The organism is Salmonella sp. NW645 (genome assembly GCF_051703725.1).
Classification (GTDB): Bacteria; Pseudomonadota; Gammaproteobacteria; order Enterobacterales; family Enterobacteriaceae; genus Salmonella; species Salmonella enterica.
Window position 1 is genome coordinate 57672 of sequence record NZ_JAMMKR010000005.1, and the last position, 43182, is coordinate 100853.

The window sequence follows — 43182 nt, forward strand, 5'->3', positions numbered from 1 at the left end:
TGCCCCCCCTAAATCTGCGTCGCTTAGGTCTGCGCCACATAAATTTTCTGCCGTCAGATTTGCTCCGGTAAGGACAGCGCCTTTAAGATTCATGCCTCCCTGGGCAGTTAATATTACAGAATCCTGAGGGAGAGAAAATTCGCATCTGAATAGTAAAGCTCGACATATTTTTTCAAAAGAGGCAAGCGGAATTTCTCTCATCTCAGAATGGTCGCCTTTACTGACCCGTACAATAACTTGTCCAGCTTCGTTATTCTCACCAGGAAGATTAAATTCGACACGACACCCATCCATATCCTCCAGTACGATGTTTTCTGGCAACGGAGCACCTCTGTCAGGCATTGAACTTTTCAATGTATCAGCCATAGTGTCTATCAATTCCTGATATTGTGCTTCATTTTTCCGACGCACCCCACCACAGGTAAAAAAGTTAATGATATATTCCAGAATGGTTTTGGGAGAGGTGGCTTGCCGCATAGCAGCAGAAGTCCCCGCGCCAAAAGCAGATGTAGCCATACCAGCCAGACTATCGAGTGAACGCTCCATAATATTTTCTCCCAGAGAGCAACATAGTACATGATAAAATTTATCATATAGATTTGCATTTAGAGATAAGGTGAATACCCCCTTTGCGTCTGGTTACATAATCACGTATCACGGTGCTTTGCTGTCTGACTTACACAATACCAGCCAAATAAATATATTGGCTTATACTCGTCATACTTCAAGTTGCATGTGCTGCGGCTGCGTTCCCTCACCCCAGTCACTTACTTTAGTAAGCTCCTGGGGATTCGCTCGCTTGCCGCCATCCTGCAACTCGAATTATTTAGAGTATAAACATTATTTAAAATAATAAACGCGGCATTCGTTTTAATACTACGTTCAGGACTCATCCCACTCATTAGCAGAAAACCTATTAAAAAGCGTGTTCAGGCGTTTTATTGCTGCCATTGATAAACTGTTTAACAACATCGTCTGTACAGGCCTTCTTCGTTGCCTTTACGTTTAACTCAATCAGGCTACCGTCTCGGTTATAAGTCTATCGAGTAGTAGGGACGTAGTATGACGATGCAGCAAAGTGATATGGAAAGATATAATCCATTATTAATGTTAAAAGAAGTCATGGCGCAGACGCCTTATCGCCATAAACGCTGGGGAGAGCGTAAGTTTCGCTATAAATTTGTATTACGTTGCCTTATTAACCCCGTAACGACAATTAAATACTTCAATGAATTATGCCATCTGTCTCAGCCCAGAACGCTGATCATTCATCGTCCCCTATTGCCGGCAAAAATCCAGCGGCCCTATTTGTATACCGGGCTTAGCATACGTTGCCGGGCAAGAGCTATTCTGGAACACTACCAGTTCGTTCAGTCCTTTCCGGAAAGTAAAATTAAAAAGATCCTTCTGTCCGAGGAACAAATCTTACTCGCTCACCTGGAAGGAAAAAACGGTGCTCTGGTAGATATCTACTGCGGTCCCTGTGGCTATGACAGAGAAGGTGAGCTGACATTAACGCTGTGCTTCAATGATACGCCGTTGGCACGTTTATCATTTTCCTTTATCCGCCATGAAGGGAAGCAAATAGCGCTGGTTGCCGGGTTACAAGGGCCCAGTAAACATATCGGCCCACAAGTCATACGTAACGCCACCAAAGATTGTTACGGTCTCTTTCCTAAACGGATGCTGTATGAAGCATTTGCGACATTGATGCAGGCCTGTAATGTCGACGAGATTTATGCGGTAAGTGAAAACAACCATGTTTATCGTCAACTCAGGTACTTATTCCAGAAGAAAAAAACTTTTGTGGCCAGCTATAGTGAATTCTGGGAGTCGCTAAACGGCGTTAAGAAAGGTGCCTTATATCATCTGCCATCACAGGTGATGCGTAAAGCGCCTGAAAGTATCCCCAGCAAAAAACGCGCAGAGTATCGGAAACGCTATCATATTCTGGATACAATAATACAAGAGGTTAACAGCCTCTCCCGGTAGAACTATTTCATACACGGATGTGCAGATCCTGCTACCGTTCAGCGGATCTCTTTGAAATCTGTATCGCTACTGAATGATTAAATACAGAATGGCTTGCGAGTGAATAGCGCGGCATTAAACCGTCGCTTTCACTCATGCTATGATCAACATCTTAATCTTATTCCCTTCACCATAACGTCATCGATTAGCATGTTAACCATTAAATACAAGCTAAACATTTGTCACATTTTTATTTGGTTAAGCAAAAAAATAATACAAAATAGAATTTTCAGTAAGCCAAGTCAGGAGTTTTGGTGAAAATACAAGAAGTTAAGCGTATATTAACCCGCTGGCAGCCGTCTTCCTTTACCCTATACCGGGAGGTGTTTGCGCAATACGGCGGTAGTATCAATATGCACCCAGATATTGTTGATTATTTTATGAAGCGCCATAACTGGCATTTTAAATTCTTCCACTATGAAGAAGATGATAAGATTAAAGGCGCCTACTTTATTTGTAATGATCAGAATATTGGCATCCTGACGCGCAGAACCTTCCCGCTATCGTCAGACGAGATACTTATTCCGATGGCACCAGATTTACGCTGCTTCTTACCCGATCGTACTAACCGACTTTCGGCGTTACATCAGCCACAAATACGCAATGCCATATGGAAACTCACCAGAAAAAAACAAAATTGTCTGGTCAAAGAAGCGTTCTCTTCTAAGTTTGAAAAAACACGCCGTAATGAATATCAGCGATTTCTTAAAAAAGGCGGAAGTGTAAAAAGCGTTGCTGATTGTTCTTCTGATGAACTGACTCATATTTTTATCGAGTTATTTCGGTCTCGTTTCGGCAATACTTCATCCTGCTATCCCGCTGATAACCTTGCCAACTTTTTTAGTCAACTGCATCACCTTCTGTTTGGGCATATTCTTTATATTGAAGGGATACCCTGTGCATTTGATATCGTACTGAAATCTGAAAGCCAGATGAACGTCTACTTTGACGTATCTAATGGTGCAATTAAAAATGAGTGCAGGCCACTCAGTCCCGGCAGCATACTAATGTGGCTAAATATTAGCCGCGCCAGAAATTACTGCCAGGAAAGACAAAAAAAATTACTTTTTTCCATCGGCATACTAAAGCCTGAATGGGAATATAAGCGCATGTGGTCGACCCCCTATTTTACCGGGAAATCGATTTGCTAAAAAGAAAGCCTGGACGTAAATATGTTTTTTACGTCCAGATTTTTCATAAATCCTGATGAACTGATAAAAAACTAAAATTTAATCAGAATTTAAAAAATAAGTTAACCACCATATAATCATAATGACAATTACTCGAAATTCACTTACACTATACTCGGTTTTATGGAATTGATTAACACGGTATGTTACAGATAACGTGCTAAAAAGCGTGCAGCGGTTATACATTTTCATATGTGTGTGTCATTAACCTGGCGTCAGGAACAGATGATGATGACAACCACCATTTTATCTCTTCTGGCCTGGCATACCGTCAGTAGATTAAAGGTGTAGCCTTGCTTTATGGCATTACAAAAATGCGGGTGGGGTCTATGCTCAATGCATACGTTATTTGTAACAACGCTCTTGTGCATAAACAATACGTTATTGTCAACAGCACTGAACGGGTACAGTGGTTCTTGCTGACAACAGGCTTAAAGATCGCCTTAACACGGGATACCTGATAACTGGATTATATTATGACACATGCAGACTGGCTGATTCTTGGGTATACAACTGTTATTATTATTTTTGGTATTGTATGTTATATCGGATTGCTTAAATTGATAACGAAAGGCAAGCATGAAAAATAACGCACTTACCGGGAAGAATATACTCTCAGGAGATAAAATGCTTCGGCAATGATATGACACCACTGCCGAAATGTTATTTTTACAGAAATCAATCAGGTATTGAGGGTGATTTTATCATAGCCGCGCCAGCGATAATTCAACAACGAGAGCAGCCAGAATAGCACAAAAGCGCCCACTACCCAGAAGCCCACATTCCCCATATGATCGTTAAGCGTGCTTACGGTCTGCCAAAATGTTCCGCTTAACTGTAACGTATCATCAATCAACCCCAGCGCCTCAAGCCCGCCAATCGCCAGCGCGACAATGACGGATGCGGCGGTAATGGTCATATTATAATAAAGCTTACGTAATGGATGCGAGAAAGCCCAACCGTAAGCGCCGACCATGACAAAGTTATCCAGGGAATCCACCAGCGCCATCCCGGCGGTAAACAGCACAGGAAAAATCATCATCGACCAGAGAGATAGCCCCTGGTTGGCTGCTGAAGCGGAAATGCCCAGCAACCCAACCTCGGTTGCGGTATCAAATCCCAGACCAAACAGAAAACCGACAAAATACATATGCCAACTGGAAGTGACTAAACGAAACGTACGCTGAAATATACGCGTCATCAGCCCGCCAGGTATCGCCTCGTCATGCGCCCTCACTGACTCGCCGCGGGTAACCGAGCGAAATTGCCGCCAGACGTTGAACAAAATAAACAGGTTAAGCAGGGCCATCGCCAGCAGAAAAAAAGCGGAAACAGCCGTACCAATCAACGAACCATATTGATGCAAAACATCAATACGATCGCGAAATGCCATCGACGTCACAACAATCGCCAGACATGCCAGAACGACAATGGTCGAATGACCCAATGAAAAAAACGCCCCCACGCCTAAAGGCGTTTTACCCTGCTGCATCAGTTTACGGGTGACGGTATCGATGGCTGCGATATGATCGGCATCAACCGCATGACGCAGCCCAAAGCTATACGCCAGTATGGCTGCGCTTAGCATGACGGCATGGTGATGAAAAACACAGAACGCCCAAATCCATGCCAGGATGTTAACCCCAACAAGAAAGACGGTTAATGCTATTCCCCGTCGTTTAGTATGATTATTCATGCCCCTGCACCCACTATATTTTTAATTAACGCTACGGTTTGTAGGGGGAATGTATGATCATTTGATTAAAACGTCACACCTCAAGATGCGACTTTTTGTAAACGTGCTTTACCGCTGACACATTTGTGCGCATTACTGCGGAACAAGGCTTAAAAAGCGTATCCGAACGTATAACCCTCCCAACGCTTCGCTACGGGAAAAATGGGGATGAGTACGGTGCAGGCGTGCGATATCATTGACCAAAGCCAGACCAATGCCCGCCCCGGCCACATTTCCTACGTTATCGAGCCGGTGGAACGGCTGTAGCGCCAGATGGATGTGTTCATCATCAATACCGGGGCCGCTATCTTCGACAACCAGCGTCACGGCATCACTATCCCGTTCAAGCCGCGCGGTGACGATGCCTTGCTCAGGCGTGTATTTCAGCGCATTATCCAGCAAGTTTCCGCACAGCTCGCTAAGCAGTACCTCATCCCCCTCGATCCACATCGCTTCCTGTTCGCCTTCGTAGCCCAGGTCGATATGTTTACTCCGCGCCTGCGCCAGGCGGGTAAAACAGCCGCTCTGTACGATATCGTACAGATTCACCGGGGAAAAACGCCGCTCGCCCTGCTCTTTATGCTTTACCGCAGAAAGTTGCAACAATCTTTCCGTGAGCTGAATGGTGCTATCCAGCGTTACGCTCATCGCCTGCAGACTTTCGTACCAGTGATGAGGGTGCTGGCTGGCTAACGCCACCGCCGCCTGCGTTTTTAACACCGCCAGCGGCGTTTTTAACTGGTGAGAAGCATCGGCGCTAAAGCGTTCCTGCCGGGAGAGGATGCCGCGGAGCCTGTCAATGTAGCGATTAAACGCCACGATTAACAAGCGTGTTTCCGACCACGGCAGCAGTTCCGGCAGCGGCGTTAACAGACCCGGTTCGCGACGTACCATTAATGACGAAAGTTGACGCATAGGGCGCAGGATCCGGCGTAATAACCAGCCAACCAGCACCAGGGTCAGCAACACCAGCAGCCCCTGTGAGATCCAGGAAGAGAACAGCAGTTGGCCCGCCAGATAACGACGGGACTGCAGCGTCTCTGCGACATAAATCTCCGCCATGCCGATAATGCCGCCTTCGTTGACCGGCTGTAGCAAACGCGCCACGCGGATCGCCTCGCCGCGATACTCGGTATGATAGAACCACGCCAGCGCCGGATAAAGCCGGGTACGAGGCGTAGCAGGCGGCATGGCGGGCAGATCGTCATAACCGGAAATGACCTTTCCGGAAGGGTCGACGACTTTGTAATAGAGTCGATCATTCATATTAAGCTCGAAGCTATCCAGCACCACCCAGGGCACGTTAACTTCCAGATGGTTATTGCGCACCACCAGCCGTTCCGATACCGTTCGCGCCGAGGAGAGCAACGTACGATCATAAGCCTGAGTGGCGGCCTGTAGTGCATTGACATAGCTGTTAAACGCCGACAGCCCCCATAGCAGAATCAGCGGCAACCCCAGGAACAGCAAGAGTTGCAGGTACAACGATTGCGGCTTAACCCACTTCATCGCCGCGCTCCAGCACATAACCCAGGCCGCGCAGCGTCGTAATTCGTACATCGCTTCCCTGGAGTTTTTTACGCAGTCGATGAATATAAAGTTCAATGCTTTCAGGGCTTACCTCATCGTTCAGGCTGAACACCTGTTCAAAAAGCTGCTGACGCGAAACCGGCCGCGTTCGTCGGTACATCAATACGGTTAAGAGCGCCTGCTCACGCGGCGTCAGCGCTAACGGCTGTCCCTGTAACAGAAAATACCCTTCATCATGAAAGATCAATTCCCCCAGTTGCTGAACTTCATGAACCTGCCCAGCGCTGCGTCGGAGCAAGGCCCGTAAACGGGCATCCAGCTCTTCCAGTTCAAAGGGTTTCGGCAGATAGTCATCGGCGCCGACGTTGAGACCTTTTACGCGATCCGCCACCGCGCTTCGCGCCGTGAGCAGCAAAACGGGCAAGGTCTGACCGCGTTTACGCAGCCGTTGCACCACCTCCAGTCCATCCATTCCCGGCATATTGATATCCAGCACCGCCAGCGCGTACATTTCACTGTGCAGAAGATGGTCAGCCGCCAGGCCGTCAAATACGCAGTCCACGGCAAAGCCGTTTTGCACCAGCGCTTTCTCCAGCCAGTGAGCCAGCTCACGGTTATCTTCCGCCAATAAGAGACGCATATCACATCCTGTAAAGTTTCTGCCGCATTGAAAGGGAATTGAAAGGTTATTGTTTTAACAATCACGCAACCGAACTGCTACATGTCGGCTCACATAATCACAAAAATCTTCTTCCGAACCTGAAAAATCCGGACGTCCGGCGTGAGGATAAAAAATGAAAAAACAATTACTTCGTACCCTTACTGCAAGCATTTTATTAATGAGTACCTCTGTTCTGGCGCAGGAGGCGCCGTCGCGAACAGAATGTATCGCGCCAGCCAAACCTGGCGGCGGTTTCGACCTTACCTGTAAGCTGATTCAGGTGAGTTTGCTGGAGACTGGCGCAATCGAGAAACCCATGCGGGTAACGTATATGCCCGGCGGCGTCGGCGCTGTGGCCTATAACGCGATAGTCGCCCAACGCCCTGGCGAACCCGGGACTGTGGTCGCCTTTTCCGGCGGTTCGCTGCTCAACCTGTCGCAGGGGAAATTTGGTCGCTACGGCGTGGATGATGTGCGCTGGCTGGCAAGCGTGGGCACTGATTACGGCATGATCGCCGTGCGTGCGGATTCCCCGTGGAAAACGCTGAAAGATCTGATGACGGCGATGGAAAAAGATCCCAACAGCGTGGTCATTGGCGCTGGCGCCTCTATTGGCAGCCAGGACTGGATGAAGTCGGCGTTGCTGGCGCAAAAGGCGAACGTCGACCCGCACAAGATGCGCTACGTTGCCTTTGAGGGCGGCGGCGAGCCGGTGACAGCATTAATGGGCAACCATGTTCAGGTTGTCTCCGGCGATCTCAGTGAAATGGTGCCTTATCTGGGCGGCGACAAAATCCGCGTGCTTGCCGTCTTTTCAGAAAATCGTCTGCCGGGCCAGCTTGCCAATATCCCTACCGCTAAAGAACAGGGCTACGACCTGGTGTGGCCGATTATTCGCGGCTTCTACGTCGGGCCAAAAGTCAGCGATGCCGATTACCAGTGGTGGGTGGATACCTTCAAGAAGCTCCAGCAAACCGACGAGTTTAAAAAGCAGCGCGATCTGCGCGGCCTGTTTGAGTTCGACATGACCGGCCAGCAGCTCGATGACTACGTGAAAAAACAGGTTACTGATTACCGTGAACAGGCGAAAGCCTTCGGACTCGCGAAATAATCGCGGAGGCAATGATGAGCGATCGTATCTTTGCGGGTATCTGGCTGTTGCTCTGTATCGCCGGGCTATTCATCGCCTGGCAGATCCAAAGCGAATACAGCTATGAACCCGTCGGCCCCCGCCCTTTTCCGCTGGGGATTATCGGCCTGATGGCGCTCTGCGCGCTGGCGCTGTTATTGCGCCATCCCGACACGGTGAGCTGGCCGCGCCGCCATGTTCTGCAAAAGCTAATTACCATGATCATCATCCTGTTGATGTATGCCTGGGGATTCGAATGGCTGGGTTTTCCCATCGCCACCGCGCTTCTCACCATGGTTATCGGGATGCTGTTCGGCGCCACGATCCCGGCGGCGGGTATCTCCGGCGCGGTATTGGGCATTCTGCTGTGGTATGCCTTTGACCGGCTGCTTGATGTCACCTTACCTCTCGGCGCCTGGCTGAGTTAACGGAGCAACGATGGATACCTGGATATATCTTTCTCAGGGCTTTGCGGTGGCGATGACGCCGGAAAACCTGGTTATCGCGTTGATTGGCTGCTTCGTGGGCACGATCGTCGGTCTGCTGCCGGGCCTGGGACCGATCAACGGCGTGGCAATCTTACTGCCGCTGGCCTTTGCGTTGCATCTGCCTGCGGAGTCGGCGCTAATTCTGCTGGCGACGGTGTACATTGGCTGTGAGTATGGCGGCAGGATCTCCTCCATATTGCTCAACGTCCCCGGCGATGCGGCGGCGATCATGACGGCGCTGGACGGTTACCCGATGGCGCAGCAAGGGAAAGGCGGCGTAGCGCTGTCGATTTCCGCAGTCAGCTCATTTTTCGGTTCATTAATCGCTATCGGCGGCATCATTCTGTTCGCCCCTTTACTGGCGCAATGGTCGCTGGCCTTTGGTCCGGCGGAATATTTCGCCTTAATGGTTTTTGCCATCGCCTGTCTTGGCAGCATGATGGCGCAAAACCCGCTTAAATCATTTCTGGCAGCGCTGATCGGTCTTGGCCTTGCGACCGTCGGCGTGGACGCCAACACCGGGGTTTATCGCTTTACCTTTGACAGCGTTCATCTTTCCGACGGCGTACAGTTTATCGTCGTGGTGATCGGCCTGTTCTCGGTATCAGAAATACTTTTAATGCTGGAACATACCAGCAGCGGGCAAACAATGGTCCGCAAAACGGGTCGAATGTTGTTCAACCTGAAAGAAGGCGCGCAGTGTATCGGCACCACCCTGCGTTCTTCGGTAATCGGCTTTTTTGTCGGCGTATTGCCCGGCGCCGGGGCGACCATCGCCAGCGCCATTACCTATATGACCGAGAAAAAACTCAGCGGCAACAGCGATAGCTTCGGCAAAGGGGATATTCGCGGCGTCGCGGCGCCGGAGGCGGCAAACAACGCCTCTGCCTGCGGCTCCTTCATCCCGATGCTGACGCTGGGCGTTCCCGGTTCCGGCACTACGGCAGTGATGATGGGGGCGCTGACGCTGTACAACATCACGCCAGGCCCGGCAATGTTCACCGAACAGCCGGATATCGTCTGGGGACTCATCGCTGCGCTGCTGATTGCGAACGTGATGCTGCTGATCATGAATATCCCGTTGATCGGTCTGTTCACCCGTATGCTCACCATTCCGCTGTGGTTCCTGGTACCCGCCATCGCTGCCGTATCGGCGGTAGGGGTGTATGCGGTACACAGCACCACCTTCGATCTGGTGCTGATGGTCGCGCTCGGCGTGTTAGGGTACATTTTACGTAAAATGCACTTCCCCATGTCGCCGCTGATCCTGGGATTCGTACTGGGGGAAATGCTGGAGCAGAACCTGCGCCGCGCACTCTCTATCAGTAACGGCAATATGGCGATTTTGTGGCAAAGCGGCGTTGCCAAAGCCCTGCTGATCATGGCGATCATGGTCATTGTCGTACCGCCAGTGTTACGTCTGATCCGTAAACACAGCCGTAAACCGCAGGTTGACGCCGGTTAATTGACTGCTGAAATACGTTGTACTTGTCCGGCCTACGCGCTCATGTGCCAGGCCGGGCAACCCCGCCAGCATCACTCTCCCCATAACTCGCTCATTTTACACCCCTTCTTGCCGTTGTCAGGCTCGTGGCGCCGTTAACCTCACCTTTCGCATTGTTAAATATTTGTTGTTTTTGATCACAATAATTAAACAAAAGCGGTTATTTCATACGCGTTCCTGAAAAATGTCGATATTTTTAATTTATGGCTACGAAATGAGCATCGCCATGTCTCCCTGACCATCTACCGAGAGGAATGATTCTGATGAATGCACTGACTGCCGTAAAAGCGAACACAGATGATTTAGCCCAACGCCATACTGGTTTCACCCTTGCCCCTTCGGCGCAGTCGCCGCGCCTGCTGGCGTTAACGTTTACGGCGGATACCACAAGACAATTTCTCCATCAGGTTGCGCAGTGGCCGGTGCAGGCGCTGGAATACAAATCTTTCTTACGTTTCAAAATCGGCAAGATCCTCGACGATCTGTGCGGCAATCAGCTACAACCTCTGTTGATCAAAACGCTCCTCAACCGTGCACAAGGCGCGCTGTTGATCAGCGCCGAAGGGATCGATGATGTCGCACAGGCAGAAGAGATGGTCAAACTGGCGACGGCGGTGGCGCATCTTATTGGTCGCTCCAACTACGATGCGATGAGCGGCCAGTATTACGCGCGTTTCGTGGTCAAAAACGTCGACAACTCAGACAGTTATCTGCGCCAGCCCCACCGCGTAATGGAACTGCACAATGACGGCACCTATGTTGAGGAGGTGACCGACTACGTGCTGATGATGAAAATCGACGAACAAAATATGGAAGGCGGTAATTCGCTGCTGCTGCACCTTGATGACTGGGAACATCTGGAGTCGTTTTTTACCCATCCGCTGGCGCGTCGCGTCATGCGCTGGGCGGCGCCGCCAAGCAAGAATGTTAGCCATGACGTCTGGCACCCGGTGTTTGATGTCGACCAACAAGGCCGCCCGGTCATGCGTTATATCGACCAGTTCGTCCAGCCAAAAGACTTTGAAGAAGGCGTCTGGCTCAGCGAGCTTTCAGACGCGCTGGAAACCAGTCAAAACATCCTCTCCGTACCGGTACCGGTCGGCAAATTCCTGCTGATTAACAATCTGTTCTGGCTACATGGACGCGATCGTTTTACGCCGCATCCTGACTTGCGTCGCGAACTGATGCGCCAGCGCGGTTACTTCGCCTACGCCGCCAGCCATTATCAAACTCACCAATAAGCGCCACGGCGAAGGAATTACGCGGATGTATGATTTTGTGATTATCGGCGGCGGCATTATCGGCATGTCGACCGCCATGCAACTTATTGATGTTTACCCGGATGCGCGCATCGCGTTGCTGGAAAAAGAGTCCGCGCCAGCCTGCCACCAGACCGGGCATAACAGCGGCGTAATCCATGCCGGGGTGTACTACACGCCCGGCAGCCTCAAAGCGCAGTTTTGTCTGGCAGGCAATCAGGCGACCAAAACCTTTTGCGATCAAAACAACATCCGCTACGACACCTGCGGCAAAATGTTGGTCGCCACCTCGGAGCTGGAAATGGCGCGGATGCGCGCGCTATGGGAGCGGACGGCGGCCAACGGCTTAGAGCGCGAGTGGTTAAGCGCGGCGGAACTGCGTGAACGCGAACCCAATATCATTGGCCTGGGCGGGATTTTTGTCCCTTCCAGCGGGATTGTCAGCTATCGCGATGTCGCGACGGCCATGGCGAACCGCTTTCAGGCCAAAGGCGGCGAGATCATCTACCATGCCGAGGTCAGCGCGCTAACAGAACATGCCGCTGGCGTTGTCATTCGCACCTCGCAAGGTCGGGAAATCGAAACCGCTACGCTTATCGGCTGTGCAGGGCTAATGGCGGATCGGCTGGTCAAAATGCTGGGCGTGGAGCCCGGTTTTATTATCTGCCCTTTCCGCGGCGAGTACTTTCGTCTGGCCCCGCGACACAACCGGATCGTTAACCATTTGATCTACCCGATCCCCGATCCGGCAATGCCGTTTCTCGGCGTCCATCTTACCCGCATGATCGACGGCAGCGTCACGGTCGGGCCGAATGCGGTGCTGGCGCTTAAACGCGAAGGCTACCGTAAGCGCGACGTTTCCTTCACCGACACCCTGGAGATTTTCCGCTCCGCCGGCATTCGCCGCGTACTGCAAAACCATCTGCTTTCCGGACTGGGCGAGATGAAAAACTCGCTGTGCAAAAGCGGCTATTTGCGGCGAGTACAAAAGTATTGCCCCAGCCTGACCGTCAACGATCTCCAGCCCTGGCCGGCAGGCGTGCGGGCGCAGGCGGTTTCGCCGGACGGCAAACTGATTGATGATTTTCTGTTTGTCACGACGCCGCGTTCCATTCACACCTGTAACGCCCCCTCCCCGGCGGCGACATCCGCGATACCTATCGGCGCGCATATCGTCAGCAAAGTTCAGGCGCTACGCGCAAGCCAGAGCAACCCCGGACGTACGCTGCGTGCGGCACGCAGCGTGGACGCATTACACGCCGCATTTACCCGTTAACCCTTCAGACAGGAAGCAATTATGCAACTTAACGACTCTACCCTGTTCCGCCAGCAGGCCTTTATCGATGGCGACTGGCGCGACGCGCGCGGCGGCGATGTCATCCCCGTGAGCAACCCCGCCAACGGGAAACCGCTCGGCAATGTGCCCAAAATGGGGGCGGAAGAGACGCGCGACGCCATCAACGCCGCCAATCGCGCCCTGCCCGCCTGGCGCGCGCTCACCGCCAAAGAGCGAGCCAATATCCTGCGTCGCTGGTTCAATCTGATGATGGAACATCAGGACGATTTGGCGCGTCTGATGACGCTGGAACAGGGCAAACCGCTGGCGGAAGCGAAAGGCGAAATTAGCTACGCCGCCTCGTTTATTGAATGGTTCGCCGAAGAGGGGAAACGTATCTATGGCGACACGATTCCAGGTCATCAGGCCGATAAACGGCTGCTGGTGATTAAGCAGCCCATCGGCGTCACCGCCGCGATTACCCCGTGGAACTTTCCCTCGGCAATGATCACCCGTAAAGCCGGCCCCGCGCTGGCCGCAGGCTGCACAATGGTACTCAAACCCGCCAGCCAGACGCCGTTTTCCGCGCTGGCGCTGGCGGAACTGGCCCAGCGCGCCGGAATTCCCGCAGGCGTATTTAACGTCGTTACCGGTTCGGCAGGCGATATCGGCGGCGAGCTGACCAGCAACCCGCTGGTACGCAAACTGTCGTTTACCGGCTCGACGGAGATTGGCCGCCAGCTAATGGAACAATGCGCCAAAGACATTAAAAAAGTGTCGCTGGAGTTGGGCGGCAATGCGCCGTTTATCGTCTTTGACGATGCCGATCTGGATAAAGCCGTCGAAGGCGCGCTGGCTTCGAAGTTTCGCAACGCCGGGCAGACCTGTGTCTGCGCCAATAGATTGTATGTTCAGGACGGCGTTTACGATCGTTTTGCGGAAAAACTCAACCAGGCGGTAAATAAGCTCGCGGTCGGCGACGGCCTGCAAGCCGACGTCGCTATCGGGCCGCTGATTGATGAAAAAGCCGTGGCGAAAGTCCAGGAGCATATCGCCGACGCGCTGGAAAAAGGCGCCCGCGTCATTACGGGCGGTGAAGCGCACAAATTGGGCGGCAACTTCTTTCAACCGACCATTCTGGCGGATGTCCCTGATAACGCGAAAGTCGCCAAAGAAGAGACATTCGGGCCACTCGCGCCTCTGTTCCGCTTCAGCGACGAGGCGGATGTCATCAGGCAGGCTAACGATACCGAGTTCGGCCTGGCAGCCTATTTTTATGCACGCGATTTAAGCCGCGTTTTCCGCGTCGGCGAAGCGCTGGAATACGGCATCGTCGGTATTAATACCGGCATTATCTCCAACGAAGTCGCGCCTTTCGGCGGTATTAAGGCCTCCGGATTAGGCCGTGAAGGTTCCAAATACGGCATCGAAGATTATTTAGAAATCAAATATATGTGCATCGGCCTTTAACAGGAGAGTCGCTAATGAATACCAATAACGCTTTAATGCAGCGCCGTCATAACGCCGTTCCTCGCGGCGTGGGCCAGATTCACCCGATTTTCGCCGAGCGGGCGGAAAATTGTCGGGTCTGGGATGTCGAAGGCCGTGAGTATCTCGATTTCGCGGGCGGCATTGCCGTCCTGAACACCGGTCATTTACATCCGGGCATTGTTTCAGCGGTGGAAGCGCAGTTGAAGAAATTGTCGCATACCTGTTTTCAGGTGCTGGCCTATGAACCGTATCTGGCGTTGTGCGAACGCATGAACCAGAAGGTACCGGGCGATTTCGCCAAAAAAACGTTGCTGGTCACGACCGGTTCAGAAGCGGTTGAAAACGCCGTGAAAATCGCCCGCGCGGCGACAAAACGCAGCGGCGCTATCGCGTTTAGCGGCGCTTACCACGGTCGTACCCACTACACGCTCTCTCTGACCGGGAAAGTACACCCGTACTCTGCTGGTATGGGATTGATGCCAGGCCACGTCTACCGCGCGCTTTATCCTTGCCCGCTTCACAACATCAGCGATGACGACGCGATCGCCAGCATTGAACGCATCTTTAAAAATGATGCCGCGCCGGAAGATATCGCCGCCATTATTATTGAGCCGGTACAGGGCGAAGGCGGATTTTACGCCGCCTCTCCCGCGTTTATGCAGCGACTGCGCGCGCTATGCGACCAACACGGCATTATGTTGATTGCCGACGAAGTGCAAAGCGGCGCGGGCCGGACCGGTACGCTGTTCGCCATGGAACAGATGGGCGTTGCGGCAGATATTACCACGTTTGCGAAATCGATTGCCGGCGGCTTTCCGCTGGCAGGCGTTACCGGCCGGGCAGACGTGATGGACGCTATCGCGCCGGGCGGTCTGGGCGGCACTTATGCCGGAAACCCGATTGCCTGCGCCGCCGCGCTGGCGGTACTGGACATTTTCGAGCAGGAAAATCTACTGCAAAAGGCAAATACGCTTGGCAAAACGCTGCGCGATGGCCTGATGGAGATAGCGGAAACGCACCGTGAGATTGGCGACGTGCGCGGACTGGGCGCCATGATCGCCATTGAGTTGTTCGAAAATGGCGACCCCGGCAAACCGAACGCGGCTCTGACCGCCGACATTGTGGCCCGCGCCCGCGAGAAAGGGTTAATTCTGCTCTCCTGCGGTCCTTACTACAACATCTTGCGCATCCTCGTTCCACTCACTATTGAGGCCTCGCAGATTCGGCAAGGCCTGGAGATTATCGCCCAGTGCTTTGATGAGGCGAAACAAGCGTAATGTCCAATAAGCAGCGTCGGATGGCGACATAACTGTCTTATTCGGCCTACAAAAACCGTTTCGATTGTAGGCCGAATAATTAAGCCAGGCGCCATCCGGTAAACGAGCGCAATAACAATAAAGAGGTTTTAGGATGGGGCAATTGTCAGAATCACATGCATTAGGGGGCGGGCTGAAATCACGCCACGTCACCATGTTATCGATCGCCGGCGTCATCGGCGCCAGCCTGTTTGTCGGTTCCAGCGTGGCGATTGCGGAGGCCGGCCCTGCGGTACTGCTGGCCTATCTGTTCGCAGGACTTTTAGTCGTCATGATTATGCGAATGCTGGCTGAAATGGCCGTCGCCACGCCGGATACCGGTTCTTTTTCCACCTATGCGGATAAAGCGATCGGCCCCTGGGCCGGGTATACCATCGGCTGGTTATACTGGTGGTTTTGGGTGCTGGTTATTCCGCTGGAGGCCAATATTGCCGCCATTATTCTGAATTCATGGATACCGGGTATTCCGGTGTGGCTATTTTCATTAGTGATTACGCTTGCCTTAACCGGAAGCAATTTATTGAGCGTCAAAAATTACGGCGAATTCGAATTCTGGCTGGCGCTATGTAAAGTGATTGCTATCCTGGCGTTTATCGCGCTGGGCGCGACGGCGATTAGCGGTTTTTATCCATATGCCGAGGTAAGCGGTATCTCCCGGCTATGGGATCACGGCGGTTTTATGCCTAACGGCTTCGGCGCGGTGTTAAGCGCCATGTTGATCACCATGTTCTCTTTTATGGGCGCGGAAATCGTCACTATTGCTGCCGCGGAATCCGATACGCCGGATAAACATATCGTACGCGCCACCAATTCTGTTATCTGGCGAATTTCCATCTTTTACCTGTGTTCCATTTTTGTGGTGGTGGCGCTGATCCCGTGGAATATGCCGGGTCTGAAAAGTGTAGGTTCGTACCGTTCGGTACTGGAGCTGCTTCATATTCCGCACGCAAAATTCATTATGGACTGCGTGATTTTGTTGTCGGTGACCAGTTGTCTGAACTCCGCATTATATACCGCCTCCCGGATGCTCTATTCCCTTAGTCGCCGCGGCGATGCGCCTACGATAATGGGAAAAACTAACCGTAGCAAAACGCCCTGGGTGGCGGTTCTCCTCTCTACCGGCGCGGCCTTTTTAACCGTTGTCGTCAATTATTACGCCCCGGCAAAAGTGTTTAAATTTCTTATCGACAGTTCTGGCGCCATCGCGCTGCTGGTCTATCTGGTGATTGCGATTTCGCAATTGCGGATGCGTAAAATTCTGCTGGCGCAGGGCGGAGAAATTAAGTTGAAAATGTGGCTTTATCCGTGGCTCACCTGGCTGGTTATCGGCTTTATCTGCTTTGTTCTGGTGGTGATGCTATTTCGACCGGCACAGCAATTAGAAGTCATTTCGACGGGGCTGTTAGGGCTGGGCATAATAGGTACTGTCCCCATTATGTCTCGCTGGAAAAAACTGATAAGGTGGCAAAAAGCCCCCCTGCAAAACCTACGTTAGTTATTCCCGGCGTCAGCCGGGAAGCTTCTCAGGAGTAAAAGATGACCGCCCTTTCCCAACCGACGGCCATAGATGGCTATCGCTGGCTTAAAAATGACATTATTCGCGGCACTTATCAGCCGGATGAGAAACTGCGGATGAGTTTATTAACCGCCCGCTATGCGCTCGGCGTAGGGCCGCTGCGCGAGGCGCTGTCACAACTGGTGGCGGAACGGCTGGTCACCGTGGTGAATCAAAAAGGCTATCGCGTGGCATCCATGTCAGAGGCGGAACTCCTCGATATTTTTGACGCGCGCGCCAATATGGAAGCAATGCTGGTACGCCTGGCGATTGAACGCGGCGATGATGCGTGGGAGGCGGAGATCCTGGCGCGAGCGCATATGCTCAGTAAACTGGAAGCCAGCGATGCCAGTGAACATATGCTCGATGAATGGGACCAGCGCCACCAGGCGTTCCATTCCGCCATTGTCGCCGGGTGCGGCTCCCACTATCTGCTACAGATGCGTGAACGCTTATTTGACCTGGCGGCCCGCTACCGCTTTATTTGGTTACGTGAAACCGTTCTGTCCGTCGAGATGCTGGAAGATAAACATATTCAGCATCACACGCTAACCGAAGCGATACTGGCGCGCGAGGCGGCACGCGCCAGCGAATTAATGCGTCAGCATTTGCTGACGCCGATTCCCATTATTCGCCAGGCGATGGCAGGAAAAATGTAGCCTGGCGCGGCCTGATAGCCATTATTCTTCAGGAATACGCAACACTTGTCCCGGATATATTTTTTCCGGGCTTTTCAGCATCGGTTTATTTGCCTCGAAGATTTTATTATACAGATTGGCGTTACCATACACTTGCTTTGAAATAGCGCTCAGGGTGTCGCCTGATTTTACGGTATAAAACTGACTTTCAGCCGCCGGCGTCGTGGTTTTAACCTGATCGTCAACGCTGCTAATCCCGGCGATATTCCCCACGGCAACCAGAATTTTTTCTTTTGCCTCCTGACTCAGCCCATCACCCGTCACTGTCGCTTTGCCATCAGCAATTTGCACATTCACTTTGTCAGCGTCGGGTATTCCCGTTTTATTTAAATGTTCCTGGACTTTTTTCGCCTGATCGTCCTTATCATGATTAGCGGTTACCGCGTCCCAGAGTTTTTCACCTGCATCTTTTACAAAATTGAAAAGTCCCATATTCACCTCGCTTGTCAAAAATACACACAAAGAAAAGTGTAGCAGAGGGAATGAGGTTATCCTGATAAGCGGCGCTTATGCGCCGCCGGTGGCCGGTAATTAATGACGCATCTGAACCCAAAATGCGTGGATAAGCCCCGGAATATATCCGAGTAATGTCAGCAGGATATTAAGGATAAATGCCCAACCGAACCCTTTTCCTAAAAGTACGCCGAGCGGAGGCAAAATAATCGTAAATACAATTCTCCAGAAACCCATATACACTCCATACAAGCAAAATTAGTCATTGTTTAAAAAGAGATTTTATCTCTAAGCATAGTCAGTTTACCTGAGCCTGCCAGTCGCGCGCCGCGCTTTTACCCTCCTTTACGCTCTTTACGCTGGCATTAGGTTGATGTTTATTTTAGAATTAACTAAATTTAGAAAATACTTAAATAACTATGACAGAGCTTGAACAACTTCAGGCCAGCGCAGAACAGGCGGCGGCCCTGCTCAAAGCGATGAGCCACCCAAAAAGATTACTGATTTTATGTATGCTTTGCGGTTCGCCAAAAACCAGCGCAGGCGAACTGGCGCGCATTACCGGGCTAAGCCCCTCCGCGACGTCGCAACATCTGGCGCGGATGCGGGAAGAAGGACTGATTGATAGTCAACGCGATGCCCAGCGCATTCACTATTTCATTAAAAATAAGGCGGTTAATACGATTATCGCCACGTTAAAGAATCTCTATTGTCCATAAGGAGGCACGATGTCCATTGGGATAGTTTCCCCCCGTGAGGCGCAAGCGCTGATAGCGCAAGGCGCGAAACTGATTGATGTGCGCGACGCTGATGAATATCTGCGCGAGCATATTCCACATGCGCAACTGGCGCCGCTTTCCCGGCTTGAACAGGGCGATTTGCCCGCCAACCTGCGAGCGGAACAGATTATTTTTCACTGTCAGTCCGGTAAACGAACCAGCAGCAATGCAGCAAAACTACAGGCCATTGCCGCCCCTGCTCAGGTCAGTCTACTGGAAGGCGGTATCGACGGATGGAAAGCGGCAGGATTGCCCGTCACAGAAGACAAATCGCAACCGTTGCCACTGATGCGTCAGGTGCAAATCGCCGCCGGCGGGTTGACGTTGCTTGGGGTGATTCTGGGCTATACGGTCCACGGCGGCTTTTTCCTCATTAGCGGTTTTGTCGGGGCCGGGTTAATGCTGGCAGGCATGACCGGCTTCTGCGGAATGGCGCGACTACTGGAAAAAATGCCCTGGAATACCCGTACTCATTAAGCGGTACCTTCACCACGCGTCGGTAAGTGTGTAGTAGACTGAAGGCGGGTTTATAGCATTGTTCAACAGGAGGACGTGATGTTCACACCAGGCGATTTTGTACAGCCCCGAATGGGGGGGCCGAAACTGAAAGTGATTGAAGTCAACGAGGATCATATTGTCGCGGTACAGGCCAGCAATGAGCAGGGCGAAAAATTGATCCTCAAAGCGGAAGATGTCACCCCCTATTGCGAAGAGGGCGATTTTGGCGTGTGCTGATTTATCAGAATGAGCATGGCGCAACGTTCCCTGAGTCCCGGTTAATAGAGACAGGAAACGAAGCGCCATCCGTTAAAGGTTATCCGTGATTAGATTAAGAAATCATCCAGAGATTTCCCCGCCGCCAGCGCCTGGGCAATCGGTTTAGGCGTACGACCTTGTCCGGTCCAGGTTTTTTCTTCGCCATTGAAATCAGTAAAACGATATTTTGCCGGACGCGGCTGGCGCTTTTTAGCAGAACGCGGCATTGCTGAATCCATGGCAAATAACTCTTCCGGGTTAATACCGTCTGCTTTCATCAGCTCCAGAAAGGCATTAATTTTCTCCTGCTTCTCGGCAAGCTGGCGTTGCTGCAATTCTTCTTCTTCGCGTCTTTCTTTAGTGACAACCCTGAATTTTTCGAGCATTTCTTCAAGAACGTCAATGGAGAATTCGCGAGCCATAGCGCGCAGCGTGCGGATATTATTTAAGTTCTGTAACATCAAATTCATATCAATAAAAACCTTTTAACGCAGAAAACAAAAAACTATTACAGGCGGTATTGTATGCGATTATTGATTATATTTCCAGATCCTAAAGTTCATACAGATATACTCAGTATAACTCCATTAATTATATTAATCTGTTAACCAGAAGGTTATATTCATTACCCCCTGTGTATTTCAGGTTATTCTGCCTACGGTATATCTGTAGGTTTCCCGTTCAGCTGTTTATACCCTTCATACTTCAAGTTGCTTATGTGTTGGCTACGGATTACCCGGCCCATCCATGGGCCTCGCCCTGACGGGCCGTCGCACGCGACGTTCAAATCTGCTCCCGGCAGATTTGCCGCTCACCCCAGTCACATCGTTATCTATGCTCCTGGTGACTCACTCTCTTGCCGCCTTTAAGCAATTCGAAATCCATAGAATATATAGCGTATTGCGTATCTCAGTAGCCACGGTGACCCTCACGGTGGCTGACCTTATACAGAAGTGAATATTTCATCATAATAAGAGATTAACCATTCAAAAATTATCATCAGAGCTTTATGCTAAAAATCACCCTGCAATAGCTATGATTATGCTGAGAAAAGTAGAACGCGTGCCGTTAGCCGAGAATAGATCGCATCTGACAACATTTGGAATGTGGCTGAAAATCGCCAGAAAAACAATGCATTATAATACATTGATTTAAAAGTAATTAATGACTAACAACAACGAAAATCTCGCCGCGAGCAAAAAACACACAATCGTAGAGTATTTTATCGACAAAAAGCCTATAAATAAAAATATTACACTAGTTGATAGTTATTATATAGGGATATACTCTATGCAAAGACAAAAGTGCTTTATGATTTCACTACCAACCATCACTTCATTCTGATCGATACGCTACAAGGAGCATTAACATGTTCTCTCCACAGTCACGCTTGCGTCATGCCGTAGCAGACACGTTTGCGATGGTTGTTTACTGTTCTGTTGTGAACATGTTGATCGAGATATTCCTCTCCGGAATGAGCTTTGAGCAGTCGCTTTCTTCCAGGCTGGTGGCGATACCTGTCAACATTTTGATTGCATGGCCATACGGCGTTTACCGCGATCTGATTATGCGCGTCGCGCGTAAGGCAAGCCCGGCGGGATGGGCCAAAAACCTGGCGGATGTATTGGCTTATGTCACCTTTCAGTCACCCGTTTATATTATCATCTTGCTGACCGTCGGCGCCGGCTGGCATCAGATAGTGGCCGCCGTGAGTTCAAACATTGTTGTTTCAATGTTAATGGGCGCGGTTTATGGCTACTTCCTGGATTATTGTCGTCGCCTGTTTAAAGTGAGCAGCTATCATCAGGCTAAGGCATAAGTTAACGTCGCGACTGGCATTGCCAGTCGCGCTTTTAGTCGCTTTTTTCGTCGCCAAAAAGCCCGTTCAGATAACGTTCTAACGCTATTCGGGAGCTAAAGCCGTGGGGAATACCGTAATGTTCGTGGGTCTCGCCGCCTAAATAGAGCGGAAAATTTTGGTAGTGATCGCAGGTTTTAATATCCGAAGCCGGGTCAGCCAGTGATGAGCTACGGTCTTTTAATCTGGGGTGAATGATCAGCGCGGTACGCCCCATACGCGCCTCGCGGTTAACATAAACATAATTCTCGCCGCGTCGATAACCATACGTCTTATTCGTCACCACATCGACGGTAAACCCTGCCTTTTCCAGTACCCGCGCCACCTCGTCAGGTCGTAAATACATATTTTATCCTCATTCTCTTTTACTGCGGGCTTACCTTACCCGATAGCGCGTTATCAACGCTTTCAGAAAAGTCCAGAAACGCATGATATCGCCGTAACAAGCCTCAGCAGGTAAAAATATGAACTACACTGAAAGCTACATCGAAATCAATGGAGGATCATATGCTTAAAAAACCGAACCGAAACGACGTCGATGATGGTGTTCAGGATATTCAGAATGATGTCAATCGATTAGCCGACAGTCTGGAAGATGTCCTTAAATCCTGGGGAAGCGATGCGAAAGACGAAGCCGAGGCTGCGCGACGTAAAGCACAGGCGTTGCTGAAAGAGACCCGGGCGCGGATGCAGGGTCGTACTCGCGTAAAACAAGCCGCCTGTGATGCGATGGGGTGCGCGGATACGTTTGTGCGTGAAAAACCCTGGTGTAGCGTAGGAACCGCCGCAGCGGTAGGGATTTTTATCGGGGCGCTGCTCAGCCTGCGTCGCTAACGACGTGCGCTGCCGGATGGCGACATACTTTATTGGGCCTGCATCATTGCCGCAGGCCCAGGTCGCGCCATTCGGCGAAACGGTTACTGTATCGCCTGTCGAAGCTGCCATGCGACCTGTTTCGCCATGCCAGCGGAAGTAATATTGGTAAACGACAGTAAAATGCCCCCCTTTCCTGACGAAACCACTCGCCAACGGCTTAGCGCCTGTACCGCCAGTCCGGCCTGATTCGCTTTCGCTACCTGCGCTTTATCATCGCCTTCAACCTCAATAACCAATTGAATACCGCCTTTCTGTAATGTCACGACAAATCCCTGTTCTGCCAGCGCCTCTTCAATCCATAACCGTCGCTGAGCATAATGTTGACGCATCTTTTTCAGATGCCGCCAGAAATGGCCATCACGGATAAAATCAGCCAGCGTGTGCTGCCATAACAACGGTACGCTACAGGGCATCAGCGACGCCTGCTGGCGGAAATGCTCAATCTGCTTTATCGGCACCACCAGCCAGGCGGTACGTAATGCCGGAAAGAGCGACTTACTGAACGTTCCGGCGTAAATCACTCGCTGCGGGGCATCCAGACTCTTGAGCGGCGGAAGTGGTTTACCGTGATAACGAAATTCGCTGTCGTAATCATCTTCAATAATCCAGGCCTGCACATTCGCCGCCCATGCCAGAAGTTGCCGTCGGCGAGTTAACGACAGCGCTACCCCCAAAGGACTTTGATGGGCGGGCGTCACCAATGCAAAGCGCCCCTGCGGGCAATCCCGCATCCCCGCCGCGACACTCAGCCCATCGGCATCGACCGGAATCGGCGCCAGCGTAATCCCCTCCTGCGTTATCACCGGGCGAATTAACGGAAAACCGGGATCTTCCACCCACATGCTGTCTCCCGGCACAGACAATGTACGCAGGATTAGCCGCATAGAATCCGCATATCCGGAGGTAATAAATACCTGTTCCGGCAGACATTCAATGCTACGTGAAACCCGCAGGTAATCGACTATCGCCTGGCGCAAAATCGCCTCGCCGCAGACGTCGCCTAATGCCAGATCGAAGCGCGTCTGCGTGCGCAACCGACGCCCCATCACTCGCGCCCACTTCTCGCGTGGAAAGAGATCCAGCGCCGGTAACCCCATCTGAAAGGGTTTCGGTTCCGGACTTTCTCCGGCAAAAACAGCGGGTATCGGCGGCGCCGTCTCAAACCGTAGAGCGTTGCTCACAAACGTGCCTGCCTGGCCACGTCGCTCCAGCCAGCCCTGCGCCACCAGCTCGCCATAGGCATTTTCCACCGTGGCGCGAGAAACGCCCAGTTCCTGCGCCCACGTCCGACTGGACGGCAAACGCGTTCCGGGCGCGAGTTCTCCTTGCTCAATGGCCGTTTTTAACTGACGAGCGATGTGCTGATAGCGCGGCATATGGTCTGCTTTTTCTGTAAAAATATGGCTCTCTTTTACAGACCATTATAGTGCTACAGTGCTCGTCATCAACACGAGGAGAAACATGATGACGACGTTACGCCAACCCTATTATGAACTGAGCCCGGAGGTTTACAGCGCTCTGGTGCAGGCGAAAAACGCGCTGGAAAAGAGCACGCTTGACCTCACTCTGATGGAGCTGATTTACCTGCGTGTTTCGCAAATAAATGGTTGTGCATTTTGCCTGGAGATGCACAGTAAAGCGCTGCGTAAGGCTGGCGTAAATCAAGCTAAATTAGATGCGCTGGCAGGATGGCGGGTAAGCCACCATTTCAGCGAGCAAGAGTGCGCGGCGTTAGCCTGGGCGGAATCGGTGACGCACATTGCTGAAACCCACGCCGAAGATAATGTTTACCTGCCGCTGCTCGATCATTTCAGCGCGCGTCAAATCAGCGATCTGACCTTCGCCATCGGTTTAATGAACTGCTTTAACCGTCTGGCGATCGGTATGCGAATGTGACGCATTGTTGCCGGATGGCGCTGATGTCAGCCAACTCTGTTATGCGTGAACCTGCAGGCCGGATCTGGCATTCACGCCGCCATCCGGCAAAAATTAGCCATGCCGCCCCTACCCCACTGCGTTCATCAGCGGCGTTAAAACCAATCGAAAATTCCCATATCTTGTATGGTTGAATCTTAATTCAACTACATCTAGTATTTCCTGTATCAACACCCGACAATCCGACGCGTTTCATCGCGCCGTTTTCTCATTTTAAATGGAAATACGAATCATGAGCATTACTATTTACACTCGCAATAACTGTGTTCAGTGCCACGCCACAAAGCGGGCGATGGAAAGCCATGGATTTGAATTTGAGATGGTGAACGTCGATCTGGTGCCGGATGCAGCGGATACGCTCCGGGCGCAAGGATTTCGTCAATTACCGGTGGTGATGGCGGGCGATTTGAGCTGGTCTGGCTTCCGCCCGGACATGATTAACCGTCTGCACCCGACACCCCACGCGGCAAACGCATGAGCGCGCTCGTCTACTTCTCCAGCAGCTCTGAAAATACGCACCGTTTTATGCAGCGTCTGGGGCTGCCTGCCACGCGTATTCCGCTCAATGAACGGGAGCGAATTCAGGTAGACGAACCGTACATTCTGGTTGTGCCGTCATACGGCGGCGGCGGGATGGCCGGTGCGGTGCCGCGACAGGTGATCCGCTTTTTAAATGATGAACACAACCGGGCGCGCATTCGCGGCGTTATCGCCTCCGGTAATCGCAATTTCGGCGATGCCTGGGGATGCGCTGGCGATGTGATAGCACAAAAATGCGGCGTTCCCTGGCTGTACCGCTTTGAGCTCATGGGCACACAACGCGACATCGATAACGTCCGAAAAGGAGTAAATGAATTTTGGCAACAACTATCCCGGAGCGCGTAATGCAGGAAACCATGGATTACCACGCCCTGAACGCGATGCTGAATCTTTATGATAAAGCAGGCCATATTCAGTTCGACAAGGACCAGCAGGCGATCGACGCCTTCTTTGCCGCCCACGTCCGCCCGCATTCCGTGACGTTTGCCAGCCAGCATGAACGTCTGGAGACGCTGGTTCGGGAAGGGTATTACGATGACGCTGTCCTCGCGCGTTACGACCGCGCCTTCGTCCTCCGCCTGTTCGAGCACGCCCACGCCAGCGGCTTTCGCTTCCAGACGTTTCTTGGCGCCTGGAAGTTCTATACCAGTTACACGCTGAAAACCTTCGACGGCAAACGTTATCTGGAACACTTTGAAGATCGGGTGACTATGGTGGCGTTGACGCTGGCGCAGGGTGACGAAACGCTGGCCACCCAACTGACCGATGAAATGCTTTCTGGTCGCTTTCAGCCCGCTACCCCGACTTTTTTAAATTGCGGTAAACAGCAGCGTGGGGAACTGGTCTCCTGCTTCCTGCTCCGTATCGAAGACAATATGGAGTCGATCGGGCGAGCGGTGAATTCGGCGCTGCAACTCTCCAAACGCGGCGGCGGCGTCGCGTTTTTACTCTCCAATCTGCGCGAGGCGGGCGCGCCGATCAAACGCATTGAGAATCAGTCTTCCGGCGTGATCCCGGTGATGAAAATGCTGGAAGACGCGTTTTCGTATGCCAACCAGCTTGGCGCGCGCCAGGGGGCCGGCGCGGTTTATCTCCATGCGCACCACCCGGATATTCTGCGTTTTCTGGATACCAAACGGGAAAATGCTGACGAAAAAATCCGGATCAAAACGCTCTCTCTCGGCGTGGTGATCCCGGATATCACCTTCCGGCTGGCGAAAGAAAACGCGCAAATGGCGCTCTTTTCGCCCTATGACGTACAACGACGCTACGGCAAACCGTTTGGCGATATCGCCATTAGCGAACGGTACGATGAATTAATTGCCGATCCACACGTGCGTAAAACCTATATTAACGCCCGTGACTTTTTTCAAACACTGGCGGAGATTCAGTTCGAATCCGGGTATCCCTACATCATGTTTGAAGATACGGTAAACCGCGCGAATCCCATTGCTGGTCGCATTAATATGAGCAATCTGTGCTCGGAAATTTTACAGGTCAATAGCGCCTCCCGTTACGACGATAACCTTGACTATACCCACATCGGGCATGACATCTCCTGCAATCTCGGCTCGCTGAATATCGCTCACGTCATGGATTCACCGGACATTGGTCGTACCGTAGAAACCGCTATTCGCGGCCTGACGGCGGTGTCGGACATGAGCCATATACGCAGCGTGCCCTCAATAGCCGCCGGTAATGCCGCCTCTCATGCCATCGGTCTGGGCCAGATGAATCTGCATGGCTATCTGGCAAGAGAAGGCATTGCCTACGGTTCGCCGGAGGCGTTGGATTTCACCAATTTCTATTTTTACACCATTACCTGGCATGCCGTGCATACTTCAATGCGGCTGGCCCGCGAACGCGGCAAAACCTTCGCCGGATTTGCGCAGTCGCGCTATGCCAGCGGCGACTATTTTACGCAGTATTTACAGGACGACTGGCAACCGAAAACGGCGAAAGTCAGGGCGCTATTTGCCCGCAGCGGCATTACGCTGCCCACACGAGAAATGTGGCTAAAGCTGCGCGACGATGTGATGCGCTATGGCATCTATAACCAAAATTTGCAGGCGGTGCCGCCGACCGGTTCGATTTCTTACATTAATCATGCGACTTCCAGCATTCATCCGATTGTGGCCAAAATTGAGATTCGCAAAGAGGGCAAAACCGGGCGTGTGTATTACCCCGCGCCGTTTATGACCAATGAAAATCTGGACATGTATCAGGATGCTTACGATATCGGTCCGGAAAAAATTATTGATACCTATGCCGAGGCCACGCGCCACGTCGATCAAGGGCTGTCGCTCACCCTGTTTTTCCCCGATACCGCCACGACCCGCGATATCAACAAAGCGCAGATCTATGCCTGGCGAAAAGGTATTAAGTCACTGTATTACATCCGGCTTCGCCAGTTGGCGCTGGAAGGTACTGAAATTGAAGGCTGCGTATCCTGCGCGCTATAAGGAAAGCCATATGAAATTATCTCGTATTAGCGCCATCAACTGGAACAAGATCCAGGACAACAAAGATCTGGAGGTGTGGAACCGGCTGACCAGTAACTTCTGGCTGCCGGAAAAAGTGCCGTTATCGAATGATATTCCGGCCTGGCAGACGCTAAGCGCCGCCGAACAGCAGCTCACCATTCGCGTGTTTACGGGTCTTACGCTGCTCGACACTATCCAGAACATCGCAGGCGCGCCGTCGTTAATGGCAGATGCCATCACGCCGCATGAAGAGGCAGTACTGTCGAACATCAGCTTTATGGAAGCGGTACACGCCCGCTCTTACAGTTCTATTTTTTCCACGCTGTGCCAGACGAAAGAGGTTGATGCCGCCTACGCCTGGAGCGAAGAAAACCCGCCGCTTCAGCGTAAGGCGCAGATTATTTTGGCTCATTACGTCAGCGATGAACCGCTAAAGAAAAAGATTGCCAGCGTCTTTTTAGAGTCTTTTCTGTTCTATTCCGGCTTCTGGCTGCCGATGTATTTCTCCAGCCGCGGTAAGCTCACGAACACTGCCGACCTGATTCGTTTAATCATTCGCGATGAAGCGGTTCACGGTTATTATATTGGCTATAAGTATCAGATAGCGCTACAAAAACTATCGGCAATCGAGCGTGAAGAGTTAAAGCTTTTCGCGCTGGATTTGTTGATGGAACTGTACGACAACGAAATCCGCTACACAGAAGCGTTATATGCGGAAACCGGCTGGGTTAACGACGTCAAAGCCTTCTTGTGCTACAACGCCAATAAAGCCTTAATGAACCTGGGTTATGAGGCGTTATTTCCGCCGGAGATGGCAGACGTGAATCCCGCAATCCTTGCCGCGCTCTCGCCGAATGCCGACGAAAACCATGATTTCTTTTCCGGCTCAGGTTCATCTTATGTGATGGGGAAAACAGTCGAAACCGAAGACGAAGACTGGAATTTTTAACCTTACGGGCATGGGAAATAACGTTACATTTCCCATGCCTTTATTTCAGGCAATACCGGGTTAAATCGCGCAAATATTACAACATGTCCTACACTCAATACGAGTGACATTATTCACCTGGATTCCTCCAATTCAGGTGGATTTTTGCTGGTTGTCTCAAAAAATATCTCTCCCTCCCCATTCGCGTTCAGCCCTTATATCATGGGAAATCACAGCCGATAGCACCTCGCAATATTCATGCCAGAAGCAAATTCAGGGTTGTCTCAGATTCTGAGTATGTTAGGGTAGAAAAAGGTAACTATTTCTATCAGGTAACATATCGACATAAGTAAATAACAGGAATCATTCTATTGCATGGCAATTAAATTAGAAGTGAAGAATCTGTATAAAATATTTGGAGAGCATCCGCAGCGTGCCTTCAAATATATTGAAAAGGGACTATCGAAAGAGCAAATACTGGAAAAAACGGGGCTATCGCTTGGCGTTAAAGACGCCAGTCTGGCCATTGAAGAAGGCGAGATATTTGTCATCATGGGATTATCCGGCTCGGGTAAATCCACAATGGTACGCCTTCTCAATCGCCTGATTGAACCCACCCGCGGACAGGTACTGATTGACGGCGTTGATATTGCCAAAATATCAGACGCTGAGCTTCGCGAGGTGCGCAGGAAAAAGATTGCGATGGTCTTCCAGTCATTTGCGCTCATGCCGCATATGACCGTGCTGGATAATACGGCATTCGGTATGGAATTAGCGGGCATCGCGGCGCAAGAGCGTCGCGAAAAAGCGCTGGACGCCTTGCGTCAGGTAGGGCTTGAGAATTACGCTCACGCCTATCCGGATGAACTTTCCGGTGGGATGCGTCAGCGTGTTGGGCTTGCCCGCGCGCTGGCAATCAACCCTGATATCTTATTAATGGATGAAGCATTTTCCGCCCTCGATCCATTAATTCGTACCGAAATGCAGGATGAGCTGGTGAAATTACAGGCGAAACATCAGCGCACCATTGTCTTTATTTCCCACGATCTTGATGAGGCTATGCGTATTGGCGACAGGATTGCCATTATGCAAAATGGCGAGGTCGTACAGGTTGGTACGCCGGATGAGATCCTGAATAATCCGGCAAATGATTATGTCCGCACGTTCTTCCGTGGCGTGGATATTAGTCAGGTCTTTAGCGCCAAAGATATTGCCCGTCGCAGTCCGGTCGGCTTAATTCGTAAAACGCCAGGTTTCGGTCCCCGTTCGGCACTGAAATTATTACAGGATGAAGACCGTGAATATGGTTACGTCATTGAGCGTGGCAATAAATTCGTGGGCGTCGTGTCCATCGACTCATTAAAAGCGGCATTAAGCCAGGCGCAAGGGATTGAAGCGGCGCTTATCGACGACCCTTTAGTCGTTGATGCGCAAACCCCACTCAGCGAGTTGCTCTCTCACGTCGGCCAGGCACCCTGCGCAGTGCCGGTTGTCGATGAAGAACACCAGTATGTTGGCATTATTTCAAAACGTATGTTGCTACAGGCTTTAGATCGCGAGGGGGGTAACAATGGCTGATCAAACGAATCCGTGGGATACCGCACAGGTGGCCGATACTACGACGCAAACGGCTGATGCCTGGGGAACACCGGCAGGCGTAGCCACGGACGGCGGCAGTACCGACTGGTTGAACAGCGCGCCCGCGCCAGCCCCTGAACACTTTTCTCTTCTGGACCCATTCCATAAGACGCTGATCCCGCTGGATAGCTGGGTCACAGAGGGAATCGACTGGGTCGTCACCCATTTCCGTCCCCTTTTTCAGGGGATTCGTGTGCCGGTGGATTACATCCTTAACGGCTTTCAGCAACTGCTGCTGGGAATGCCCGCCCCTGTGGCGATTATTCTCTTTGCGCTGATTGCCTGGCAGGTTTCCGGCGTGGGCATGGGGATCGCGGCGCTGATATCGCTGATCGCCATCGGCGCGATCGGTGCCTGGTCGCAGGCGATGATTACCCTGGCGCTGGTGCTGACCGCCCTGTTGTTCTGCGTCGTGATCGGATTACCGATGGGAATCTGGCTGGCGCGCAGCCCGCGCGCAGCCAAAATAGTTCGTCCGCTGCTGGATGCGATGCAGACCACGCCCGCGTTTGTCTATCTGGTGCCGATTGTCATGTTATTCGGCATCGGTAACGTGCCGGGCGTGGTGGTGACGATTATTTTTGCTCAACCGCCGATTATACGCCTGACGATCCTGGGCATTAACCAGGTGCCTGCCGACTTAATTGAAGCGTCGCGCTCGTTCGGCGCCAGCCCGCGCCAAATGTTGTTCAAAGTGCAACTACCGCTGGCGATGCCCACCATTATGGCAGGCGTTAATCAGACGCTGATGCTGGCTCTCTCAATGGTCGTCATCGCCTCGATGATTGCGGTCGGCGGGCTTGGCCAGATGGTATTACGCGGCATTGGTCGTCTTGATATGGGGCTGGCAACCGTGGGCGGCGTCGGCATTGTGATTCTCGCCATCATTCTGGACCGTCTGACGCAGGCCGTCGGGCGCGACTCGCGTAGCCGCGGTAACCGTCGCTGGTATACCACCGGTCCTGTTGGGCTAATCACCCGCCCTTTCGTTAAGTAACTCTCCTGACGCCCGGTGACATTGCGCTTACCGGGCTTACAACTCCCTACCATAATTAAAGGAACAACGATGCGACATACTGTGATATTTGCCTCAGCGTTTGCCACCCTTGTCACCGCCAGCGCTTTCGCTGCCGACCTGCCTGGCAAAGGCATTACCGTCCAACCAATCCAAAGCACGATTTCTGAAGAGTCCTTCCAGACGTTACTGGTCAGCCGGGCGCTGGAAAAGTTGGGTTATACCGTAAATAAGCCGAGTGAAGTCGATTACAACGTAGGCTATACCTCCATCGCCTCTGGCGATGCGACGTTTACCGCCGTGAACTGGCAGCCGCTGCATGATGATATGTATGCCGCAGCAGGCGGAGACAAAAAGTTTTACCGCGAGGGCGTCTTTGTCTCCGGCGCTGCGCAGGGCTATCTGATCGATAAAAAAACCGCCGAGCAGTACAACATCACCAATATCGCTCAGCTAAAAGATCCGAAAATCGCCAAAATCTTCGACACCAATGGCGACGGAAAAGCGGACATGATGGGCTGCTCGCCGGGCTGGGGCTGCGAAGCCGTGATCAATCACCAGAATAAAGCGTTTGATCTGCAAAAAACCGTTGAGGTCAGCCACGGTAACTATGCGGCGATGATGGCTGATACCATTACCCGTTTTAAAGAAGGCAAGCCGGTGCTGTATTACACCTGGACCCCGTACTGGGTGAGCGACGTAATGAAGCCGGGTAAAGATGTCGTCTGGCTACAGGTGCCGTTCTCCTCCCTGCCGGGCGAACAGAAAAATATTGATACTAAACTGCCGAACGGCGCGAACTATGGGTTCCCGGTTAATACCATGCATATTGTCGCCAATAAGGCATGGGCGGAGAAAAACCCGGCGGCGGCGAAACTGTTCGCCATCATGAAGCTGCCGCTGGCGGATATCAACGCGCAGAACGCCATGATGCATGCCGGTAAATCGTCTGAAGCCGATGTTCAGGGCCATGTGGACGGCTGGATCAACGCCCACCAGCAGCAGTTTGACGGCTGGGTGAAAGAAGCGCTGGCCGCGCAGAAATAAGATCGTTTTTTATGCCGGATAAGGCGCAGTTCATGCGCTGCTATCCGGCCAACGCAATCTCTCCTCAAAGCGCACGATTCATCACGTCACCGTTCCCCTTTATTCATCAACATCCGCTATGATTGTTTTCCCAGGAAATAATTATCTGAATCACGATTACCATCATGACGAAACCCACTCATGGGCTTAGCCCGGCGCTGATCGTTTTAATGTCTGTGGCCACGGGTCTGGCGGTCGCCAGCAACTACTACGCCCAGCCGCTGCTTGATACCATCGCGCATCACTTTTCGCTTTCCGCCAGCTCCGCAGGGTTTATCGTTACCGCCGCGCAGTTGGGCTATGCCGCTGGCCTGTTGTTTCTGGTGCCGCTTGGCGACATGTTTGAACGCCGAACGCTGATTGTCTCCATGACGTTGCTGGCGGCTGGCGGAATGCTAATCACCGCCAGCAGTCAGTCGCTTAGCATGATGATACTCGGAACGGCCTTAACCGGACTGTTCTCCGTGGTGGCGCAGATTCTGGTTCCGCTGGCCGCCACGCTTGCGACGCCCGCCACCCGCGGTAAAGTGGTCGGCACCATTATGAGCGGCCTGTTGCTGGGGATCCTGCTGGCGCGAACGGTCGCCGGACTGCTGGCAAACCTCGGCGGTTGGCGCACCGTATTTTGGGTAGCGTCGGCGCTGATGGCGCTGATGGCCGTCGCGTTATGGCGCGGACTGCCAAAGCTCAAATCCGACACCCATCTTAACTACCCGCAACTGTTGGGTTCTGTATTCAGCCTGTTTATTCACGATAAGCTGCTGCGTACCCGCGCAATGCTGGGCTGCCTGACCTTTGCTAATTTCAGCATCCTCTGGACGTCAATGGCCTTTTTGCTCGCCGCGCCGCCGTTTAGCTATTCCGAGGGGATGATTGGCCTGTTTGGCCTGGCGGGGGCCGCCGGCGCTTTAGGCGCGCGTCCGGCTGGCGGATTTGCCGATAAAGGTAAATCTCACCTCACCACCACGTTCGGCTTACTGCTGCTGTTACTCTCCTGGCTGGCTATCTGGCTTGGGCACACCTCGGTACTGGCGCTGATTATTGGCATTCTGGTACTGGACCTCACCGTTCAGGGGGTACATATCACCAATCAGACGGTCATCTATCGTTTGCATCCGGATGCGCGTAACCGGCTCACCGCCGGCTATATGACCAGCTACTTTATCGGTGGCGCTGCAGGGTCGCTGATTTCCGCCTCCGCCTGGCAACATGCCGGCTGGGCCGGCGTTTGTCTGGCGGGTGTCACGGTAGCCTTACTTAATTTACTGGTCTGGTGGCGAGGTTTTCACCGACAGGAAGCCGTAAATTAAGCGGATAGTGAGCGTTTACCTTTGTTTAAGCTCCTTAGGGTGTTAAGGAGCTCCCCAGTCTGTTAAGGTTATGCTATTCATTTATCATGGTTATTTTTATACCGGTGAAGAATAATATAATTCTATGGAAAGCCCTGCATCCCCATCTGCTCCCAGGCCAATAGCGCCCGTTCAAGGATTCGAAGGTCGTTCACCGATAGCTATCCGTGATATTCCGGTGGCTTTTGCATCGGGTTGTAAGGCCGTTTACCCGGCTTTCGCCCCTCCCGCTTATCGTTCTCTCCTGATTTTTTCATGCAGGCACTCACGCTTTTCTCGTCATTCCTGGATTTGCCGCAGGCGGCGCTTTACCGGGCCCAATGTTCCCGCTGGCGTCTCAGTCTGCGTATCATTGGTTGCTTTATAGCCTGAAAGAATGATTTTGTATTAATAATACATTTACTTTATTTGTCACTGTCGTTACTATATCGGCTGAAATTAATGAGGTCATGCCCAAATGGATAGTTCGTTTACGCCCATTGAACAAATGCTAAAATTTCGCGCCAGCCGTCACGAAGACTTTCCTTACCAGGAAATTCTTTTGACTCGTCTTTGTATGCACATGCAAGGCAAGCTCCTGGAAAACCGCAATAAAATGCTGAAGGCTCAAGGGATTAACGAGACGTTGTTTATGGCGTTGATTACGCTGGAGTCTCAGGAAAACCACAGTATTCAGCCGTCTGAATTAAGCTGCGCGCTGGGTTCATCTCGCACCAATGCGACACGCATTGCAGATGAGCTGGAAAAACGCGGCTGGATTGAGCGTCGTGAGAGCGATAACGACCGCCGTTGCCTGCATCTGCAATTAACGGAGAAAGGCCAGGCATTTTTGCAAGAAGTGCTTCCACCTCAGCATCATTGTCTGCATCAACTCTGGTCATCACTTAGCACTGCCGAAAAAGATCAACTTGAGCACATCACTCGTAAACTCCTGACGCGTCTTGATCAAATGGAGCAGGAAGGCACTGTTCTTGAGGCGCTGCGCTAAAGCGCCGACCCGCTCAAAAATCCAGATTAATAACAGGAAAGCGGACAGGCCGGCACGCGTTACTGCTGGCCTTTCTGACAACAGGTCGGCTCAGCCGATGTGAATAATAAGATCGTGGAGAACAACATGAGCGCAAATGCGGAGATCCAAACCCCGCAGCAACCGGCTAAGAAGAAAGGCAAACGCAAAACAGCGCTGCTACTTCTTACCTTGCTCTTTGTTATTATTGCCGTGGCATATGGAATTTATTGGTTTTTAGTATTGCGTCATATTGAAGAGACAGATGATGCTTACGTGGCAGGGAACCAGGTTCAAATCATGGCGCAGGTGTCAGGCAGCGTGACGAAAGTCTGGGCTGATAACACCGACTTTGTAAAAGAGGGCGATGTTCTGGTCACGCTCGATCAGACTGACGCCAAACAAGCGTTTGAAAAAGCCAAAACGGCGCTGGCCTCCAGCGTGCGCCAGACGCACCAGTTGATGATTAACAGCAAGCAGTTGCAGGCGAATATCGACGTGCAAAAAACCGCCCTGGCGCAAGCGCAAAGCGACCTTAACCGTCGTGTGCCGCTGGGTAATGCCAATCTTATTGGCCGTGAAGAACTGCAACACGCCCGCGATGCCGTCGCCAGCGCGCAGGCACAGCTGGATGTCGCCATTCAACAGTACAATGCCAACCAGGCAATGATACTCAACAGTAATCTGGAAGATCAGCCTGCGGTTCAACAAGCGGCGACCGAAGTGCGTAACGCCTGGCTGGCGCTGGAGCGTACTCGCATCGTCAGTCCAATGACCGGTTATGTTTCCCGCCGCGCCGTCCAGCCTGGCGCGCAGATCAGCCCCACCACGCCGCTGATGGCCGTCGTGCCTGCAACCGATCTGTGGGTGGACGCTAACTTTAAAGAGACCCAATTAGCGAATATGCGCATTGGGCAGCCAGTGACGGTGATTACTGATATTTATGGCGACGACGTAAAATACACCGGTAAAGTCGTCGGTCTGGATATGGGAACAGGCAGCGCCTTCTCCCTGCTGCCCGCGCAAAATGCGACGGGTAACTGGATTAAAGTGGTTCAACGTCTGCCGGTACGCGTCGAACTGGACGCCCGCCAGTTAGAACAACATCCGCTGCGTATTGGTTTATCGACGCTGGTCACCGTGGATACCGCTAATCGCGACGGTCAGGTACTGGCCAGCCAGGTACGAACGACGCCGGTTGCCGAAAGTAACGCACGCGAAATTAATCTCGCGCCGGTCAATAAACTGATCGACGACATCGTACAGGCTAACGCGGGTTAATCCTGAGGTGCGTGTGATGCAACAGCAAAAACCGCTGGAGGGCGCGCAGCTCGTCATCATGACGATCGCGCTGTCGCTGGCGACATTCATGCAGGTGCTGGACTCCACCATTGCCAACGTGGCGATTCCGACCATCGCCGGGAACCTGGGTTCTTCCCTAAGCCAGGGGACATGGGTTATCACCTCTTTCGGGGTGGCGAACGCTATCTCGATTCCCTTAACCGGCTGGCTGGCGAAACGTTTTGGCGAAGTCAAACTGTTCATGTGGTCGACGGTCGCCTTTGCCGCGGCCTCCTGGGCCTGTGGCGTATCCAGCAGCCTGAATATGCTGATCTTCTTCCGCGTGGTGCAGGGCGTGGTCGCCGGGCCGCTGATTCCGCTCTCGCAAAGCCTGTTGCTGAATAACTATCCGCCTGCAAAGCGCTCCATTGCGCTGGCGCTCTGGTCAATGACCGTCATTGTCGCGCCGATTTGCGGCCCGATTCTGGGGGGCTACATCAGTGATAATTACCACTGGGGATGGATTTTCTTCATCAACGTTCCGATTGGCATCGCCGTCGTCCTGATGACGTTACACACGCTGCGCGGACGTGAAACGCATACCGAACGGCGACGTATTGACGCCGTCGGGCTGGCGTTACTGGTGATTGGCATCGGCAGCCTGCAAATTATGCTCGATCGCGGTAAAGAGCTGGACTGGTTCTCCTCGCAGGAAATTATCATCCTGACCGTGGTCGCCGTCATCGCCATCAGTTTCCTGATCGTCTGGGAACTGACCGACGATCACCCTATCGTCGATCTTTCTCTTTTTAAATCGCGTAACTTCACTATTGGCTGCTTGTGCATCAGCCTTGCCTATATGCTCTATTTCGGCGCCATTGTTCTACTGCCGCAGCTTTTGCAAGAGGTGTACGGCTATACCGCAACGTGGGCAGGTCTGGCGTCTGCGCCAGTCGGCATTATTCCGGTAATTTTATCGCCGATTATCGGACGCTTCGCGCATAAACTGGATATGCGCAGGCTGGTCACATTCAGCTTCATTATGTACGCCGTCTGTTTTTACTGGCGCGCCTGGACGTTCGAACCGGGTATGGATTTCGGCGCTTCCGCATGGCCGCAGTTTATTCAGGGATTTGCCGTCGCCTGCTTCTTTATGCCGCTGACCACCATTACGCTCTCCGGGTTACCCCCAGAACGGCTGGCGGCGGCATCAAGCCTGTCGAACTTCACGCGAACGCTGGCGGGCTCCATTGGCACCTCGATTACCACCACTATGTGGACCGATCGTGAGTCGCTACACCATGCTCAGCTCACGGAGTCGGTTACAGCGTATAATCCAAACGCTCAGGCTATGTACGATAAACTGGAAGGCTTAGGGATGACGCACCAACAGGCGTCAGGCTGGATAGCCCAGCAAATCACGAATCAGGGGCTGATTATTTCCGCCAACGAAATCTTCTGGATGTCGGCGGGGATCTTCCTGGTGCTGCTCGGCCTGGTGTGGTTCGCCAAACCGCCCTTCGGTGCGGGCGGCGGCGGTGGCGGCGCGCACTAACTATCTGATAAAAGGGATCTGCGGATCCCTTTTTTAGTAGACCAACAATCAGAAGAAATATTTGAATCTCAGACGCCCGCCGTAACGCGCATCTTCACTGTTATCGCCATTATTCGGATTGGCCTCTACCCATGAAGCATAGGCACCGAGGTAGATGTTAAAGTTTTTCATATCCATCACGTTGGGGAATAAATATGAGGCATGAATAGTGTGAATGTCATAATTGCCGGGATCGGTGATCCAGCAATCGTCCTCACAAACGGCATCGATATTAGTAGCATTGAAGGCTTCGATTTTGTTATGCGCATAGATATAACCCAGTTCAAATCGATGCCACAGCGCATTCACCCCAGCGGTAAAATCTGTCTCATCGGTCGCATCCATATAGGCGGTATTCAGGTTAATCACTGCGCCATCTTCCGGGTCAGTTTTTTGACCATTCCAGGTCATGGTAAAACCATAGCCCGTACGATCTGACTGATCGATCCACTTCCCATTCTCATAATAGCCATAGGCGTTGTTAACGACGTTACTTTCCATCGCTATCGCCGTTGAAAAACGCCCGTTTTGCCAGGCGATAACCGGACGGACGTAAGCCACATTTTTATCGTTGCTTAAATCCATTCCGTGGTACTGCTTCTCGGTATATAACGTACTGCCATTTTCCAGCAATGTGTTAACTTCGAAATACCAGTTGTCGATGGTTTTACTCAGCAGGAAGTTACCCCCACTGTCACTACGTCCCCGCCCTTCTTTCATCATATAGATATAGCCGTAACCGTCACTGTAAAGATCGTTCGCTGTATTCCCCGAATATTCAATAAACGTATCCTGATTCAGCGGGAACATATCGTAGGCTTCAAAACGACCAACCTTAATTTTCCAGTCATTCTCACGACCAAAGAAGAAAACGGCATCATCAAGGTTCATTTTTCCGGTCAGGTCCGCCAGAGGCTGTACAGAGAATCCGGCAAAATTACCGTTGTCCAGCCGCTGGTAGCCATCAAAGCCCAGCAACAGGCGTCCGTTAATATCCCAGCGTTCATTGGTTCCTGATGCCCAATCTTTATTCGCTGACGTTCTCATCGAGGTCAGGCTACCGGAACGGCTTGCCGCATCCATATTAAATTCGACATCGCCATAGAACTTAATATCGCTGAATCCGGATAAGGTCAGCTTCGGCGGCGTTTTATCTGCTGCAATGGGCTCGGCGGACTGGACATTCACCGTCGGCGTAGCGGCGACCTGCTGCTGTTTCAGCGAGCGAATTTGCGCCTCGGCATCGGATGCCCGTTTTTCAGCATTAACAACACGTTGCTCCAGTTCAGCCAGACGCTGCTCAATAGTGATATTATTCGCTGCCCAAAGGTTATGAGAAAAGCAAGCACCGATCATCAGCGCCAAATATTTAGCCTTCATTTTTTATCCCTTAAGTTTGATGTATACCAGATAAGATTTGCTAAAAACCCCATCGACCGGCTATTAGTAGAGTCTTGTTATTACCTGGATATCTGGCGCATTCCATTATGTTTTTCTATTAATTATTTATGATTTTTAGTTTATGTGATCAATACACTCTGGCATCGTGAGTTATCCGCCTTTTCTGTTTACCAGATCACATTTTATTATTTAACAGGCCAGGCATTACTTAATTTAAAATGTATTCTCGCCGCAAATATAATAAACGTAAATTATATTAAGCAATAAAAAACCCCGGCCATAAACCGGGGTTAATTTAAATACTGGAACCGCTTACCAATAAGACTAAATATGCAGTTCCTGCAGCTTTTCTTTCGGCAGCGCCAGCTCTTTATTGCTGTTCACGCGCACATCACGCTCCAGAATATGACGGGCAATGTCCTGCGCTTCACTGAGCGAGTGCATCTGATACGTACCGCACTGGTAAACGTTCAGCTCCGGGATCTGGTTTTGATCCTGCACTTTCAGCACATCCGCCATCGCCGCTTTCCACGCGTCGGCAACACGCTGCTCGTCCGGCGTGCCAATCAGGCTCATGTAGAAACCGGTACGGCAGCCCATCGGCGAGATATCGATAATCTCAACGCCGTTACCGTTGAGGTGGTCGCGCATAAAGCCAGCAAACAGATGCTCAAGCGTATGAATCCCTTTTTCCGGCATCACTTCTTTGTTCGGAATGCAAAAACGCAGATCAAACACGGTGATTGCGTCGCCATGCGGGGTGTTCATCGTTTTTGCAACCCGGACCGCCGGCGCTTGCATCCGGGTATGATCGACTGCGAAGCTATCTAATAATGGCATTTAGTCACCTCCGATAATTTTTTAAAAATAAACTGAACTCTTTGTTCCGGGGCGAGTCTGAGTATATGAAAGACGCGCATTTGTTATCATCATCCCTGTTTTCAGCGATGAAATTTTGGCCACTCCGTGAGTGGCCTTTTTCTTTTGGGTCAGGCGTGTTTTGCAAGCCACGCGGCAAACGGCTCGGTATCCGCCGCCTCAATCTCCTGCTGACGACGTACTGAAGCGTCACGTTCAGCAATAAACTCTTCTTCCTGTAAAATCTCCAGCGGCTCTTCGCGTAACAGATTACGGTAAGCCTCACCGAACGCTTTCCCGGTGCCGCCAATGCCTTCATCAATCATAGACCGTAAGATCCGGGCGGAGAATGTCAGTTCAGGATTATCAAAGCAGGCGACCAACTCATCACACACCTTTTGATACTCCTCTCCCCCATGGATACTGTCCAGCGTTTGCGCCACGCGTTTCAGATCGCGGAAGAGATCTTTCCCTACTTTGGGCAGCGGGAACTGCGCAGTTTCACAGCCAATGCCTAACGTCAGGCCCGGCTTACGCCCTTCCAGAATAACGCGATTCCAGTTTGTACGCGTACATAACAGCTCATCGCTACTCATTTCCGGCGCATCGGCCAATACGCACCAGACCATAAACAGATCGAGGAAGCGCACCTGTTGCTCGTCTACGCCGATCGGTGAGAACGGGTTAATATCGAGAGAACGAACTTCAATATACTCAATACCACCACGCAGAAGCGCGTCAGAAGGCGATTCGCCGCTGCGCGTCACGCGCTTGGGACGAATGGGCGCGTACAGCTCATTTTCAATTTGCAGAACATTGCTGTTAATCTGTAGCCGCTTACCGTCTTTTTCCACACCAATCCGCGCGTACTCCTCGGAAGGGGTTTTAATCGCCCGCTTCAGACCTGCCACATACTCATGCAAATCGTTAAACGTAATTCCGAGATTGCTTTGCGACTTATTGGTATAGCCCAAATCGCTCAGACGTAGCGACGTCGCATACGGCAGGTAGTACATGCCGCAGTCCGTTTTTTCAAACGGTAATGTGGTTGGCTTTCCTTGCAGGAAAGAGGAACAAATGGCCGGAGACGCGCCAAACAGATAGGGGATGACCCAGCCAAAACGGTAATAGTTGCGAATCAGACGAAAATAGCCGGCAGAAATTTTTTCTTTTGCCGCTTCGCCTTCCGTAACGCCGCATTTCGCCTGCCAGAACGCCATCGGTAATGAAAAATTGTAATGTACGCCGGAGATGGTTTGCATCAAAGCGCCATAACGATTTTTCAGCCCTTCGCGATAGAGCGTCTTAAAGCGCCCGGTATTTGATGTGCCGTACTGCGCCAGCTCTATGTCCTGCCCTTCCGCAATATAGCAGGGCATACTTAATGGCCACATCCGCTCATCGCCCAGTTTCCTGGCCGTATACCGATGGAGATCGCGCATAAAAGTGAGCATATGCTGGATATCGCCATCGACTGGCGTAATAAACTCCAGTAGGGCTTCCGCAAAATCCGTGGTAATCCATTTATGGGTCAGCGCTGAACCTAACGCTTCAGGATGACCTGTTGTCGCCAGCGTGCCATCAGCATTGACACGCAGCGTTTCGCGCTCTAACCCGCGCTGTATCCCCTTTAACGCCTGAGGATGTTTTTCCAGCCAGGCCAGAGCCTGTGATACGTCCGGGATCAAATTGACCTCCCGCCTGTCCAAATCGTTTTAATAAGCATAACTGTAATGGCGGCCATACATGCCAAACCTACAATTATTACCACCACATCATGCCCTGAACCGTCGCCGCTGCGAGCGCAACATAGCGCAGCGCCTTACCAAGACACAAAAAAAAGATCGTCCACCCCCACGGGATGCGCATCCATCCCGCTAACAGGCACAACAAATCACCGATGACCGGCATCCAGCTTAATAATAGTGTGGCTGCGCCATAACGCTTTAGCCAGCCAGTCGCTTTTTCCTGCCAGCGCGACGTTTTGCGCAGCGGAAAGAAACGCCCAAGAATAACGTTAGTTACCCCTCCAAGGCTATTACCCATTGTTGCTGTTAAGACTAAGACCCAGGGATGGCTGACGCCGGAGACCAGCATAGCAACCAAAACCACCTCAGAATTACCGGGTAACAGCGTCGCGCTGAGAAAACTACTGGCAAACAGAGACAGGAGCGACAGTCCGTCACTCACAATAGTCGAACATCCACGGCATCCATTCCCGCCGCCCGCGCCGCCTGTAAACCAAAATCGGCATCTTCAAATACCACGCACTGCGTCGGCATGACGCCCATCCGCTGGGCGCACAATAGGAAGGTGTCAGGCGCAGGTTTGTGATGCTGTACGTGATCTGCCGCCACAACCGCATCAAAATAACGACGCAGCCCCAGATGCGCTAACAAGGCTTCCGCGATAGCGCTTTCGCTACCGGTACCGACCGACATGGGACGCCGCCCATGCCACGCTTTGACCACCTCAACCAGCGGCAGCGGTTCTACGCAGTCCAGCAGGATGCTTTTTACCGCGTCGGTTTTCTCACGCGCCAGTGACAGGGGATCAAGATCGGCATGGTTAAGCTCAATGATTGACTGGGCGATAAGCCAGGTTGGCGAACCGTTAAGCGCGACCATTGCCTGTTCATCAAAACGAAGACCATAGCGCCCCAAAACCTCACGCCACGCTTTGCGATGCGTGGGTTCGGTATCCAGGAGAGTACCGTCCATATCAAAAATCAAACCAGCATAACGTGCGTACATCGTGTTCTCGCAAACCGAATAACCAGACAGTACTTTATCGCAATTGGTTGATTTTGTCGCTAATAGAGATGAAGAGGTATATTCAGGATAAGGGGAAAAGCGATTGCAGGGCAGTGACGTATCCGGGAGGATTATTCGCCTTATGGGCCGTTGCTGACGCAACGTTATCCTTCTGATGCCAGCGGTGATTACCGCTATCTTATCTGCATCTTCATCGCTGAAAGTATGGAGAATAAAGTATGGAGAATATGGTGCATCCGGGAGGATTACTCGCCTTACGGCTCGCCCTTCGGGCCGTTGCTGACGCAACGTTATCCTTCCTGGTGCCAGCGGTGATTACCGCTATCTTATCTGCATCTTCATCGCTGAAAGTATGAAGAATATGGTGCATCCGGGAGGATTCGAACCTCCGACCGCTCGGTTCGTAGCCGAGTACTCTATCCAGCTGAGCTACGGATGCATTGGAAATGATGTTTACTACAAGATTTGATGTCGCATTTACTGCCACACTAAATAAGATGGTGCATCCGGGAGGATTACTCGCCTTACGGCTCGCCCTTCGGCGCCGTTGCTGATGCAACGTTATCCTTCCTGGTGCCAGCGGTGATTACCGCTATCTTATCCGTATCTTCATCACTGAAAGTACGGAGAATATGGTGCATCCGGGAGGATTCGAACCTCCGACCGCTCGGTTCGTAGCCGAGTACTCTATCCAGCTGAGCTACGGATG

The 43182-nt window shown here is 51.9% G+C and carries 42 protein-coding genes, 1 tRNA gene and 1 pseudogene (1 of these 44 cut by a window edge); 29 read left to right on the plus strand and 15 right to left on the minus strand.

From position 1 onward, the window contains the following. Positions 1-546, minus strand: a pseudogene (pipB2, locus tag NA389_RS12060) (type III secretion system effector PipB2); it reaches 511 nt to the left of the window's first position. A gap of 516 nt (positions 547-1062) precedes the next feature. Between pipB2 and NA389_RS12065 the strand changes: the two are divergent. After that, positions 1063-1992, plus strand: a complete 930-nt coding sequence (locus NA389_RS12065; protein WP_000178742.1) for a VirK family antimicrobial peptide resistance protein — start codon at positions 1063-1065, stop codon at positions 1990-1992. Between the two features lie 293 nt (positions 1993-2285). Then, a complete protein-coding gene (locus NA389_RS12070; RefSeq protein ID WP_000701508.1) occupies positions 2286-3182 on the plus strand; it encodes an antimicrobial resistance protein Mig-14 in 897 nt (298 codons plus the stop codon). A 721-nt stretch (positions 3183-3903) separates the two neighbouring features. Here NA389_RS12070 and NA389_RS12075 read toward each other — a convergent pair. The 3 genes from NA389_RS12075 to tctD all read right to left on the minus strand — a co-directional run bounded on the left by NA389_RS12075 (position 3904) and on the right by tctD (position 7126). Continuing rightward, positions 3904-4917, minus strand: coding sequence for a HoxN/HupN/NixA family nickel/cobalt transporter (locus NA389_RS12075; protein ID WP_001059353.1), 1014 nt, complete (start codon positions 4915-4917; stop codon positions 3904-3906). A 132-nt stretch (positions 4918-5049) separates the two neighbouring features. Beyond that, the gene (locus NA389_RS12080) at positions 5050-6465 is read right to left on the minus strand and encodes a sensor histidine kinase (RefSeq protein WP_000872340.1); all 1416 of its coding nucleotides are present in this window, start codon (positions 6463-6465) and stop codon (positions 5050-5052) included. Beyond that, positions 6452-7126 carry a transcriptional regulator TctD gene (gene tctD / locus NA389_RS12085; protein ID WP_001237934.1) on the minus strand — a complete coding sequence of 225 codons (675 nt, stop codon included), beginning with the start codon at positions 7124-7126 and terminating at the stop codon, positions 6452-6454. The genes NA389_RS12080 and tctD overlap by 14 nt, the downstream gene beginning before the upstream one ends. A gap of 154 nt (positions 7127-7280) precedes the next feature. Here tctD and NA389_RS12090 point away from each other — a divergent pair, with 154 nt between their 5' ends. From NA389_RS12090 to csiR, 9 genes are all read left to right on the plus strand, one after another. After that, entirely contained in the window at positions 7281-8258 is a 978-nt protein-coding gene (locus NA389_RS12090; RefSeq protein WP_000744413.1) for a Bug family tripartite tricarboxylate transporter substrate binding protein, read from the plus strand. Positions 8259-8269: 11 nt separating this feature from the next. After that, on the plus strand, positions 8270-8704 hold the full coding sequence (locus tag NA389_RS12095) for a tripartite tricarboxylate transporter TctB family protein (protein ID WP_001574835.1): 435 nt from the start codon (positions 8270-8272) through the stop codon (positions 8702-8704). Positions 8705-8714: 10 nt separating this feature from the next. Continuing rightward, complete coding sequence (locus NA389_RS12100) at positions 8715-10229, plus strand: tripartite tricarboxylate transporter permease (RefSeq protein ID WP_000382034.1); 1515 nt, start codon at positions 8715-8717, stop codon at positions 10227-10229. A gap of 302 nt (positions 10230-10531) precedes the next feature. Further along, complete coding sequence (glaH, locus tag NA389_RS12105; protein WP_000993100.1) at positions 10532-11509, plus strand: glutarate dioxygenase GlaH; 978 nt, start codon at positions 10532-10534, stop codon at positions 11507-11509. A 25-nt stretch (positions 11510-11534) separates the two neighbouring features. After that, entirely contained in the window at positions 11535-12803 is a 1269-nt protein-coding gene (gene lhgO, locus NA389_RS12110; protein WP_000271907.1) for an L-2-hydroxyglutarate oxidase, read from the plus strand. Positions 12804-12824: 21 nt separating this feature from the next. Beyond that, on the plus strand, positions 12825-14273 hold the full coding sequence (gene gabD / locus NA389_RS12115) for an NADP-dependent succinate-semialdehyde dehydrogenase (protein WP_001176529.1): 1449 nt from the start codon (positions 12825-12827) through the stop codon (positions 14271-14273). Between the two features lie 14 nt (positions 14274-14287). Beyond that, positions 14288-15571, plus strand: coding sequence for a 4-aminobutyrate--2-oxoglutarate transaminase (gabT, locus tag NA389_RS12120; RefSeq protein ID WP_001095554.1), 1284 nt, complete (start codon positions 14288-14290; stop codon positions 15569-15571). 133 nt (positions 15572-15704) lie between these two features. Further along, the gene (gabP, locus tag NA389_RS12125) at positions 15705-17105 is read left to right on the plus strand and encodes a GABA permease (protein WP_000531289.1); all 1401 of its coding nucleotides are present in this window, start codon (positions 15705-15707) and stop codon (positions 17103-17105) included. 41 nt (positions 17106-17146) lie between these two features. Then, positions 17147-17824 carry a DNA-binding transcriptional regulator CsiR gene (gene csiR, locus NA389_RS12130; protein ID WP_000126152.1) on the plus strand — a complete coding sequence of 226 codons (678 nt, stop codon included), beginning with the start codon at positions 17147-17149 and terminating at the stop codon, positions 17822-17824. Positions 17825-17845: 21 nt separating this feature from the next. Here csiR and lysM read toward each other — a convergent pair whose 3' ends face one another. Both lysM and NA389_RS12140 read right to left on the minus strand, forming a co-directional pair. Beyond that, entirely contained in the window at positions 17846-18295 is a 450-nt protein-coding gene (gene lysM, locus NA389_RS12135) for a peptidoglycan-binding protein LysM (protein ID WP_000522406.1), read from the minus strand. A gap of 99 nt (positions 18296-18394) precedes the next feature. Beyond that, positions 18395-18553 (minus strand): YqaE/Pmp3 family membrane protein, encoded by a 159-nt coding sequence (locus NA389_RS12140; RefSeq protein WP_000508175.1) that lies wholly within the window; start codon positions 18551-18553, stop codon positions 18395-18397. A gap of 182 nt (positions 18554-18735) precedes the next feature. Here NA389_RS12140 and NA389_RS12145 point away from each other — a divergent pair, with 182 nt between their 5' ends. The 3 genes from NA389_RS12145 (at position 18736) to NA389_RS12155 (ending at position 19830) form a co-directional block, all read left to right on the plus strand. Next, positions 18736-19035 (plus strand): ArsR/SmtB family transcription factor, encoded by a 300-nt coding sequence (locus NA389_RS12145; protein ID WP_000137434.1) that lies wholly within the window; start codon positions 18736-18738, stop codon positions 19033-19035. Positions 19036-19044: 9 nt separating this feature from the next. Continuing rightward, positions 19045-19572 carry a rhodanese family protein gene (locus NA389_RS12150; RefSeq protein WP_000022011.1) on the plus strand — a complete coding sequence of 176 codons (528 nt, stop codon included), beginning with the start codon at positions 19045-19047 and terminating at the stop codon, positions 19570-19572. Between the two features lie 78 nt (positions 19573-19650). Continuing rightward, on the plus strand, positions 19651-19830 hold the full coding sequence (locus NA389_RS12155) for a hypothetical protein (RefSeq protein ID WP_000494935.1): 180 nt from the start codon (positions 19651-19653) through the stop codon (positions 19828-19830). Between the two features lie 89 nt (positions 19831-19919). Here NA389_RS12155 and stpA read toward each other — a convergent pair whose 3' ends face one another. Next, on the minus strand, positions 19920-20321 hold the full coding sequence (stpA, locus tag NA389_RS12160) for a DNA-binding protein StpA (protein WP_001051100.1): 402 nt from the start codon (positions 20319-20321) through the stop codon (positions 19920-19922). Between the two features lie 899 nt (positions 20322-21220). Between stpA and alaE the strand changes: the two genes are divergently transcribed. Next, positions 21221-21670, plus strand: a complete 450-nt coding sequence (gene alaE, locus NA389_RS12165; RefSeq protein ID WP_000492669.1) for an L-alanine exporter AlaE — start codon at positions 21221-21223, stop codon at positions 21668-21670. 34 nt (positions 21671-21704) lie between these two features. On the opposite strand, the gene NA389_RS12170 is transcribed toward alaE, so the two are convergent. Continuing rightward, positions 21705-22055 (minus strand): DUF2002 family protein, encoded by a 351-nt coding sequence (locus NA389_RS12170; protein ID WP_000281304.1) that lies wholly within the window; start codon positions 22053-22055, stop codon positions 21705-21707. A 161-nt stretch (positions 22056-22216) separates the two neighbouring features. On the opposite strand from NA389_RS12170, the gene NA389_RS12175 reads away from it, so the two are divergent. Beyond that, on the plus strand, positions 22217-22543 hold the full coding sequence (locus NA389_RS12175) for a DUF883 domain-containing protein (RefSeq protein WP_001549924.1): 327 nt from the start codon (positions 22217-22219) through the stop codon (positions 22541-22543). Between the two features lie 83 nt (positions 22544-22626). Here the strand turns inward: NA389_RS12175 and NA389_RS12180 are convergent, their stop codons facing one another. After that, the gene (locus tag NA389_RS12180) at positions 22627-23961 is read right to left on the minus strand and encodes a PLP-dependent aminotransferase family protein (RefSeq protein WP_001138473.1); all 1335 of its coding nucleotides are present in this window, start codon (positions 23959-23961) and stop codon (positions 22627-22629) included. 88 nt (positions 23962-24049) lie between these two features. Between NA389_RS12180 and NA389_RS12185 the strand changes: the two genes are divergently transcribed. The 12 genes from NA389_RS12185 to emrB all read left to right on the plus strand — a co-directional run bounded on the left by NA389_RS12185 (position 24050) and on the right by emrB (position 37401). Beyond that, positions 24050-24481: a carboxymuconolactone decarboxylase family protein gene (locus NA389_RS12185; protein WP_000209808.1), complete on the plus strand. Its 432-nt coding sequence runs from the start codon at positions 24050-24052 to the stop codon at positions 24479-24481. Positions 24482-24752: 271 nt separating this feature from the next. Further along, the gene (gene nrdH, locus NA389_RS12190; RefSeq protein WP_000028865.1) at positions 24753-24998 is read left to right on the plus strand and encodes a glutaredoxin-like protein NrdH; all 246 of its coding nucleotides are present in this window, start codon (positions 24753-24755) and stop codon (positions 24996-24998) included. Continuing rightward, positions 24995-25405, plus strand: coding sequence for a class Ib ribonucleoside-diphosphate reductase assembly flavoprotein NrdI (gene nrdI / locus NA389_RS12195; RefSeq protein ID WP_001275402.1), 411 nt, complete (start codon positions 24995-24997; stop codon positions 25403-25405). The genes nrdH and nrdI overlap by 4 nt, the downstream gene beginning before the upstream one ends. Beyond that, positions 25405-27522, plus strand: coding sequence for a class 1b ribonucleoside-diphosphate reductase subunit alpha (gene nrdE / locus NA389_RS12200; RefSeq protein ID WP_001543279.1), 2118 nt, complete (start codon positions 25405-25407; stop codon positions 27520-27522). Before nrdI ends, nrdE begins: the two co-directional genes overlap by 1 nt. 10 nt (positions 27523-27532) lie before the next feature. After that, positions 27533-28492, plus strand: a complete 960-nt coding sequence (nrdF, locus tag NA389_RS12205) for a class 1b ribonucleoside-diphosphate reductase subunit beta (RefSeq protein ID WP_000777911.1) — start codon at positions 27533-27535, stop codon at positions 28490-28492. Between the two features lie 354 nt (positions 28493-28846). Continuing rightward, entirely contained in the window at positions 28847-30049 is a 1203-nt protein-coding gene (proV, locus tag NA389_RS12210; protein ID WP_000985529.1) for a glycine betaine/L-proline ABC transporter ATP-binding protein ProV, read from the plus strand. Next, positions 30042-31106, plus strand: a complete 1065-nt coding sequence (gene proW, locus NA389_RS12215) for a glycine betaine/L-proline ABC transporter permease ProW (RefSeq protein ID WP_000775016.1) — start codon at positions 30042-30044, stop codon at positions 31104-31106. Before proV ends, proW begins: the two co-directional genes overlap by 8 nt. A gap of 69 nt (positions 31107-31175) precedes the next feature. Further along, positions 31176-32171, plus strand: a complete 996-nt coding sequence (gene proX, locus NA389_RS12220) for a glycine betaine/L-proline ABC transporter substrate-binding protein ProX (RefSeq protein WP_001216613.1) — start codon at positions 31176-31178, stop codon at positions 32169-32171. A 164-nt stretch (positions 32172-32335) separates the two neighbouring features. Then, complete coding sequence (locus NA389_RS12225; protein ID WP_000165772.1) at positions 32336-33520, plus strand: MFS transporter; 1185 nt, start codon at positions 32336-32338, stop codon at positions 33518-33520. A gap of 496 nt (positions 33521-34016) precedes the next feature. After that, positions 34017-34547 carry a transcriptional repressor MprA gene (gene mprA, locus NA389_RS12230; protein ID WP_000378431.1) on the plus strand — a complete coding sequence of 177 codons (531 nt, stop codon included), beginning with the start codon at positions 34017-34019 and terminating at the stop codon, positions 34545-34547. A 126-nt stretch (positions 34548-34673) separates the two neighbouring features. Beyond that, a complete protein-coding gene (gene emrA, locus NA389_RS12235; RefSeq protein WP_001275603.1) occupies positions 34674-35846 on the plus strand; it encodes a multidrug efflux MFS transporter periplasmic adaptor subunit EmrA in 1173 nt (390 codons plus the stop codon). 16 nt (positions 35847-35862) lie between these two features. Continuing rightward, positions 35863-37401 (plus strand): multidrug efflux MFS transporter permease subunit EmrB, encoded by a 1539-nt coding sequence (gene emrB, locus NA389_RS12240; protein ID WP_001187298.1) that lies wholly within the window; start codon positions 35863-35865, stop codon positions 37399-37401. 48 nt (positions 37402-37449) lie between these two features. Here the strand turns inward: emrB and NA389_RS12245 are convergent, their stop codons facing one another. The 5 genes from NA389_RS12245 to yqaB form a co-directional block, all read right to left on the minus strand. Next, positions 37450-38820 (minus strand): carbohydrate porin, encoded by a 1371-nt coding sequence (locus NA389_RS12245; RefSeq protein WP_000645133.1) that lies wholly within the window; start codon positions 38818-38820, stop codon positions 37450-37452. A 345-nt stretch (positions 38821-39165) separates the two neighbouring features. Beyond that, positions 39166-39681 carry an S-ribosylhomocysteine lyase gene (luxS, locus tag NA389_RS12250; protein ID WP_001130194.1) on the minus strand — a complete coding sequence of 172 codons (516 nt, stop codon included), beginning with the start codon at positions 39679-39681 and terminating at the stop codon, positions 39166-39168. Between the two features lie 149 nt (positions 39682-39830). Next, positions 39831-41387 carry a glutamate--cysteine ligase gene (gshA, locus tag NA389_RS12255; protein ID WP_000611821.1) on the minus strand — a complete coding sequence of 519 codons (1557 nt, stop codon included), beginning with the start codon at positions 41385-41387 and terminating at the stop codon, positions 39831-39833. A gap of 76 nt (positions 41388-41463) precedes the next feature. Beyond that, on the minus strand, positions 41464-41889 hold the full coding sequence (locus NA389_RS12260) for a YqaA family protein (protein ID WP_001279500.1): 426 nt from the start codon (positions 41887-41889) through the stop codon (positions 41464-41466). Next, positions 41886-42452 (minus strand): fructose-1-phosphate/6-phosphogluconate phosphatase, encoded by a 567-nt coding sequence (gene yqaB, locus NA389_RS12265; protein ID WP_000271296.1) that lies wholly within the window; start codon positions 42450-42452, stop codon positions 41886-41888. Before yqaB ends, NA389_RS12260 begins: the two co-directional genes overlap by 4 nt. A 239-nt stretch (positions 42453-42691) precedes the next feature. On the opposite strand from yqaB, the gene NA389_RS12270 reads away from it, so the two are divergent. Next, positions 42692-42829, plus strand: a complete 138-nt coding sequence (locus tag NA389_RS12270; RefSeq protein WP_153260283.1) for a hypothetical protein — start codon at positions 42692-42694, stop codon at positions 42827-42829. A gap of 6 nt (positions 42830-42835) precedes the next feature. On the opposite strand, the gene NA389_RS12275 is transcribed toward NA389_RS12270, so the two are convergent. After that, positions 42836-42912 (minus strand) — tRNA-Arg (locus NA389_RS12275). Positions 42913-43182 lie beyond the last annotated feature (270 nt).

What these genes read in the sequence shown, in the direction of transcription:
- NA389_RS12065 (WP_000178742.1), top strand. Translation starts at nt 1,063, where the DNA reads ATGACGATGCAGCAAAGTGATATGGAAAGATATAATCCATTATTAATG.
- NA389_RS12075 (WP_001059353.1), bottom strand. Translation starts at nt 4,917, where the DNA reads ATGAATAATCATACTAAACGACGGGGAATAGCATTAACCGTCTTTCTT.
- NA389_RS12080 (WP_000872340.1), bottom strand. Translation starts at nt 6,465, where the DNA reads ATGAAGTGGGTTAAGCCGCAATCGTTGTACCTGCAACTCTTGCTGTTC.
- tctD (WP_001237934.1), bottom strand. Translation starts at nt 7,126, where the DNA reads ATGCGTCTCTTATTGGCGGAAGATAACCGTGAGCTGGCTCACTGGCTG.
- NA389_RS12090 (WP_000744413.1), top strand. Translation starts at nt 7,281, where the DNA reads ATGAAAAAACAATTACTTCGTACCCTTACTGCAAGCATTTTATTAATG.
- NA389_RS12095 (WP_001574835.1), top strand. Translation starts at nt 8,270, where the DNA reads ATGATGAGCGATCGTATCTTTGCGGGTATCTGGCTGTTGCTCTGTATC.
- NA389_RS12100 (WP_000382034.1), top strand. Translation starts at nt 8,715, where the DNA reads ATGGATACCTGGATATATCTTTCTCAGGGCTTTGCGGTGGCGATGACG.
- glaH (WP_000993100.1), top strand. Translation starts at nt 10,532, where the DNA reads ATGAATGCACTGACTGCCGTAAAAGCGAACACAGATGATTTAGCCCAA.
- lhgO (WP_000271907.1), top strand. Translation starts at nt 11,535, where the DNA reads ATGTATGATTTTGTGATTATCGGCGGCGGCATTATCGGCATGTCGACC.
- gabD (WP_001176529.1), top strand. Translation starts at nt 12,825, where the DNA reads ATGCAACTTAACGACTCTACCCTGTTCCGCCAGCAGGCCTTTATCGAT.
- gabT (WP_001095554.1), top strand. Translation starts at nt 14,288, where the DNA reads ATGAATACCAATAACGCTTTAATGCAGCGCCGTCATAACGCCGTTCCT.
- gabP (WP_000531289.1), top strand. Translation starts at nt 15,705, where the DNA reads ATGGGGCAATTGTCAGAATCACATGCATTAGGGGGCGGGCTGAAATCA.
- csiR (WP_000126152.1), top strand. Translation starts at nt 17,147, where the DNA reads ATGACCGCCCTTTCCCAACCGACGGCCATAGATGGCTATCGCTGGCTT.
- lysM (WP_000522406.1), bottom strand. Translation starts at nt 18,295, where the DNA reads ATGGGACTTTTCAATTTTGTAAAAGATGCAGGTGAAAAACTCTGGGAC.
- NA389_RS12140 (WP_000508175.1), bottom strand. Translation starts at nt 18,553, where the DNA reads ATGGGTTTCTGGAGAATTGTATTTACGATTATTTTGCCTCCGCTCGGC.
- NA389_RS12145 (WP_000137434.1), top strand. Translation starts at nt 18,736, where the DNA reads ATGACAGAGCTTGAACAACTTCAGGCCAGCGCAGAACAGGCGGCGGCC.
- NA389_RS12150 (WP_000022011.1), top strand. Translation starts at nt 19,045, where the DNA reads ATGTCCATTGGGATAGTTTCCCCCCGTGAGGCGCAAGCGCTGATAGCG.
- NA389_RS12155 (WP_000494935.1), top strand. Translation starts at nt 19,651, where the DNA reads ATGTTCACACCAGGCGATTTTGTACAGCCCCGAATGGGGGGGCCGAAA.
- stpA (WP_001051100.1), bottom strand. Translation starts at nt 20,321, where the DNA reads ATGAATTTGATGTTACAGAACTTAAATAATATCCGCACGCTGCGCGCT.
- alaE (WP_000492669.1), top strand. Translation starts at nt 21,221, where the DNA reads ATGTTCTCTCCACAGTCACGCTTGCGTCATGCCGTAGCAGACACGTTT.
- NA389_RS12170 (WP_000281304.1), bottom strand. Translation starts at nt 22,055, where the DNA reads ATGTATTTACGACCTGACGAGGTGGCGCGGGTACTGGAAAAGGCAGGG.
- NA389_RS12175 (WP_001549924.1), top strand. Translation starts at nt 22,217, where the DNA reads ATGCTTAAAAAACCGAACCGAAACGACGTCGATGATGGTGTTCAGGAT.
- NA389_RS12180 (WP_001138473.1), bottom strand. Translation starts at nt 23,961, where the DNA reads ATGCCGCGCTATCAGCACATCGCTCGTCAGTTAAAAACGGCCATTGAG.
- NA389_RS12185 (WP_000209808.1), top strand. Translation starts at nt 24,050, where the DNA reads ATGACGACGTTACGCCAACCCTATTATGAACTGAGCCCGGAGGTTTAC.
- nrdH (WP_000028865.1), top strand. Translation starts at nt 24,753, where the DNA reads ATGAGCATTACTATTTACACTCGCAATAACTGTGTTCAGTGCCACGCC.
- nrdI (WP_001275402.1), top strand. Translation starts at nt 24,995, where the DNA reads ATGAGCGCGCTCGTCTACTTCTCCAGCAGCTCTGAAAATACGCACCGT.
- nrdE (WP_001543279.1), top strand. Translation starts at nt 25,405, where the DNA reads ATGCAGGAAACCATGGATTACCACGCCCTGAACGCGATGCTGAATCTT.
- nrdF (WP_000777911.1), top strand. Translation starts at nt 27,533, where the DNA reads ATGAAATTATCTCGTATTAGCGCCATCAACTGGAACAAGATCCAGGAC.
- proV (WP_000985529.1), top strand. Translation starts at nt 28,847, where the DNA reads ATGGCAATTAAATTAGAAGTGAAGAATCTGTATAAAATATTTGGAGAG.
- proW (WP_000775016.1), top strand. Translation starts at nt 30,042, where the DNA reads ATGGCTGATCAAACGAATCCGTGGGATACCGCACAGGTGGCCGATACT.
- proX (WP_001216613.1), top strand. Translation starts at nt 31,176, where the DNA reads ATGCGACATACTGTGATATTTGCCTCAGCGTTTGCCACCCTTGTCACC.
- NA389_RS12225 (WP_000165772.1), top strand. Translation starts at nt 32,336, where the DNA reads ATGACGAAACCCACTCATGGGCTTAGCCCGGCGCTGATCGTTTTAATG.
- mprA (WP_000378431.1), top strand. Translation starts at nt 34,017, where the DNA reads ATGGATAGTTCGTTTACGCCCATTGAACAAATGCTAAAATTTCGCGCC.
- emrA (WP_001275603.1), top strand. Translation starts at nt 34,674, where the DNA reads ATGAGCGCAAATGCGGAGATCCAAACCCCGCAGCAACCGGCTAAGAAG.
- emrB (WP_001187298.1), top strand. Translation starts at nt 35,863, where the DNA reads ATGCAACAGCAAAAACCGCTGGAGGGCGCGCAGCTCGTCATCATGACG.
- NA389_RS12245 (WP_000645133.1), bottom strand. Translation starts at nt 38,820, where the DNA reads ATGAAGGCTAAATATTTGGCGCTGATGATCGGTGCTTGCTTTTCTCAT.
- luxS (WP_001130194.1), bottom strand. Translation starts at nt 39,681, where the DNA reads ATGCCATTATTAGATAGCTTCGCAGTCGATCATACCCGGATGCAAGCG.
- yqaB (WP_000271296.1), bottom strand. Translation starts at nt 42,452, where the DNA reads ATGTACGCACGTTATGCTGGTTTGATTTTTGATATGGACGGTACTCTC.
- NA389_RS12270 (WP_153260283.1), top strand. Translation starts at nt 42,692, where the DNA reads ATGGAGAATATGGTGCATCCGGGAGGATTACTCGCCTTACGGCTCGCC.